This is a genomic window from Salinivibrio kushneri (assembly GCF_027286325.1).
Taxonomy (GTDB): domain Bacteria; phylum Pseudomonadota; class Gammaproteobacteria; order Enterobacterales; family Vibrionaceae; genus Salinivibrio; species Salinivibrio kushneri_A.
This window is the reverse complement of record NZ_CP114588.1, coordinates 57,672-113,830: the sequence shown is the minus strand read 5'-3', so window position 1 is coordinate 113,830 and position 56,159 is coordinate 57,672. Positions and strand designations below refer to the sequence as shown.

60 protein-coding genes (2 of these 60 cut by a window edge) are annotated in these 56,159 nt (G+C 52.3%); 18 read left to right on the top strand and 42 right to left on the bottom strand.

The window, feature by feature from the left end; translation table 11 throughout:
• On the top strand, window positions 1–38 hold the 3' end of the coding sequence (locus N8M53_RS00565) for a Tex family protein (RefSeq protein WP_269579121.1). The gene continues 2,260 nt to the left of window position 1, outside the view; 38 of the gene's 2,298 nt are visible here — the last part of the coding sequence; the start codon falls outside the window, past its left edge; the stop codon is at window positions 36–38.
• 72 nt (window positions 39–110) lie between these two features.
• Here the strand turns inward: N8M53_RS00565 and N8M53_RS00560 are convergent, their stop codons facing one another.
• The 3 genes from N8M53_RS00560 to bioH form a co-directional block, all read right to left on the bottom strand.
• Window positions 111–584, bottom strand: coding sequence for a hypothetical protein (locus N8M53_RS00560; protein ID WP_046074654.1), 474 nt, complete (start codon window positions 582–584; stop codon window positions 111–113).
• A gap of 64 nt (window positions 585–648) precedes the next feature.
• The gene (locus N8M53_RS00555; protein WP_077771866.1) at window positions 649–1,008 is read right to left on the bottom strand and encodes a hypothetical protein; all 360 of its coding nucleotides are present in this window, start codon (window positions 1,006–1,008) and stop codon (window positions 649–651) included.
• Between the two features lie 98 nt (window positions 1,009–1,106).
• Window positions 1,107–1,886, bottom strand: coding sequence for a pimeloyl-ACP methyl ester esterase BioH (gene bioH / locus N8M53_RS00550; RefSeq protein WP_269579120.1), 780 nt, complete (start codon window positions 1,884–1,886; stop codon window positions 1,107–1,109).
• Window positions 1,887–1,925: 39 nt separating this feature from the next.
• Here bioH and N8M53_RS00545 point away from each other — a divergent pair, with 39 nt between their 5' ends.
• Both N8M53_RS00545 and nfuA read left to right on the top strand, forming a co-directional pair.
• The gene (locus N8M53_RS00545) at window positions 1,926–2,657 is read left to right on the top strand and encodes a ComF family protein (protein WP_269579119.1); all 732 of its coding nucleotides are present in this window, start codon (window positions 1,926–1,928) and stop codon (window positions 2,655–2,657) included.
• Between the two features lie 36 nt (window positions 2,658–2,693).
• Window positions 2,694–3,353: a Fe-S biogenesis protein NfuA gene (gene nfuA, locus N8M53_RS00540; RefSeq protein WP_152795962.1), complete on the top strand. Its 660-nt coding sequence runs from the start codon at window positions 2,694–2,696 to the stop codon at window positions 3,351–3,353.
• A gap of 59 nt (window positions 3,354–3,412) precedes the next feature.
• Here nfuA and dinF read toward each other — a convergent pair whose 3' ends face one another.
• The gene (gene dinF, locus N8M53_RS00535; RefSeq protein ID WP_269579118.1) at window positions 3,413–4,753 is read right to left on the bottom strand and encodes an MATE family efflux transporter DinF; all 1,341 of its coding nucleotides are present in this window, start codon (window positions 4,751–4,753) and stop codon (window positions 3,413–3,415) included.
• A gap of 258 nt (window positions 4,754–5,011) precedes the next feature.
• Between dinF and N8M53_RS00530 the strand changes: the two genes are divergently transcribed.
• Window positions 5,012–5,260, top strand: coding sequence for a lipoprotein (locus N8M53_RS00530; protein WP_046074648.1), 249 nt, complete (start codon window positions 5,012–5,014; stop codon window positions 5,258–5,260).
• 4 nt (window positions 5,261–5,264) lie between these two features.
• On the opposite strand, the gene cyoE is transcribed toward N8M53_RS00530, so the two are convergent.
• From cyoE to N8M53_RS00510, 4 genes are read right to left on the bottom strand one after another with little or no spacing between them, the layout of a single operon-like run.
• Window positions 5,265–6,167: a heme o synthase gene (cyoE, locus tag N8M53_RS00525; RefSeq protein WP_269579117.1), complete on the bottom strand. Its 903-nt coding sequence runs from the start codon at window positions 6,165–6,167 to the stop codon at window positions 5,265–5,267.
• Window positions 6,142–7,164, bottom strand: coding sequence for a COX15/CtaA family protein (locus N8M53_RS00520; protein WP_269579116.1), 1,023 nt, complete (start codon window positions 7,162–7,164; stop codon window positions 6,142–6,144). Before N8M53_RS00520 ends, cyoE begins: the two co-directional genes overlap by 26 nt.
• Window positions 7,165–7,166: 2 nt before the next feature.
• Entirely contained in the window at window positions 7,167–7,688 is a 522-nt protein-coding gene (locus tag N8M53_RS00515) for a hypothetical protein (RefSeq protein WP_116644877.1), read from the bottom strand.
• On the bottom strand, window positions 7,685–8,392 hold the full coding sequence (locus N8M53_RS00510) for an SURF1 family protein (protein WP_269579115.1): 708 nt from the start codon (window positions 8,390–8,392) through the stop codon (window positions 7,685–7,687). Before N8M53_RS00510 ends, N8M53_RS00515 begins: the two co-directional genes overlap by 4 nt.
• A 44-nt stretch (window positions 8,393–8,436) precedes the next feature.
• On the opposite strand from N8M53_RS00510, the gene N8M53_RS00505 reads away from it, so the two are divergent.
• On the top strand, window positions 8,437–8,643 hold the full coding sequence (locus N8M53_RS00505) for a DUF2909 family protein (RefSeq protein ID WP_069361974.1): 207 nt from the start codon (window positions 8,437–8,439) through the stop codon (window positions 8,641–8,643).
• A 1-nt stretch (window position 8,644) separates the two neighbouring features.
• Here N8M53_RS00505 and N8M53_RS00500 read toward each other — a convergent pair whose 3' ends face one another.
• From N8M53_RS00500 to lexA, 6 genes are all read right to left on the bottom strand, one after another.
• A complete protein-coding gene (locus tag N8M53_RS00500; protein WP_269579114.1) occupies window positions 8,645–9,511 on the bottom strand; it encodes a cytochrome c oxidase subunit 3 in 867 nt (288 codons plus the stop codon).
• Between the two features lie 10 nt (window positions 9,512–9,521).
• Complete coding sequence (locus N8M53_RS00495) at window positions 9,522–10,049, bottom strand: cytochrome c oxidase assembly protein (protein ID WP_269579113.1); 528 nt, start codon at window positions 10,047–10,049, stop codon at window positions 9,522–9,524.
• A complete protein-coding gene (gene ctaD / locus N8M53_RS00490) occupies window positions 10,039–11,640 on the bottom strand; it encodes a cytochrome c oxidase subunit I (RefSeq protein WP_269579112.1) in 1,602 nt (533 codons plus the stop codon). Before ctaD ends, N8M53_RS00495 begins: the two co-directional genes overlap by 11 nt.
• 9 nt (window positions 11,641–11,649) lie before the next feature.
• A complete protein-coding gene (gene coxB, locus N8M53_RS00485; protein WP_077667401.1) occupies window positions 11,650–12,759 on the bottom strand; it encodes a cytochrome c oxidase subunit II in 1,110 nt (369 codons plus the stop codon).
• Window positions 12,760–13,068: 309 nt separating this feature from the next.
• Window positions 13,069–13,863 carry a class I SAM-dependent methyltransferase gene (locus N8M53_RS00480; protein ID WP_332301568.1) on the bottom strand — a complete coding sequence of 265 codons (795 nt, stop codon included), beginning with the start codon at window positions 13,861–13,863 and terminating at the stop codon, window positions 13,069–13,071.
• A 120-nt stretch (window positions 13,864–13,983) separates the two neighbouring features.
• Window positions 13,984–14,610: a transcriptional repressor LexA gene (gene lexA, locus N8M53_RS00475; protein WP_269579111.1), complete on the bottom strand. Its 627-nt coding sequence runs from the start codon at window positions 14,608–14,610 to the stop codon at window positions 13,984–13,986.
• A 213-nt stretch (window positions 14,611–14,823) separates the two neighbouring features.
• Here lexA and plsB point away from each other — a divergent pair, with 213 nt between their 5' ends.
• Complete coding sequence (gene plsB, locus N8M53_RS00470) at window positions 14,824–17,274, top strand: glycerol-3-phosphate 1-O-acyltransferase PlsB (RefSeq protein WP_269579110.1); 2,451 nt, start codon at window positions 14,824–14,826, stop codon at window positions 17,272–17,274.
• A gap of 93 nt (window positions 17,275–17,367) precedes the next feature.
• Here the strand turns inward: plsB and ubiA are convergent, their stop codons facing one another.
• Complete coding sequence (gene ubiA, locus N8M53_RS00465) at window positions 17,368–18,222, bottom strand: 4-hydroxybenzoate octaprenyltransferase (protein ID WP_269579109.1); 855 nt, start codon at window positions 18,220–18,222, stop codon at window positions 17,368–17,370.
• Complete coding sequence (locus N8M53_RS00460) at window positions 18,219–18,761, bottom strand: chorismate lyase (protein WP_269579108.1); 543 nt, start codon at window positions 18,759–18,761, stop codon at window positions 18,219–18,221. The genes ubiA and N8M53_RS00460 overlap by 4 nt, the downstream gene beginning before the upstream one ends.
• A gap of 157 nt (window positions 18,762–18,918) precedes the next feature.
• Between N8M53_RS00460 and N8M53_RS00455 the strand changes: the two genes are divergently transcribed.
• A complete protein-coding gene (locus tag N8M53_RS00455) occupies window positions 18,919–19,335 on the top strand; it encodes a flagellar basal body-associated protein FliL (RefSeq protein WP_077771851.1) in 417 nt (138 codons plus the stop codon).
• Here the strand turns inward: N8M53_RS00455 and N8M53_RS00450 are convergent, their stop codons facing one another.
• The 8 genes from N8M53_RS00450 to ftsY form a co-directional block, all read right to left on the bottom strand.
• Entirely contained in the window at window positions 19,336–20,130 is a 795-nt protein-coding gene (locus tag N8M53_RS00450; RefSeq protein ID WP_269579107.1) for a DeoR/GlpR family transcriptional regulator, read from the bottom strand.
• 87 nt (window positions 20,131–20,217) lie between these two features.
• On the bottom strand, window positions 20,218–21,579 hold the full coding sequence (gene glpT / locus N8M53_RS00445; RefSeq protein ID WP_269579106.1) for a glycerol-3-phosphate transporter: 1,362 nt from the start codon (window positions 21,577–21,579) through the stop codon (window positions 20,218–20,220).
• 246 nt (window positions 21,580–21,825) lie between these two features.
• Window positions 21,826–22,662 (bottom strand): rhomboid family intramembrane serine protease GlpG, encoded by an 837-nt coding sequence (gene glpG / locus N8M53_RS00440; RefSeq protein ID WP_269579105.1) that lies wholly within the window; start codon window positions 22,660–22,662, stop codon window positions 21,826–21,828.
• 21 nt (window positions 22,663–22,683) lie between these two features.
• Complete coding sequence (gene glpE / locus N8M53_RS00435) at window positions 22,684–23,022, bottom strand: thiosulfate sulfurtransferase GlpE (RefSeq protein ID WP_046074632.1); 339 nt, start codon at window positions 23,020–23,022, stop codon at window positions 22,684–22,686.
• Window positions 23,023–23,341: 319 nt separating this feature from the next.
• Window positions 23,342–24,205 carry an RNA polymerase sigma factor RpoH gene (rpoH, locus tag N8M53_RS00430; protein ID WP_069361987.1) on the bottom strand — a complete coding sequence of 288 codons (864 nt, stop codon included), beginning with the start codon at window positions 24,203–24,205 and terminating at the stop codon, window positions 23,342–23,344.
• A 121-nt stretch (window positions 24,206–24,326) separates the two neighbouring features.
• Window positions 24,327–25,265, bottom strand: a complete 939-nt coding sequence (gene ftsX, locus N8M53_RS00425) for a permease-like cell division protein FtsX (RefSeq protein WP_269579104.1) — start codon at window positions 25,263–25,265, stop codon at window positions 24,327–24,329.
• On the bottom strand, window positions 25,258–25,926 hold the full coding sequence (gene ftsE, locus N8M53_RS00420) for a cell division ATP-binding protein FtsE (protein WP_269579103.1): 669 nt from the start codon (window positions 25,924–25,926) through the stop codon (window positions 25,258–25,260). The genes ftsX and ftsE overlap by 8 nt, the downstream gene beginning before the upstream one ends.
• A gap of 2 nt (window positions 25,927–25,928) precedes the next feature.
• Entirely contained in the window at window positions 25,929–27,431 is a 1,503-nt protein-coding gene (gene ftsY, locus N8M53_RS00415; protein WP_269579102.1) for a signal recognition particle-docking protein FtsY, read from the bottom strand.
• An 87-nt stretch (window positions 27,432–27,518) separates the two neighbouring features.
• Between ftsY and rsmD the strand changes: the two genes are divergently transcribed.
• Together rsmD and N8M53_RS00405 are read left to right on the top strand one after the other, a co-directional pair.
• A complete protein-coding gene (gene rsmD / locus N8M53_RS00410) occupies window positions 27,519–28,130 on the top strand; it encodes a 16S rRNA (guanine(966)-N(2))-methyltransferase RsmD (protein WP_077771845.1) in 612 nt (203 codons plus the stop codon).
• Between the two features lie 10 nt (window positions 28,131–28,140).
• A complete protein-coding gene (locus N8M53_RS00405) occupies window positions 28,141–28,407 on the top strand; it encodes a DUF1145 domain-containing protein (protein WP_269579101.1) in 267 nt (88 codons plus the stop codon).
• A gap of 3 nt (window positions 28,408–28,410) precedes the next feature.
• On the opposite strand, the gene N8M53_RS00400 is transcribed toward N8M53_RS00405, so the two are convergent.
• From N8M53_RS00400 to N8M53_RS00385, 4 genes are all read right to left on the bottom strand, one after another.
• Window positions 28,411–28,710, bottom strand: coding sequence for a DUF2007 domain-containing protein (locus N8M53_RS00400; RefSeq protein ID WP_269579100.1), 300 nt, complete (start codon window positions 28,708–28,710; stop codon window positions 28,411–28,413).
• Window positions 28,711–28,712: 2 nt separating this feature from the next.
• Window positions 28,713–29,348 (bottom strand): lysoplasmalogenase, encoded by a 636-nt coding sequence (locus tag N8M53_RS00395; protein WP_077771842.1) that lies wholly within the window; start codon window positions 29,346–29,348, stop codon window positions 28,713–28,715.
• A gap of 137 nt (window positions 29,349–29,485) precedes the next feature.
• Window positions 29,486–29,845: a DUF4145 domain-containing protein gene (locus N8M53_RS00390; protein ID WP_269579099.1), complete on the bottom strand. Its 360-nt coding sequence runs from the start codon at window positions 29,843–29,845 to the stop codon at window positions 29,486–29,488.
• A gap of 144 nt (window positions 29,846–29,989) precedes the next feature.
• Window positions 29,990–31,000: an acyltransferase gene (locus tag N8M53_RS00385; RefSeq protein WP_269579098.1), complete on the bottom strand. Its 1,011-nt coding sequence runs from the start codon at window positions 30,998–31,000 to the stop codon at window positions 29,990–29,992.
• 250 nt (window positions 31,001–31,250) lie between these two features.
• Here N8M53_RS00385 and N8M53_RS00380 point away from each other — a divergent pair, with 250 nt between their 5' ends.
• From N8M53_RS00380 to N8M53_RS00370, 3 genes are all read left to right on the top strand, one after another.
• A complete protein-coding gene (locus N8M53_RS00380; protein WP_269579097.1) occupies window positions 31,251–32,849 on the top strand; it encodes an AbgT family transporter in 1,599 nt (532 codons plus the stop codon).
• Window positions 32,850–32,984: 135 nt separating this feature from the next.
• Window positions 32,985–34,004, top strand: coding sequence for an alpha/beta fold hydrolase (locus N8M53_RS00375; RefSeq protein WP_269579096.1), 1,020 nt, complete (start codon window positions 32,985–32,987; stop codon window positions 34,002–34,004).
• A gap of 101 nt (window positions 34,005–34,105) precedes the next feature.
• Complete coding sequence (locus N8M53_RS00370) at window positions 34,106–34,915, top strand: Cof-type HAD-IIB family hydrolase (protein ID WP_269579952.1); 810 nt, start codon at window positions 34,106–34,108, stop codon at window positions 34,913–34,915.
• Between the two features lie 47 nt (window positions 34,916–34,962).
• Here N8M53_RS00370 and N8M53_RS00365 read toward each other — a convergent pair whose 3' ends face one another.
• A complete protein-coding gene (locus N8M53_RS00365; RefSeq protein WP_269579095.1) occupies window positions 34,963–35,418 on the bottom strand; it encodes an EVE domain-containing protein in 456 nt (151 codons plus the stop codon).
• A 94-nt stretch (window positions 35,419–35,512) separates the two neighbouring features.
• Between N8M53_RS00365 and N8M53_RS00360 the strand changes: the two genes are divergently transcribed.
• Both N8M53_RS00360 and N8M53_RS00355 read left to right on the top strand, forming a co-directional pair.
• Window positions 35,513–37,018 (top strand): hypothetical protein, encoded by a 1,506-nt coding sequence (locus N8M53_RS00360; protein WP_269579094.1) that lies wholly within the window; start codon window positions 35,513–35,515, stop codon window positions 37,016–37,018.
• 87 nt (window positions 37,019–37,105) lie between these two features.
• Window positions 37,106–37,795, top strand: coding sequence for a tRNA-uridine aminocarboxypropyltransferase (locus tag N8M53_RS00355; RefSeq protein WP_269579093.1), 690 nt, complete (start codon window positions 37,106–37,108; stop codon window positions 37,793–37,795).
• Between the two features lie 57 nt (window positions 37,796–37,852).
• On the opposite strand, the gene N8M53_RS00350 is transcribed toward N8M53_RS00355, so the two are convergent.
• The 7 genes from N8M53_RS00350 to ftnA all read right to left on the bottom strand — a co-directional run bounded on the left by N8M53_RS00350 (window position 37,853) and on the right by ftnA (window position 45,966).
• On the bottom strand, window positions 37,853–39,733 hold the full coding sequence (locus N8M53_RS00350) for a methyl-accepting chemotaxis protein (protein ID WP_269579092.1): 1,881 nt from the start codon (window positions 39,731–39,733) through the stop codon (window positions 37,853–37,855).
• 336 nt (window positions 39,734–40,069) lie between these two features.
• Window positions 40,070–41,152: a KTSC domain-containing protein gene (locus N8M53_RS00345; protein WP_269579091.1), complete on the bottom strand. Its 1,083-nt coding sequence runs from the start codon at window positions 41,150–41,152 to the stop codon at window positions 40,070–40,072.
• A complete protein-coding gene (locus N8M53_RS00340; RefSeq protein ID WP_269579090.1) occupies window positions 41,149–41,973 on the bottom strand; it encodes a carbohydrate-binding protein in 825 nt (274 codons plus the stop codon). Before N8M53_RS00340 ends, N8M53_RS00345 begins: the two co-directional genes overlap by 4 nt.
• A 582-nt stretch (window positions 41,974–42,555) precedes the next feature.
• The gene (locus tag N8M53_RS00335; protein WP_269579951.1) at window positions 42,556–43,692 is read right to left on the bottom strand and encodes an NAD(P)/FAD-dependent oxidoreductase; all 1,137 of its coding nucleotides are present in this window, start codon (window positions 43,690–43,692) and stop codon (window positions 42,556–42,558) included.
• Between the two features lie 124 nt (window positions 43,693–43,816).
• The gene (locus N8M53_RS00330) at window positions 43,817–44,938 is read right to left on the bottom strand and encodes a mechanosensitive ion channel family protein (protein WP_077771830.1); all 1,122 of its coding nucleotides are present in this window, start codon (window positions 44,936–44,938) and stop codon (window positions 43,817–43,819) included.
• A 97-nt stretch (window positions 44,939–45,035) separates the two neighbouring features.
• Window positions 45,036–45,383, bottom strand: coding sequence for a universal stress protein UspB (locus N8M53_RS00325; protein WP_077771829.1), 348 nt, complete (start codon window positions 45,381–45,383; stop codon window positions 45,036–45,038).
• Window positions 45,384–45,435: 52 nt separating this feature from the next.
• A complete protein-coding gene (gene ftnA / locus N8M53_RS00320; protein ID WP_046074610.1) occupies window positions 45,436–45,966 on the bottom strand; it encodes a non-heme ferritin in 531 nt (176 codons plus the stop codon).
• A gap of 221 nt (window positions 45,967–46,187) precedes the next feature.
• On the opposite strand from ftnA, the gene N8M53_RS00315 reads away from it, so the two are divergent.
• A complete protein-coding gene (locus tag N8M53_RS00315; protein WP_269579089.1) occupies window positions 46,188–46,613 on the top strand; it encodes a universal stress protein in 426 nt (141 codons plus the stop codon).
• A 150-nt stretch (window positions 46,614–46,763) separates the two neighbouring features.
• Entirely contained in the window at window positions 46,764–47,663 is a 900-nt protein-coding gene (locus tag N8M53_RS00310; protein ID WP_269579088.1) for a carboxylate/amino acid/amine transporter, read from the top strand.
• Between the two features lie 98 nt (window positions 47,664–47,761).
• On the opposite strand, the gene fre is transcribed toward N8M53_RS00310, so the two are convergent.
• The 5 genes from fre to trxA all read right to left on the bottom strand — a co-directional run bounded on the left by fre (window position 47,762) and on the right by trxA (window position 53,067).
• Window positions 47,762–48,478, bottom strand: a complete 717-nt coding sequence (gene fre, locus N8M53_RS00305) for an NAD(P)H-flavin reductase (protein ID WP_269579087.1) — start codon at window positions 48,476–48,478, stop codon at window positions 47,762–47,764.
• 113 nt (window positions 48,479–48,591) lie between these two features.
• The gene (gene ubiD / locus N8M53_RS00300) at window positions 48,592–50,061 is read right to left on the bottom strand and encodes a 4-hydroxy-3-polyprenylbenzoate decarboxylase (RefSeq protein WP_269579086.1); all 1,470 of its coding nucleotides are present in this window, start codon (window positions 50,059–50,061) and stop codon (window positions 48,592–48,594) included.
• A 74-nt stretch (window positions 50,062–50,135) separates the two neighbouring features.
• Window positions 50,136–51,155, bottom strand: a complete 1,020-nt coding sequence (locus tag N8M53_RS00295) for a hypothetical protein (protein ID WP_269579085.1) — start codon at window positions 51,153–51,155, stop codon at window positions 50,136–50,138.
• Window positions 51,156–51,291: 136 nt separating this feature from the next.
• A complete protein-coding gene (rho, locus tag N8M53_RS00290; protein WP_077578169.1) occupies window positions 51,292–52,557 on the bottom strand; it encodes a transcription termination factor Rho in 1,266 nt (421 codons plus the stop codon).
• A gap of 183 nt (window positions 52,558–52,740) precedes the next feature.
• Window positions 52,741–53,067: a thioredoxin TrxA gene (trxA, locus tag N8M53_RS00285; protein ID WP_021022211.1), complete on the bottom strand. Its 327-nt coding sequence runs from the start codon at window positions 53,065–53,067 to the stop codon at window positions 52,741–52,743.
• 112 nt (window positions 53,068–53,179) lie between these two features.
• Here trxA and rhlB point away from each other — a divergent pair, with 112 nt between their 5' ends.
• Together rhlB and gppA are read left to right on the top strand one after the other, a co-directional pair.
• On the top strand, window positions 53,180–54,472 hold the full coding sequence (rhlB, locus tag N8M53_RS00280; protein ID WP_269579084.1) for an ATP-dependent RNA helicase RhlB: 1,293 nt from the start codon (window positions 53,180–53,182) through the stop codon (window positions 54,470–54,472).
• Window positions 54,473–54,502: 30 nt separating this feature from the next.
• Window positions 54,503–56,017 (top strand): guanosine-5'-triphosphate,3'-diphosphate diphosphatase, encoded by a 1,515-nt coding sequence (gene gppA / locus N8M53_RS00275; protein ID WP_269579083.1) that lies wholly within the window; start codon window positions 54,503–54,505, stop codon window positions 56,015–56,017.
• A 69-nt stretch (window positions 56,018–56,086) separates the two neighbouring features.
• Here gppA and prlC read toward each other — a convergent pair whose 3' ends face one another.
• Window positions 56,087–56,159 carry the end of an oligopeptidase A gene (prlC, locus tag N8M53_RS00270; RefSeq protein ID WP_269579082.1) on the bottom strand. It continues 1,970 nt past the right edge of the window, so 73 of the gene's 2,043 nt are visible here — the last part of the coding sequence; its start codon lies beyond the right edge, outside the window — the gene reads right to left on this strand; the stop codon is at window positions 56,087–56,089.

Below are 56,159 nucleotides of genomic sequence, written 5' to 3'. Positions count from 1 at the left end.
GCATGGCCGATGCCTTTGCCCGCGCCAAGCGCTCCTAACCAAAAAGCCCCACGCAACATCGTGGGGCTTTTTCATCGTGGGCTTTCTCAGCATGGCGTCATGAACACCATTTAAATCACAATCAGCACTTCTGAGGGCATATTCGCCACGGTCGCTTGCTGATAGCGCATCGCAACCACTGCACGCGTTTGCTCGAACCTTTTCAGCTCTTCGACTTTCTCCAGCACTTCTTCCGGCATTTTCAACCCCAGCGGGTAGCCGTTGTCTTTACGTGCTTGCTCCCCCGGCTCGGTACGCGCCATGGCATCAACACGCCCGGCAATGTTCGCACCGTCATAATCAGCGTCGGACAAGGACTCGCGACTGTAGTCGAGCGAATAATTAGGGTGTTGTGACGGATCCCAGGATGAGCGGCCGAGCTGCTTGCCTTGATCGGTCGCCGCTTTGCCGTGTTCTGGCTCTGGGGCTTGCTTGGTGGGAACAATTTTTTCGCGCATGCGATTATCCCGCGCAACTTGCTCCGTTGGCGGGTTCACCGATGGCGCGACAGTTGGGATACTGACGCTTGCTGGCGATATATTCATCTGATGCTACCTCCCAACATCAGCTGAAGGCCTAATTGTCAGTGCGGCCTCGTCTCCTTACAGTTTAGACGACAACCGCGAGTATGGTGCCTATTGTGCCCAGCGCAGACAAAAATTGTCCCGCACTGTAGGCCGTATCATCGTTTTCTTTCACTTTTTCCGGGTGGTCCATGCCCAACGCACCATAGGTAAAGGATTCAACCGATGATTTCTCTTCTGGCTTTTTAACACCTTCAGCGTTTTTCGCTGCTTTCACATCTTTGCTTTCTTTTGCTGCCTCGGCAGCGGAAAGCGTCTCAGCAGCCTTGGCTGCTTTCGTGTCTTTGGCCGCGTTGTCCGCATTTTGTTGCGGTTGTGTCGGCGCTTTTGGCTTCATCGTTTGCTGATGATACGCCTGAGACTGCCCAACGTTACCTACGTTCATTATGGTCTCTCCTAATGTCAGAGCAAGTGACATAGTTAACTTATCGGCAGAACCATGACAGGATTTAGTCAATTCTACCAAAAAACGATCAGCGCACACTATTTGGGCGGCAAGTTTGTGCCTAAAAAGGCAAGTAGTTTGTCCACCACTTCGTCAGGCTCCGTCACAAAGGGGGCATGAGCACTGTGTGCGAATACCTCACATTGCGAGCGAGGCGCTAACGCAGAGACAGCTTCCGCCACCGACGCGGGTACTAAACCGTCTAGCCGCCCGTATAACCGCAACCACGGTACGGAAATCGCCTCACACTGCTGGCGCAGATCCGTGGTGGCCAGCATCGCCAAGCCATCCGCCAACGCGCGAGGGTCAGGCGCCGGTCGCGAGAACACCGCTTGCTTGAGCGCTTTCACATCTTTTCTTGCCGTGGGTGACCCCATGGCTTGCAGCGCCATAAAACGCTCCACCGTTTGCGAAAAATCGCGCTCAAGCTGGTCGGCAAAGTCGGTGAGTACCGCCGACTTGATCCCACGCCACCCTGGCTCTGCAACAAACTTGGGTGAGCTGGCGATAGTGACCAATCCAGTCACGCGCTGTGGCGATAAAAGTGCGGCTTGTGTTGCCACTAATCCGCCCAGTGACCAACCTATCCAAGTTGCATGCGCTGGTGATTCTTTAAGCAACACTTGTGCCAGTTTCTCGATATCAAGATCCGGTTGGTAGGCACTGTCGCCAAAACCCGGCAGGTCAACACAGTGAACACGGTAGTGCGCCGTCAAATAAGGGAGCAACATTGACCAGACAGCGCTGTTCATTCCCCAACCATGAATGAGAACCAGATCGGGACCTTGCCCGTGAGATTGCCAATCACATAACGCCATGCTTTACACTGCCTTGGTTGCTTTTCAATCAAGGTGCCTATGATATCAGCAATCGCACCACAGCGCTTCACGCGTTTACTCACCCATTGGAGAGGCAAACTCTTGCCCTCTCAGTGTCCAGTTTGCCACTTGTCATTGGATGCCGGACCCAAGGGTGCCACCCCGGCTTTATGCTGTGCCGCCTGCTGGGATGCGCACTACGCTTATTGTCTATGCCAATGTTGCGGCCTACCGGTCCCTACACCACAGACACGCTGTGGTGTCTGCCTTAGCCACTCTCCAGCATGGGACCGTTTGGTCGCGATCAGCGCCTACGAGGATCCGCTGCCGCAGCTTATCCATGCATTTAAATACCAACAGGCCTTTGAATTGGCGATGCCTTTTGCCCGCCAGTTAAGTGAGCGAATTCATTCGCCCGCGCCCGTACTGCTGCCTGTTCCACTCCATTGGCGGCGACGCTGGCAGCGCGGATATAATCAAAGTATGCATTTAGCCTGGGCACTCGCCGACTACCTGGATACTCACGTCGTCGATAACGTTTTAGCCCGAAGCCGCCATACAGCGCCACAGCAAGGTTTAAGCCGACAGGCACGGCTATCTAATCTTAAAAACGCGTTTGCGATCAGCGGTGAGCTGCCAAGTTCGCACGTGGCGATTGTTGATGACGTGGTGACAACCGGGCAAACGGTGTCCCAGCTGTGCCGATTATTGCGACGAGCCGGCGCAGAAACGATCGATGTTTACTGCTTGGCACGTACCGATCTACCCTAACGGAAAGCGTGCTATCCATGCGCAGAAAGTAGCCACATGCTTCAAGGGGTGATAGCCAACGCAAACCGGAGTACACTGTATAAAACACACTGGATTAGTCAGGTATTTGTCGTGTCAGAAGTCAATATTTCAGAAAATGCACAAAGCCACTTTGTGAAGCTGCTTGAGCAGCAGCCCGAGGGCACCAATATTCGCGTGTTTGTGGTTAACCCAGGCACGCCAAACGCCGAGTGCGGTGTTTCTTATTGTCCGCCCGAAGCGATAGAAAGCAGCGATACTGAACTTAAGTTCAACGGCTTTTCGGCCTTTATCGATGAGATGAGCCTGCCATTTTTAGACGAAGCGGAAATCGACTTTGTCACCGATAAAATGGGCTCACAGCTGACGCTGAAAGCACCGAACGCGAAAATGCGGAAAGTGGCCTCCGATGCGCCTTTGATGGAGCGTGTTGATTACGTGATTCAAAGCCAAGTTAACCCACAGCTTGCCAGCCATGGCGGCCATGTGAACTTGATTGAAATCACCGATGATGCGGTGGCGATTTTGCAATTCGGGGGCGGCTGCAATGGCTGCTCGATGGTGGACGTGACCTTAAAAGAAGGGATCGAAAAGCAGTTGCTGGCTGAGTTCAGCGGCGAGCTAAACGGCGTGCGTGATGTGACCGAGCACGCGCGTGGCGATCATTCTTATTACTAATAAACGCCGTCTCTTATCGCAAAAAACAGGCCAACTGGCCTGTTTTTTGTTGATAGGTCTCAGTGTGTGACGTCAAAAAAGCTATCTCGTCGCCAATGGTACACAAAGCACACCGCGAGACTGAGCCCTCTTAGCGCCATAAAAGTAAGCATCGCTAACCACAGGGCGTGATTGCCCCAATCTTGCGCTAGCCACCATGCAGCAAAAAAGCCCGCGGTGGCGACGAACATCCCATTGCGCATGTCTTTACCCCGTGTCGCACCAATAAAGATACCATCGAGCAAAAAGCACCACATCGACACCAAAGGCATAGCCACTAGCCAAGGTAAATAACGCGCCGCTTGATCACGCACCACCTCAATATTGGAAATCAACGCAATGATGTGACGGCCTGCCACACCAAATGCCAGCGTGATCGCCAAACAAATCACCAACGACCAAAATGTGCTGCCTATGAGTGACACTAACAACGCAGACTTGCTCTGTGCGCCAATCGCTCTACCCACCATCGCCTCCATCGCATAGGCAAAGCCGTCCATCGCAAAGGAAATCAGCATCAGAAAGCTCATCAACACCGCATTGGCGGCCACAATCTCGTCACCAAGTGTCGCCCCTTGGAAGGTCATGAAGGTAAAGGCCAACTGCAAGCTAAGGCTACGTAAAAAGATGTCTCGATTAAGCTTTAGCAAACGGCTCATCCCAGTTAGCCCGCGCTCAAATACCGACCGAACGGTCGGTAACTGACGCGACTGCCAGATGCCTTTGACAAAATAGAGCCCCAGCATGAGGCCGAGATAATCGGCAACCACACTTGCCGCCGCGGCCCCTTCCACTTTCATATCGAGACCGACCACAAACAGCAAATCAAGGACAATATTGGCACTGTTGACCACGATCAGCAGCCACATCGGCTGACGCGCATTTTGCGCCCCCAGTAGCCAGCCCATGATCACCAAGTTCATCAAGGTCGCCGGCGCACTAAAGATCCGAATGGAGAAGTACTGGCTCGCGTAATGTTTCACTTCGGCGCTGGCATCACTAACGTGCATCACCCCCTCTAAAATAGGCACATGCAGTGCGATTAATAGCGCAGCCAACAGGCCCGCCAAGGTCGCCCCACGCACAAAGGTGGCCGCCAGCTCACGGTTATCATTCGCGCCATAGGCTTGCGCGGTAAACCCGGTGGTCGCCATACGCAAAAAGCCCAACAGCCAAAAGGTGACATTTATCATGGTGCTGCCAACCGCCACACCACCTAAATACCACGCATGCTCTAAATGGCCGATCACCGCAGCATCGACTAACCCTAGCAAGGGAACAGTGATATTGGAGATCACCATGGGTAAAGCCAGCGATAAGACCCGCCAGTGAAGCTCACGCTGGGTTAAAGACTGCCACATACTGCCTCATTCTGAAGTTTGAATTACACTCAATCCGTCATGATGACGTATCGTTTTTGATAAAGCGCACGATTGCGTTGATAAGCGACGTGGTAAGCGGTAGCCCTTATCGGTGCAGCAGTGTACCATTACGGCAATCTAATCGACGAGCGGCAGCCCACTGCGTCAGTTGCACTGCGCCAGTTACACTGCGTCAGTTACACTGCGTCAGTTGCACTGGGTCAACTGCCCTCAACACTGAATGAATAAGGAATGGTTATGCGTGTGTTTTTTGCCTGTGTGTTGGTGGTATTGCTAGCGGGCTGCTCGAAAGTCACCAAGCAAAACTATGATCAACTTGAAGTCGGCATGAGCTATGACGTGGTTGTGAGCCATATTGGCGAGCCGAGCCAATGCGACGACACCATGGGCCTGACCCACTGTGTGTGGGGCGGTGATGGTAAACACATCAAAGTGTCTTTTGTCGCCGATAAAGCCACCGTGCTGTCGGCGCAAGGGCTAAAGTAGTCCCTTAATAGCGCAACGCGTGGTCGGCAAGGAGCACCACAAAGGTCGCGAAGATATGCCATATCGAGAACTTAAAGGTCTGCCACGCGATGCCTTTTTGCGACTGGGTTTTCAGTCGCCAAGCGTACCCGACAAAGACCAGATTTAACGTGGTCGCCCCCACCAGATACAGCCAACCACTCATCCCGGTCAACCAAGGCAAAATTCCTACCACCACCAGCAATAAGGTGTAAAGCAAGACCATGGTCTGGGTAAATCCTACCCCGTGAGTGACAGGGAGCATCGGCACATCGGCTTTGGCATAGTCATGGCGGCGATGTATCGCTAACGCCCAAAAGTGAGGCGGCGTCCAAGTAAAAATGATCATCACCAGCAGCAGCGCGTGGGCGTGAAGCTCTCCGGTCACCGCAGTCCAGCCCAGCAAAGGCGGCATTGCACCGGCTAACCCGCCAATCACGATATTTTGCGGGGTCGCAGGTTTAAGCCATTGGGTATACACCAACGCATACCCGACCAGGCTAGCAAACGTTAGCCAAGCGGTGAGCGGATTCAGCCACCAACAGGCAATAAAACCACTCACCATCAACCCCACCGCAAAGGCCAACGCGGCGCCTTGACTGACTCGTCCCTCGGCAACGGGGCGATGGCGGGTGCGCTGCATTTTCGTGTCAATTTTCCAGTCGATAACGTGATTAAACACCGCCGCGGCACTGGCTTGTGCACCAATGCCAAACAATCCCACCAGCACCGCCGACCACGGCGGCCAGCCGGGAGTGGCTAAACACATCCCCACCAACGCGGTGAGAAGCAACATGGCAACCACACGCGGTTTGGTCAGCTCATAATAATCTCGCCAACTGGCGCCAGCAGGCGTCGAAACACTAGCGGTACGTTGAAACTGTGCCATCACGGGCTCCTTGTCGGGTCGACGGTGAAAGACATAAAAATCGGGTGAGGAGTAATGTGGCCAATAGCGACAATCCACCGAGGTTATGCGCCACCGCTACACTCAGCGGCAGTAGCGCGACCACATTGGTCACCCCTAACGTAATTTGAATCGCCAACACGGCGCTGACACTCATTGCCAGCGCACGCGCCCCAGCACGCCACAGCATCCATGCCCAAGCAAGTACTAATGCGGTGACCACCATGGCACCGAGACGGTGCGTGGCATGAATGGTCACCCGCTCGGCATGGTTCAGCACGCCAAACTGATAGGTTTCGCTAAGAGGACTGACGGGATGAAAGGCGGAAGGGGTGAAAAGCTGCCACCATGGGCTTTCACAGATAGGAAGCTGAGTGCATACAGTGGCGGCATAGTTGGCGGAGGTCCAGCCGCCGAGTCCGATTTGCACAATCACCGCGACCAAAGCCAACGTGCCCACGCGGCGCGCGGATGACGACATCGAAAACACAGGCAGTCGGAGCGCACCTGCCACCACCGCCAGCCAAGCCAGCAAGCACACCGTGGTGAAACCACCGAGTAAGTGCGCCATCACCACCACCGGCATTAAACTTAAAGTCACGGTCCACATCCCTAGGGCGGCTTGCGTGATGACGACCACACTGAGCAAGGTGGTCAGTGGTCGCAACGCCTGATAATCGGGACGTCGCCAGCTGATCCACGCCAACGCAAAAATCGCCAGCCCTAACGTGCCCGCCACGTAGCGGTGTAACATTTCATTCCATGCTTTATTGATATCAATTGGCGCATCTGGGAAACGCGACATGGCGACCGATTGCGCGCTTTCACTGGCCGGCACCCCTAAATGGCCATAGCATCCGGGCCAATCTGGGCAACCAAGCCCCGCTTCAGTGAGGCGGGTATACGCGCCGAGCCCGACCACCAGCACGGCCAGTATCAGTGTCGATAAGACGGCGAGTTGGTAGTGACGCGTTGCCATAATCAGCCTACCTTAGACAACTTGAGAAGCCGTTTGAGATCGCGCAATAAGCCTTTGCCTTGCGCGACCCACTTCGTTTTATCGTCACTGACCGGATAGGCCAGCACCACATTATTCATCGGGTCGCTAAGATAAATGGTATTTTTATCAAACGCTTGCTGCTGCCACACCTGCGCTTGTTCGGTGGTCAAGGTTTGCCATGTCAGTACCTCCGGCGCTTTCGGGGCGGAGCTCGTCAGTGCCACGCTGCTGACCCGATCGCGCTCTTTACCGACCGCAATCGGAATTTGTGTTAACTGAAACAGGGCTTGCTCACACACCGAATCACATTGTTCTGGCACCCGATAAATCAACCGCCACTGGCCTTGCTCAGGTAACCAATTCAAGGTCGCCGGCTCAGTGAGAAACTGTCCGTAATTGGTGACCCCTTTTTCATACCAACTTTGCTCCAACACCAATTTCGCCACCACCACGGGCAGGACAAAGATGCCAATCAAAGCCACGAGCGTCATGCGTCCTTTCACACCGCTTCCCTCTGTTTAGTTTTGTACCACCAGATGCCCGCGCCAATACTGACCGCGAGCGCCATTAACGCCCACTGCAAGGCATAGCCATAGTGTTTCTCAGGCGGCATCACCACCGGCTGCCACACCGGCGTTATCCCCGCTTGCGCCAAGGCATCCTGGCTCGGCGCTGACAGATCGACCAATGTTTTTGTCCGTATCAGCCACTGCGTATTCAGCGTTGTCAGTTGGGCTTTCAGTGCTTGTAAGTCAATGCGCTGCACCCGAGCGGGCCACTTATGCGATGCCGTTTCTTTCTTGAGCACCACCCGCTTGGACGGTGTATCAATAAAGCCAGACAACTGGTAGCGCGATGCCAACGCGGGCACCGCCGGCAAGCGGCGCAGTGCAGGCGCGGCTATCCAGCCTAATTCGACCAGCCACCATTGCGATGACTGCTGGCTCGGTACAAAGGGAAGAAAAAGGCGATAGCCTACGCGACCTTGGTGGGTCTGATTATCGAGCCACACGGCAAACTCGGGGCGAAACTGGCCATCGATCGCCAGGTATTGCCCTTTTTGCACCGTGCCTGAGAGCGATTCCGGTGCTTGATTGGCCTCAAACTGTGCCAGGTGTTGGGCTTTTTGCTCGCCACGCGTCCATTGCCAGTGGCTTAACTTGACGAGCAGCAAGACCACAACCACAGTCAATATCAGAAACCCCATTCGCCGTCCTTGTTTCATGATTACCTATTGCGCTAAGGAGCGCTATGTTGGTCAAAGCTATTCTGATTTGCTTACTGGTTTTTATTCTGTTTAACCTCTTTCGTGCCTTGCCGGTACTCCTAAAAGGCGATAGTTCCGTGCCTTTATCGCGTTATCTCGGTCGGCGTGTGCTGTTTTCCGTGGTTGTCTTCGTGTTATTGCTGATTGCGCTCTCCATGGGCTGGATTGCCCCCAACCCGCGCCCTTACTGAGCTACAAGATATACACAAAGACAAACAGGCATAGCCAGACCACATCGACAAAGTGCCAATACCAGGCACTGGCTTGAAAGCCAAAGTGATGCTCAGGGCTAAAATGCCCACGCATCACACGTAGCCACACCACCAACAACATGATGGTGCCCAAAGTCACGTGTAGACCATGAAAGCCAGTTAATAGATAAAAGGTATTGCCATACACCCCGGAGTCGAGACGCAGATTCATTTCTTGATAGGCGTGCACATACTCTTCGCCTTGAAAGAACATAAACAGTGCTCCAAGCAGCACAGTCACCAGTAAAAAGCCTTTCAATCGCTCACGCTGATTTTTTTCAATCGCGGTATGGGCAATATGGAGCGTGACCGACGAGGTCAGTAGGATCAGTGTGTTAAGCAAGGGCAGCCCCATCGCCGGCATCGCGGTGGTTTCAATCCCGCCCGGGGTTAAAGTGAGTGGCCACTGGGCGACAAAATCCGGCCAGAGTACCTCTGCGGTCATCGCATTGTTACTCGCACCACCGAGCCACGGGACAGCGATAAAACGGGCATAAAAGAGCGCACCAAAAAAAGCGCCAAAAAACATCACCTCAGAGAAAATAAACCAGCTCATTCCTTGGCGAAAAGAACGGTCCATTTGCGCCGAGTACAGCCCTTGCATAGATTCGCGGATCACGTCGCGAAACCAGCCGGTGAGCATAATCAAAATAAGCACAGTGCCTGCCAGCAACAACCAAGGGCCGTTGCCACCAAACAAGCCACCCACCGTGGCGCCTGCGCCAGCGGCAATCAGGAACAGCGCCACCGCACCAACAATCGGCCAAATACTCGCCGCAGGGACATAGTAACGTTCAGGCGTCGCCATGAGCGCCTCCTTATTCTTTGGCGCTGGCAGTCACATCAAACAAGGTGTAAGCCAGCGTTAAGTGGTTAATATCATCCGGCAACTCGGGATCCACGTAGAAGATAAGCGGTAAGGAGGCATCCTCACCACGCGGCAGTGGCTGACGGTTAAAGCAAAAACATTCGATTTTATTAAAGTACTGTGCCGCCAATCCCGGCGAGACCGAAGGCACCGCTTGGCCTACCGTGTCATAACGCGCATTGTTGGTCGCTAGGTAATTGATGGTATGGGTCTCACCAGGATGCACTTGCATCTGATTAACTTGCGGCTCAAACGTCCAGCGCATCCCTGGGTTGGTGTAGGCAATAAACTCGACAGTCACCAAGCGGTCTTGGTCAATACCCGCACTGGATGCGGCGACCTCATTATCGGTTTTGCCATTGATCCCAGTGACTTCACAGAACACGTCGTACAAAGGCACTAAGGCAAACGCAAAGCCAAACATCGCCACGGCGAGCAGCAGTAAGCGGCGCACGGAGCGCGCGGACTCAGTGGCCATCGCGCACCTCCTTCAGATCCGGTGGTGTCTCAAAGGTGTGATACGGTGCCGGTGAAGGCACGGTCCACTCCAGACCTTCCGCGCCATCCCACGGCTTGGCAGCTGCTGGTGCACCACCACGTGCGCACTTAACCACCACAACCAAGAAGATCAGTTGCGATAAACCGAAGGCAAAGCCACCGATGCTGACAATGGCGTTCACGTCCGCAAATTGCAGCGCATAATCAGGGATCCGGCGTGGCATCCCCGCCAGTCCCAGAAAGTGCATGGGGAAGAAAAGCACATTGACCGAAATCACCGAGCACCAAAAGTGCCACTTGGCCAAGGTTTCATTAAACATATGGCCGGTCCACTTGGGGAGCCAGTAGTAAGCCGCGGCCATAATCGAGAACACCGCCCCCGAAACCAGCACATAGTGGAAATGCGCGACCACAAAATAGGTATCGTGATACTGAAAATCGACCGGCGTGATCGCCAGCATCAAGCCCGAAAACCCGCCGATGGTGAACAGCACAATAAAGGCAATTGCAAACAACATGGGCACTTCAAAGGTCAAGGATCCTCGCCACATGGTGGCGACCCAGTTAAAGACCTTCACCCCAGTCGGCACCGAGATCAGCATGGTGCAGAACATGAAAAACAATTCGGCAAACACAGGCATCCCGGTGGTGAACATATGGTGCGCCCATACCAAAAAGCTTAACCCCGCGATCGAGGCGGTGGCATACACCATCGAGCTATAGCCAAACAGGCGCTTACGTGAAAACGCTGGGACAATGGCCGAGATAATGCCAAAGCTGGGCAAAATCATGATGTAGACCTCGGGGTGACCAAAGAACCAGAAAATATGCTGGAACATCACAGGATCGCCGCCCCCCGCGGCATCAAAAAAGCTGGTACCAAAGTACTTATCGGTAAGCACCATGGTGGCTGCCCCTGCCAATACCGGCATTACCGCAATCAGCAAAAAAGCCGTGATCAGCCACGTCCAAACAAACAGCGGCATTTTCATGTAGGTCATGCCCGGCGCACGCATATTGGTGATGGTGACAATCACATTGATGGCCCCCATGATTGAGCTGATCCCCATGATATGCAGAGCAAAGACAAACAGGCCGGTACTGTCTGGGCTATAAGTGGTCGACAGCGGCGCGTAAAACGTCCAGCCAAAGTTAGGGCCGCCGCCTTCCATAAACAAGGAACCAATAAGCAGTAAGAACGCAAACGGCAGGATCCAAAAGCTCCAGTTATTCATTCGTGGCAGCGCCATGTCCGGCGCCCCTATCATCATCGGCACCATCCAGTTAGCCAAACCGGTAAACGCAGGCATCACCGCGCCAAACACCATGATCAAACCGTGTACTGTGGTCATTTGGTTGAAAAAGTTAGGCTCAACCAGTTGCAAGCCGGGCTGGAAAAGCTCAGCACGGATCACCATCGCCATCGCCCCACCCAGTAAGAACATGGTGAAGCTAAAAATCAGATACATGGAGCCAATGTCTTTGTGGTTGGTGGTCAACACCCAACGCATGATCCCACGCGGTTTATGGTGATGATCGTCATGCAAGGTATCTGGGGTAGTATCTGTCATCACGCGCTCCTAAAGATCTTCACCTGACTTTACCGCGTTGATTTGCGCAGCTTGTACGGTATCACCGGTGTCATTGCCCCACGCATTACGCTCATAGGTCACCACCGCCGCCAATTCTTTGAGCGACAATTGCGGACCAAACGCTTGCATGGCGGTACCTGCTTTGCCGTTGACGACAATATCAATATGATCGACCAACCTATCCGGTTGAATGGCAATCTCAGCGCCGGCCAACGCGGGGAACACACCCGGCATCCCTTGTCCTTCGCTTTGATGACACATGCCACAACGGCTGTCATACACTTGTTTGCCAAGCGCCATCAGCTCATCCATCGGCATTTCCATGTCCAGCAAGCGTTGCTCCTCTTCGCGCGCTTTTTGCTGTGCTAGGGCCGTTTTTTGCACCCAAGCATCAAATTCCTCTTGCGGCTTGGCAATCACCACAATCGGCATAAAGCCGTGGTCTTTACCACACAGCTCTGCACATTGGCCGCGATAAATGCCGGGCTTATCAATTTTGGTCCACGCCTCATTAATAAAACCGGGGTTAGCATCTTTCTTCACCGCAAAGGCGGGCACCCACCACGAATGAATCACATCTTGTGAGGTGATTAAAAAACGCACCTTGCGCCCGACTGGCAACACCAACGGCTGATCAACCTCGAGCAAATAGGTGTCGCGCTTTTGTCTTTCATTGCGGATTTGTTCGGGGCTGGAGGCAAGCAGTGAAAAGAAGGCAACGTCATGGTCAAAATAGCGATAATGCCACTTCCATTGTGAGCCCGTGACCTGCACCGTGAGCTCCGGCTCGGTGGTGTCTTCCATATCAAGTAACACCTGGGTGGCCGGAATCGCCATACCAACCAAAATCAAAAACGGCACGAGCGTCCACGCAATTTCTACCTTGGTGCTTTCATGGAATGAGGCAGGCTTCGCGCCTTTGGATTTACGGTGACGGATGATGGCCCAAAACATTACCCCAAACACCAGTACGCCAATTGCGACACAGATGTAGAAAATGGTCATATGCAGGTCATACACCTGCTGGCTGATGGCCGTCACCCCTTGGGTGAGATTCCAGCCTTCGCGCTCTGTGGCTACTGCACCGCCACTGAACATTATTAAACTCAGCGCTAGGATTCGTCGTTGGTGCCTCAGCACGGCTCCCTCCTGCCTCACGGCATCAATGCAAAGCCTTACTGCTTGTCGCCACATATCAACGTCGCACGCTGTGATAGCGGTCAGAGTAGCGATATCAGCAAGCCGTCGTTAAGGAAAAACCTCGATACAGCTGGTCACATTCATTAACGTTTTATTTACATTCAATTTAGGAGAGGTTTGCCCAAAGGACAAAAAAACAGAGGGAAAAAGATTGTGATGCCAAGCACATACTGATGCTCAACACAGTAAGCAGGGGGCTCCATGGCATCAGATTTCGATATGTAGCACCACCGGCGTAAAGCGGAGGCGATAGCGAGGCATCGCTGCCAGTGCACGCTGCCATAGACGCCACCGTGGGCACGGCTTATCGAGCGGAGATTTTTCTTCCACGCGACACGCCCAAGGTAACGCATTAATGATCGCCATTCTGGGATCGGTGAATCCGTGTTGATAGCGCTCACAGCCGAGTTTTTGACCCATTCGGGTATGACATTTATCCCCCGCCAAGACCAAACAAGCCTCAAGTTGAGGGAAATAACGGCTAATGTGGTGGCAAAAGGCAGAAATTTCTTGGTTAGTGCATTCTAGCAAGGCTTGATCGCAAATCAGCATGGTGGGATGACCAGCAGGCACCGCCAGTTGCTCCAGCCAATCAAGCTGCTTTACCGAACCTTGCACCATGCGAAAACGCTCACTGGTATGAAAGAGGCGCTCTCGCCAGAGCAGGGTCTCGTCCACGTCCACTTCCAACCAGCGACAGCGGCCGTTATCTAGTCGGTAAAAACGGGTATCGAGTCCGCCACCCACGTTAATAATCCACGCAGTGGGATGCTGGGCTAAGAATTGTTTTACGATGCCATCGCATTGGCTGGTCAGCGTGGCATAGAGAAGCTGGGTTTGATCTAGGTTGTGCCAGTCACATTCAGGTTGCAACACGCACCCCTGGCAAGCGGCAGCCGCCATGGGATCATAGATCACGCCGTCGTCAGTCAGGCTCTCACGACTGCGCAGCCACATTGGCTTAAATAGCTTACTGGGAACAGAATGCTGTTGAGTACGCACGGACACCTCCACACACGATAATCACTGATGATAATAATTATCGTTTAACTGAGCAAGAATGCAAAGGTGTTTTTTTAACCGCGTTCCAATGGCGGACGCTATCGCCCGCCAAGGTCCAGATTACATCCAGTCGGTATTACGGATCACGCCCACAGCGACGCCTTCAATAGTCAGCGATTGTGCGGTTAAGTCCACCGAAATTGGCATAAATTCGTCGTTTTCAGCATGAAGCACCACTTGCGAACCTTTTTTCTCAAGACGCTTCACGGTCACATCGTCATCGACACGGGCAACCACCACTTGGCCGTTGTGCACATCTTGCGTTTTGTGTACCGCCAGCAAATCACCGTCGAGAATACCGATGTCTTTCATGCTCATCCCATTGACACGAAGCAGGAAGTCAGCATTGGGCTTGAACAGAGCAGGATCGACCTGATAGTGGCTTTCGACGTGCTCTTGCGCCAGTATTGGCTCACCGGCGGCGACACGACCAATTAAGGGCAGCCCTTGCTCTTCGGGCGTGACCACTTCTTCTTCACTGATCAAACGAATACCACGTGATGCCCCTGGAATGATTTCCAACACACCTTTACGGGCCAAGGCTTTTAAATGCTCCTCTGCGGCATTCGCGGAACGAAACCCCAATTGACGGGCGATCTCGGCGCGGGTCGGGGGCATTCCTGTTTCTTCAATGTGGGCTTTAATCAAATCGAAGATTTGTTGCTGTCTCGCGGTTAACGGCTTCATGCTCTTACCTGTCTTTTTATACAGTTAACTGTGAGTATATCCAGTAATCTACGGCTTGAAAAGCACTAATTATGCGCACGAGAAGCGGATCGCATTCTCGTGAACGCCGCCGATTGCACGCAGGAGAGCGGTAAATCTCGACCTTTGTTTGCAAGTTCGCGGCACTTTTCTGCTATCCTTGGCGCGCATTTTGAATTTGAGGCACTGACAATCATGGCGCTCTGGCAAAAGATTTATTACAAGCTATTGAATTTGCCGCTTTCTGCCTGGGTAAAAACCCAATGTATTCCCTCTGAACCGGTCGAACAGCTTAATCTGTCACTCGCACGGCCCATCGTGTATGTGTTGCCGTTTCGGTCTCATTCCGATTTATTAACCTTACGGCGTACGTGTCTGCGTCAAGGGCTTCCCGATCCGTTAACGCCCTTGACCATTGGCGATGTCACCTTGCCGCGCTACGTGTTTATTAGCCACGGACGCAAGGTGTTTTCCGGCGATGACGATCTGCCTGCACGCTCGCTCGCGCATTTTAAAGACTTACTCCATTTACACCGACAAGATAGCGAGCTAGATATTCAACTCGTGCCTGCCTCGGTGCTTTGGCAGCGCGATCCGGGCAATGAAACCCAGCGCCACCAAGCTATTTTGCGCGCAATGAATGGCCCCGAGAAGCTGTGGACCATTCTTACTCGTGGCCGGGATGGCATGGTGCGTATCAGCCAGGCGGTGTCGCTGCGTTATATGGCCGACAGGCACGGCACCGACCAAGCCATCGCCCATAAACTGGCGCGGGTGGCAATGATCCACTTCTCGCGCCAAAAGCTTGCCGCTTCAGGGCCGCGCTTGCCCAACCGTGGCTTGCTGTTTAAGCGACTGCTTGCGTCGAAAGCCATCGATAAAGTGGTACACGACGAAGCGCAAAGCCGTGACGTTTCGGTGGAGAAAGTCCGTAAAGAAGCGGTCGATATGATGGAAGAGATCGCCGCCAACTTTTCCTATCGTTTGATTCGTTACAGTGACCGCATTCTTACTTGGCTGTGGAACAAGCTCTATCAAGGCATTCATGTCAACAACGCCGAGCGTGTGCGTCAATTGGCGCAAGATGGCCACGAGATTGTCTACGTGCCCTGCCACCGCTCGCACATGGATTACCTGCTACTTTCGTACGTGTTATACAAAGAGGGCTTGGTACCGCCGCATATTGCCGCTGGTGTGAACCTCAACTTCTTCCCGGCCGGACCCTTGTTCCGCCGTGGTGGTGCCTTCTTTATTCGTCGTAGCTTTAAGGGCAACCGCCTGTATTCCACCGTTTTCCGCGAGTACTTGGCCGAGCTATTTGCCCGAGGTTACTCGGTCGAGTACTTTGCCGAAGGAGGCCGCTCTCGCACAGGCCGCTTACTGCCAGCGAAAACGGGCATGCTCGCCATGACCTTGCAAGCGATGCTTCGCGGTCAACAGCGCCCCATTACCTTGGTGCCTGTCTATATCGGCTACGAGCACGTGATGGAGGTCAACACCTACGCCAAAGAACTTCAAGGCCAACGCAAAGAGAAAGAAAGCTTTGGCCAGGTGCTAGGTATCGTGCGCAAACTGCGTAATTATGGCCTCGGTTACGTTAACTTTGGCGAGCCCATTGCACTCAATCAGCACCTTAATGAACAAGTCCCTGACTGGCATGACTACGTCAATCCGATCGAGCCACAAAAGCCAGCGTGGATGAACCCAGTCGTCAGCGATTTGGCCACCAAGGTGATGACCCACATTAACGATGCGGCGGCCACTAACGCCCTCAACTTATGTGCCACCGCGTTGCTGGCCTCGCGTCAGCGCGCCTTAAGCCGTGAGGCACTCGAAACACAACTGGGTGTGTATAAGGCCTTGTTAACGCAAGCGCCTTACTCGCCAAGCAGCAGTGTCCCTCAAGATTCACCGGCGGATTTGGTCGATCACGCGTTATCACTCAACAAACTGATTGTCGAAAAAGACACCATGGGTGAAGTGATTTCTTTGGATCGCCAACAAGCCATCTTAATGACTTACTACCGCAACAATGTGATTCATCTGGTGGCGCTGCCATCGCTGATCGCACAAATATTGGTGACCCACCAGTCAATCAGCCAATCGGGTTTGCGGGCTTGCGTGCAGCAGCTGTATCCCTTGCTCAAAGCCGAGCTCTTTATGAGCTTTGATGACGCGGGACTCGAAAGCTATTTCGATGCCTTGCTACATGCGATGCACGATCAGTCGCTACTGTGTTGTGACGATGGCAAAGTGACTATGAACAAGGCGAAGCTCGGTGAACTGCAATTGCTGGGGCGTACCATTGCCGAGACGCTGCAGCGCTACGCGATTACGCTCACCTTATTCAGCCACCAGCCGCACATTGATAAGCGCGATTTGGAAAAACACAGCCAAATGCTGGCGCAGCGCCTGAGCCGCTTACACGGTATTAATGCACCTGAGTTTTTTGATAAAGGCGTATTTAGCACCTTCGTCGATACACTCCGTGAGCAAGGCTATCTCGATGATGATGCCAAAGCCAATGCCGAGCGTATCGCCGCACTGAACAATTTAGTGTGCGAGTTAATTTCACCGGAAGTGCAATTGACCATTCAAGCGGTGCTTAATCAGCCACTAGGTACGCACAAGGCGGACAAAAGCTAAGCGAAACCGTCCGTTCATCAATCAATCCTGATCAAAAAAGGCGCTTTACCAAACCAAGGAGCGCCTTTTTTATCATGCTTTTTTCAAACTCGGCTAACCGTATACACCTAGCAATACACCAATAAAAATCACTAGGCCGACATAGTTATTGTTCAAAAAGGCTTTGAAGCACGCCATTCGTTCGCGCTCTCTGGCGAGGTATTGCTGATAGACAAACAAAGCAAAGGCGGCCAATAGGCTCCACTGATAGGCTGGCGACAGCGCTAACCACTGCCCGGCGAGCATCAGCAGCCCTAGGGTGAGCAATTGCAAGCCACCCACTGCCGCTTTGTCCCAGCGGCCAAATAAAATGGCGGTCGATTTGATGCCAATTTTAACGTCATCGTCTCTGTCGACCATGGCATATAAGGTGTCGTAAGCGATGGTCCAACAAATGTTCGCCAGAAACAGCAACCAAACCACTGGTGGCAGCGCATTTTGCGCCGCCGCAAACGCCATCGGGATCGCCCAGCTAAACGCCAGCCCCAATACTAACTGAGGCAGATGGGTGTAGCGCTTCATAAAAGGGTAAACAAACGCCAGTGCAACACCGACAAAAGACAATTGAATGGTCAAACGGTTTTGGGTCAGCACCAGCAAAAAAGCGCCCAATACCAACGCGATAAAAAAGCCAATGGCCTCTTTTTCGCTGATCAGTCCGGCCGGTAAGGGCCTGTCTTTGGTGCGCTTAACATGGCCATCGACGTGGCGATCTGCGTAGTCATTAATCACGCAACCTGCAGCACGCATCATATATACACCGAGCACAAAGACCACTAAAGTTGATATTGGCGGTAGGCCATCCGCTGCTAAAAACAAAGCCCATAGCGTTGGCCATAACAGCAGTAACGTGCCAATAGGCCGGTCTAGACGGGCCAGCTGTCCAAAGGCAGCCAGTTTTGCGCTCATGCAGGGATCTCCTTTCCATACACAGGGGAGTCTGGCAGAAACAGTTCCGCCACTAACATCGGCCGATTGTGGAGCCAAAGACGAGAGCGACGCGCATGCAACTGATGGGACAGGCACACCACATTAGCGGTTTCAATCGCATCACGGCGTGAGGCGCGCTGTTTAAACACATGTTGACCTAATGGCTCGGTGCCCAAGGCATGCAAGTGTCCCCCTTGCCCTTCTAAGGTTGAAGCGGGCATCAGGGTGCGTGCGCACAGCCAAGGAAGCCCATCACCTTTTAATACCACTTCGCGCACCACACACGCCTCTTGGCCAATCAGCGCAATTTCGCTGTCGGTCAGTTTGTCTGGGGTTAATTGATAAACAGCAACCACATCGACGTCAAAGTCATGACAGTGGCGCTTTAGCCTCGCCGTCATCGAGTGCGATTCGAGTAACCAACTGCCCTCTGCGGTGCGCTTTAGCGCCGCAATATCTGGTCGCTCCCAGCGTGCTGTTTGCAGCGCCTCTAAATAGGTATGATTTAATTCCGACATTGTTTCCTGTGCCACATCGCGCAAAATTCGCCTGTCCTTACCGCTAAGGGGTGGACAATGTTGCTATACTCGGCTGGTAATTGTATCAGGCTGGTTGCGTTTGGAGAATGCGCTCGGCCTACTCCTATCACACCATGAACGGAATTACTGGGCCACTATGAGTAAAAAACAACCCCTATTAATGGTCGTGTTGAGCCTTTTTTTCTGGCTCAGCGCAGCAGTCCATGCACAAGAAGAGGGGGAGGGTAACCCCAAATACAGTTACTATTCCTTGGAGCCTGAGATCACCACCAACTACGTGACCGAAGGTCGCCGACTGGGCTTTATTAAGATAAAAGTGGAGCTGATGGTCGATAACCCCAAACTGATTAGTGAGCTTGAGTACCACTCTCCGCTGATCCGCGATGTGATTATTGAAACCTTGAACCAACAAACCGCCACTCAGATTAAGTCGTTGTCTGGCCGAGAGACAATTCGGAAAAAGTGTCTAGAAAAGGTCAACGAGCACTTATTAGCCGAAACCAATCGCCGTATGCTCACCGACCTATTATTCACTAAATACTTATACCAATAATTACTCAGCGGTGACGTCAGCGACTGACTCAGGGTGGCTAATCACCTCAAGGTGGCTACCCTGCGCGCTCAGCATGTCACGGATCTGCGCCGGTGGCGTGGCGTCAGTAAACACCATATCAAGCTGGGTGATATTCCCTAGGTTTACCATGGCATTACGGCCAAACTTGGTGTGGTCTGCCGCTAACATCACACAGCGACTATTATCTAAGATCGCCTTTTTCACCCGCACTTCATGGTAGTCAAAGTCCAGCAGTGAGCCGTCATCATCAATACCACTGATACCAAGAATGCCAAAGTCGAGCCGAAACTGAGAGACAAAGTCGAGTGTGGCCTCACCGACAATCCCGCCATCGCGGTTACGTACTTCGCCGCCAGCAATAATCACCGTAAAATCCTGCTTTGGCATCAGGATCGCGGCAGCATTCAAGTTATTGGTCACTACCCGCAAGTTTTGGTGATCTAACAATGCCCGTGCCACTGCTTCAGGTGTGGTGCCAATGTCGATAAACAAGGTAGCGCCATCGGGAATGTGTTGGACAAGCGCTTGGGCGATGGTGTCTTTTTCATGCTGCTGAAGCACTTTACGGGTGGCATACGCGGTATTTTCAGAGCTGGATGGCACTGTCGCACCACCATGATGGCGACGAATATGGTTCTCTGCAGCCAGCTCGTTAAGATCGCGTCGAATGGTTTGCGGGCTGACATTGAAGCGCTCAACCAAGTCTTCCGTGCTCACGTATCCTTGTGATTTAACCAGATCAATGATTTGCTGATGACGTTTGTTTTGCTTCACTGCTTCTCCCCTTACAAAAAAAGCCCCCGCGATCACGAGGGCTTCCTAGTTTACGCATAGCCACTAGGCGATGCCAAGACAGATCATTTAGGCAGCGTGCACAGCTGTGTCACGACGCACACGATGCTCCCCGACCCATGCTAAACACAAGAAGAAGATGGCCAACCCACACCCTCCGGTGAGTAGCATAAAGCCACCGTCCCAGCCAAAGTGATCCACGGTGTAACCAAGCGCGATGTTCGCGACAACCGCGCCACCTAGATAGCCGAATAAGCCGGTCAGGCCTGCCGCGGTGCCCGCTGCTTTTTTCGGTGCCAGCTCCAGCGCATACAGACCAATTAACATCACCGGCCCATAAATTAAGAAGCCAATCGCCACCAGCGCGACCATATCGATGCCTGGGTTACCAGCTGGGTTAAACCAGTATACCAACACTGCCACGGTCACCAGCACCATAAACAGTACACCGGCAGGCGCCCGCGCCCCTTTGAAGAACTTATCAGACATCCAACCACACAGTAAGGTGCCAGGGATCCCTGCCCATTCATAGAGGAAGTAGGCCCAAGAGGATTTGTCCACGGTAAAGCCTTTGGCTTCATCGAGATAAACCGGTGCCCAATCGAGTACGCCATAACGAATCAAATAAACAAACGCGTTAGCAATCGCGATGTACCATAGCAGACGGTTCTTCATCACATAGGTGACGAAAATGTCTTTAGCAGTCATCTCTTTCTCGAACGCTTCCTCGTCATAGTTTTCCGGGTAATCGTCTTTATACTCTTCAATCGGTGGCAAGCCACACGATTGTGGGGTGTCGCGAAGGGTTAGCCAGATAAACACAGCAACCAGTGCGGCAAAAAACGCCGGGACATAGAAGGAAGCACGCCAGTCATCATTGAATAGCCACAAGCCAAGCAAGAATAGCGGCCCAATCAAACCACCCCCGACGTTGTGCGCCACGTTCCAAACAGACACCAGCTCACCACGCTCTTTCCGTGACCACCAGTGCACCATGGTACGCCCGCAAGCGGGCCAGCCCATGCCTTGTACCCAACCGTTGATAAACAGCAGGATAAACATGATGGTAATGCTGCTGGTTGTCCAAGGCAGAAAACCAAAACTGAACATCACCAGCGATGACATTAACAGGCCAGCACTTAAGAAATAACGTGGGTTTGAGCGGTCTGAAACACTGCCCATTAAGAATTTTGATAAACCGTAAGCAATCGAGACAGCGGCCAGGGCTACCCCCAAATCGCCACGGCTAAAGCCATATTCATCAATCAAATACGGCATAGCCAAACTAAAGTTTTTACGCACGAGATAATAACCGGCGTAGCCGATAAAAATCCCAATAAACAATTGCCAACGTAATCGAGTGTAGGTGTCACCGATTTGCGCTTGGGGCAATCTTTGCCGGTGAGCAGCCGGACGGAAGATTCCAAACATGAGAGGGTCCTCAGTAAGATGTACGCGATGGATTTATAAAAGGATAAAAATCAAAGAAATGAGCAAGTAATTTTTCGTGTTCGCTCAACGAGTGGAATAATTACTTAAAATGAAAGTGAAAACCGTGAAAGCGAACATAAAAACATAGATCTGACGCAATAAAATTGCGCTTACGAACAAAAAAAGAGCAGATACCTGCTCTTTTTTACATCAACGGCGGATAAACCCACCATAGTTAGACCCCTTTCAACCCGATGGATGACGTTTCGCATCCCAAAGCGCCAGCAAACAGCCGATGATCAGACCAAATAAATGCGCCATATTGGCAATGTTCATGCCCATCGGTTGGAAAAAACCAATCACCAGCCACGCCAGCATAAAGACAACATACGCCTTTTCCACCGTGAGACCACGCGATGGCGCCAACCAGGTCATCCACCACAGATAGCCTAACAGTGCGTAAACCACGCCCGAGAGACCACCAAAGTAAGGCCCTTCCAGCCAATACTGGCCTAACCCAGAGAAAAGCGCCGCGAATAGAAAGATTTGAACCAGCTTACTGCTGCTGCCGAGGCGCTCAATCCGGCCACCAAGCACCCACCACCAGAGTAAGTTGAAAATAATATGCAACGCAGAAAAATGCAGCAGTGCATGGCTGAATAGACGCCACAGCTGCCAGCGCTGTTCACTGTCTGCCGGAAACAGCAAGCTGCGCACGACGACCTCAAACCCACCGAGCGTCATGAGTGCAAACAACACCACGCTGGCACCCATGACCATCAGGGTGACCGGGCCAGACTTATCTTTAACGGTTTGCCATAACCCGGCTGACGGATAATGAAAACGAGCATGACGGGTTTCAGCCACTTGCCAAGACGCCGCTTGATAACGACTGTGCATGGGATCAGCGATAAATCGTTCCAGCTCGCTATCCACCCACGCCTTGTCGTTATCGTTGACTAACCAAATCGCCACTTGTGCGTCTGGCTCGGGGGCAAGCTCAAGGCTAACCTGATGCGCCGCCGCATAATCGACAAACGCCTGTGCCAAGCGCGCATTTGGCAGTACCGCAAGTTTTTGCATCACGTGTCCTATTGATGATCACTATTTAAGATCGATACCCGACGCGGTAGGCAACGCTTGGCGCTGCCACGCCTCAAAGCCGCCATCGACACTGTATACCGCATCAAACCCTTGGTTGATCAAATACTGTGCCGCCCCTTGACTGCTAATACCGTGATAACACATCACCAGCACCGGCTGATCAAAGTCAACCTGATCCATAAACGCCACCAAGGTGTCGTTCGTCAGGTGGTACGCATCTTGAGGGTGAGCAACCTGAAATGTTTGCGGATCGCGAATATCGACTAATACTGCATTTTGCTGATCATCACGCAGCATTTCCCACGCATCGGTCACAGAGATGTGTGCAAACTGATCCATACCTTTTACCTCTTCACTCACAAAGTTATTCCCAACTGACGTCACACGGCGATAACGTGCTCCTCACGGTGAGCCTGCATTGTACCTGAGTTTGCGCACATGCGTCTGCGTCACCAAACGAGCACCGTGCGTTTTTTGATCGACTGTGGAAAAAGGTGTGGATTGCGTTGATAAGCGATGATCGTTAGTTTGGATCCACTAGATGTAGTAAGGATCCAGGATAAGCTGTGAATAACTTTTTAATATCATTCTGTTCATCCATTCGATAGGCATAAAAAAACCGGCCTCATGGCCGGTTCATCTTTGAGTTGCTGCGCGCTTACAGCGCATCACCCATTGCTTGTTTCAGTTTTTTCATCGCGTTCTTCTCAAGCTGACGAATACGCTCCGCCGACACTTGGTAATGATCCGCGAGATCTTGCAATGTGGCTTTATCATCGTCTAACCAACGCGAGCGAACAATATGTTGGCTGCGCTCGTCCAGTGCCGAGAGTGCGCTGGCCAAACGGCGATTGGCGTGTGATTCCCAGTTCTCCGCTTCTAACGAGGCGGCAATATCGGAGGTTTTGTCCTCCAGATAATACACAGGGGCCATTGGACCGTTTTCGCGCTCATCGTCGGCATTCGCCGGCGCTTCAAAGGTCGCATCTTGTGCGGCCAACCGAGCTTCCATTTCGCGGACCTCAGACGCTTCTACGCCGAGTTGTTCTGCGACCATATTCACTTCGTCGTTATTAAACCAACCTAAGCGCTTTTTGTTTTTGCGTAAGTTAAAGAAGAGCTTACGCTGCGCTTTGGTGGTTGCCACTTTAACGATACGCCAGTTACGCAATACGTACTCGTGAATTTCAGCTTTGATCCAATGGACAGCAAAGGACACGAGGCGCACGCCAACCTCTGGGTTGAAGCGCTTCACCGCCTTCATCAAGCCAATGTTGCCTTCTTGTACCAAGTCTGCCATCGGGAGACCGTATCCGGTGTATCCACGGGCGATATGAACAACAAAACGCAAGTGAGATAAGATCAGCGACTTCGCCGCCTCCAAATCACCGTGATAATGGAGACGCTCGGCCAGCGAATGCTCCTCTTCAGCGCTGAGCATAGGGTGGCTGTTTACCGCTTGCAGATAACCGTCGATGTTATCTTGAACAATCGGTGCCAATGCGTTCATCTCTTTTGTCATTCAAACCTCGTTTCCGAATCGTCGAAGACCGAATTGCTGATTAAGCATGCAAAAATATACCCAAGCAGGGGCAAACTGCAAGCCTTTATCTGTGTGTTGTGGGTTTATGACCGTATTACCCCTACACAGGTTCAATTTCTTTTAAATGTCGGCGCGTTGCCAGTAATGCTGCCAACACCCCTAATAAGGTTGACGCCATTAATAATAGCAAAGATTCATCCCAATTCAGTCCGCTGAGGGTGAAGGGACTGTCATAAAGCTGTGCGAATTGTCGCACCGCCCCATCCATCATCCAGGTATTTAACGCCGTGAGTAGCCAAGCGAGTACCGCGGCTAGCACACCTAGCCACGCCCCCATATAAAGATAAGGGCGGAGAATAAAACTGTCGGTGGCCCCCACCATTTTCATCACCTGGATCCGTGCACGATGGTGCAGCACCTGCAAACGCAAGGTATTACCCACCAATAACACCACCGCGGCTAGCATCAACCCGGAAAAAAGCCAGGCAAGCGTGACCGCCAAGGTTTTAATCGCGTCCAACCGTGCCAGCCAGTCGGTATCTAACCGTACTTCATCCACTTCAGCTAATGCCGCAAGCTTTTCAGATAAGGCTTCTACGCGGGCGGACAACGAAGCGGATTCCTCTCCGTCGGCGCTGGTCACATCCGGAACCACCACCAACACCGCGGGCAGTGGATTACGATCAAGCAAGCTCACCGCTTGGTTAAAGCCTCGCTGCTGTTTTAACGATGCCATCCCTTGGTCGGGCGAAATGTACTCAATGCTATCAATCGCGGGCCAGTCACCCAGCTGCTTTGCCAACGCTTCACCTTGTTGCGACGACTGATCGGGGGTTAAGAACACATTGATCTCGGCAGGGCTATGCCACTGCGCACTCACTGCCACCACATTCTTGGCTAATAGGTAGAACGTGGCGGGTAACGACAGTGCAACCGCTAGCACCATCAAGGTGAGCAGATTCCCCATCGGGCGTTGAAACAGATCCTGCCAGGCGGTTAATGCGTGGCGTTTTTGCGTTTGGATGAAAGATTCAGCCATGCCCCACCTCCGCCAAGCTGCCTTGCTGAAGGTCAAAGCGCCTTAGATGACGATATTGCTCAAGCAAGCTGGTGTCATGAGTCGCCATGAGAATGGTCACGCCCACTTGATTGAACAGGCGAAAAAGCTCCATGATTTGCGCTGACAACGCGGCATCGAGATTTCCTGTCGGCTCGTCCGCCAACAGCACTTGCGGGCGATTCACCACCGCCCGGGCAATCCCAACACGCTGCTGTTCGCCCCCTGATAGCTGAATCGGGAAACAACGCGCTTTATCCAACAGCCCCACTTTATCTAACGCCGCAGACACGCGTTTTTTGATTTCACCTTCTGGCTGCTGCTCAATACGCAGCGGCAACGCCACATTCTCGTAAACCGTCGCGTCCATCAGCAGGTTATGGTCTTGAAAAATGATCCCCAAGTGACGCCGCAAAAACGGTATATCTTGGCGCGGAATGCGGGATATATCATGGCCATTGAAATATATTTGCCCATCGCTGGGGCGTTCAATGGCGCAGATCAGTTTCAGCAGCGTGCTTTTCCCGGCGCCAGAATGGCCGGTTAACAGCGCCATATCCCCTTTGGGAAGCTCAAAGCTGACTTTTTGCAGCGCCTGACGACCGCCCCGATAGGCTTTACTTACCTGCTGAAACTGAATCACGGTTATTCCTCCCGGCTAAAGAGCGCCTCGATAAAGTCGTTGGCGTTAAAGGTGCGTAAATCTTCAATGCCTTCACCGACACCAATATAGCGAATCGGAATATTAAATTGTTCTGCCACGGCAAAAATCACGCCGCCTTTGGCAGTACCGTCTAATTTTGTCAGCGTAATACCCGTTATCGGTGCAATCTCATTGAACAATTTCGCTTGGCTGATGGCGTTTTGCCCGGTGCCAGCATCCAGTGTCAGCATTACCTCGTGTGGGGCACCCACATCCAGCTTTTGCATCACACGCACAATCTTACGCAGCTCTTCCATCAAATTGGCTTTGTTCTGCAAGCGCCCTGCAGTATCGGCAATCACCACATCGACGTTGCGCGCTTTGGCCGCTTCAATTGCGTCATACAGCACGGAGGCACTGTCGGCGCCTGTGTGTTGCGCGACCACAGGCACCTGGTTGCGCTCGCCCCAGGCTTGCAGCTGTTCCACCGCCGCCGCACGGAAAGTGTCACCGGCAGCCAGCATCACCGACTTGCCTTGGTCTTGGAATTGGCGCGCCAATTTGCCAATGGTGGTGGTTTTCCCCACGCCATTGACGCCGACCATTAAGATCACGTACGGCTTTTGGTCGGTCAGCACCAGCGGTTGCTCGACCTTTTCCAGCATCTGCGCCATTTCTTGTTTGAGGATGCCATACAGAGCTTCGCCATCTTTTAAATCGCGGCGACTGGCTTTATCGGTCAGGTTATCAATGATTTTGGTGGTTGCTTCCATGCCCACATCGGCAATCAGCAACTGTTCTTCAAGCTCTTCGAACAGTTCATCATCGATCTTTTTGCCACTAAATAGGCCAAAGAACCCAGACCCTAAGTTGGTCTTGGTTTTTTGTAAGCCACGTTTTAGGCGGGCAAAAAAGCCTTCGCGCTGCGGTCTTTCCCGCTCGCGAACCGCAGCAGATTGTGAGTCTGGCTCTGGCTCTGGCTCTGGCTCTGGCTCTGGCTCTGGCTCTGGCTCTGGCTCTGGCTCTGGCTCTGGCTCTGGCTCTGGCTCTGGCTCTGGCTCTGGCTCTGGCTCTGGCTCTGGCTCTGGCTCTGGCTCTGGCTCTGGCTCTGGCTCTGGCTCTGGCTCTGGCTCTGGCTCTGGCTCTGGCTCTGGCTCTGGCTCTGGCTCTGGCTCTGGCTCTGGCTCTGGCTCTGGCTCTGGCTCTGGCTCTGGCTCTGGCTCTGGCTCTGGCTCTGGCTCTGGCTCTGGCTCTGGCTCTGGCTCTGGCTCTGGCTCTGGCACGGTATTGGCTTCGCTTTCGCTATCAGATGCAAGGGTTTCTTGCGGTTGTTGCGCGCTCGCCTCATCAATCGGTGTTTCTACCGATGTGGCTGACTCTGCCGTCTCTTCCGCCACGTCTGGCGCAGGCGTTGGCGACTCTTGTTCTGGTTCAGGCTGTGTCTGGTCTTTTTTCCGACCCAGACCCAGCCATGACATAAATCCACGTTTCTTTTTTTCTGCCATTGGCAAATCCTAAAGCATGCTTGATACAATCAGCGGCTCAATACCGAATCGGCATAGTCTATCACCTTCTTTACGGTCAAAAAATCTATGGTTAAACGCGCCAACCGCAAATCTTCATCGGCTCACAGCTCTCGTGGGGCTGGGTCTGTTCGTATTATTGCTGGCCGCTGGCGTGGCCGTAAGCTTGTGGTACAAGACGCACAAGGGTTACGCCCGACCACAGACCGGGTAAAAGAAACCGTATTTAATTGGCTGGCACCCTATTTACCAGGGGCACGCTGCTTGGATGTGTTTGCGGGCAGTGGCGGACTGGGGTTTGAGTCCCTCTCTCGCGGTGCAGCTTGGACGCAGTTTTGTGAAAAAAACCCCGCAGCAGCTAAGCAACTGCGAGATAACCTCGCGCAGCTTGGCGCAGAGAATGCGCAAGTAGACAGCACCGATGCCCTAACGCTTCTCGCCGCGCCGCCGCAAAACGGCCCATTCGATGTGGTCTTCGTCGATCCCCCGTTTCATCAAGGGTTACTTAACGACACCTTGACCGCGCTAGAAAACAACGGGTGGCTCGCACCTGGGGCATGCATTTACGTTGAAGCGGAAAGTGAGCTGGATGATTATCACGTCCCCGCGCACTGGCACTGCCACCGTGAAAAGCGTGCCGGACAAGTCAACTTCCGTCTATATTTCAACGACAAGGCATAAGAGAAACGCAATGAAAGGATTAATTTTACTCGCCAAAGCGGCCATCGCCTTTGTTTGGGTGGTCTTACTGGCTAACATTGTCCATCCATTTCCGGGTGTGGCCGCCATGGCGCTTTATATTATGACGGGCTTTTTGCTGGTCATGCACGGGCTACAAATGCTGATTTTCTTGGGCGCGTTTGGCGATAAAATCGCGATGACGCGCTGGGAAAAATGGTCAATCCTGATTTTTGGGATCTTTGCGCTGCTCGATATTCGCCGCAAGCATATGATGTAGCACTCACTCGCGACTATGCTGGCATTGCCAGCATAGTTCAAAACTGCCGGCGTTCTCTTCTCCACAGTGTTGGCATACCCAGTGCGTCTCGCTTTGCTCTTCATACGCCTGGAGTAATTGCCTTGCTTGAGCGACGTTTTCTGGCGCAACCCATAAGGTCACGCCTTGTACATCGGCAGGTAACTCGCCCACGGCCGCACTCAGCGCCTCGCCTTTCAATACACACTCAATGTGATGGCTAGATAACAGGCCTTTTAAGCTATGGGCCTCCAGTGTATTCATCGCTTGATAGACTTTTTCCATCCTTACCCTCCTTGGGCGATCACCACCGAGGCACTGATCAGTGCTTGCGCGAAAAAGTAACTCGACATCACCATCGCTTGTGCGGGGCGAAACTCACCTTTAAAGCGGGCAAACGCCAGCACGGTATCTGACACCATAAAGCTGATCGCGCCGGCCAATGCGAGCGCCGCCGCGGGCGAGTGGGTATTGAGCCAATATTCACCCGCCGCCCATACCATTTGGGTGATCACGGCAATATACACGGCCACAGGCAGCGCGAGCTGGCCCAAGTTTGGGAGCAGTAAAAGAAAGACGATAATGCCCAGCCCCGATAGCATGGCAGGCAACCACCACACCATATGGCCATCAAACTGTGCCCAAAATGCGAAGATATAGATAAGATGGGCGAGTAGAAAACTGGTTAACCCCTGCACAAATCTGTCTTTGGGGAGCATTAAAAAGACATCACCCACCACGGAGAACAACAACGCGACGAACACCCATTGCGCATAATGAGAAGCGCTAATGTGGGTACCCACTATCGCCATGAGCATCACAATAGTCAGCGGTTTAAAAAGATAAAACTGCCAACGCGGGCCCCGGTAGGCTGCGGAGATATGCAGCAGTCCAGAACAACAGACAGCGAACCAGCTCCACATGAGTATCATTCCTTTCAAGACAAGGACGCCAAGTCTATGCCGCGTTGGGCAGATGTCCAGCATCCCTTGATGAGAACAAGATCCAGTTTAAAAAAATCGCATCGCTAACCGTGAGGTGACAGATAATAACCTGACGCCTAGCCGCTCCATTGCGGCCACACTTGCGCATAAAAACCAATTGCCCCAGCGGTAAACAACAGGATAAGACCCGCGGCAAGCCGCCAAATCAACCGGTTGCTTCGCGGCACTAATTCTGACTCACAATACTTGCTCACTGATATGAATTCACGAATGTCGTCCACCTCATACCCGTCTTCGTGGACGACCTTGTTGCGAATGGTGGCGACGAAACGCAATTTTTTGATCACATCATGCGGCAGGCGTTTCTGGCTACTGTCGATGAGCTGATGGAGCCCCTTCCCTTCGGCGTGATAGTGCTCTCGTAGCAAGCTTTCTAAGCGCTTACTGTGCTTAATCACGACTGCAACGTCATCCATGGTGTTTCTCCTTACCGGCTCCCACCTTGTGAGTATGGTGGTTTTTATACCATTTAGGGGCATCAGGCTTCATGATTGCGATCTGATCCTGTCATATTACATTCAATCAGTTATGACCACTGTTGTCGCCAAAAGTGTCATCATTTAGGGCACCAACCAAGCAGTCGCGCGATATCGCTGGAGTGCGGCAGTGGTCAGCGCTGCCCCCGTAAAGGCATACAGCGTCAGCAGGGGGATCCAAACCAGTGCGGGCGATAAGGTGGGCCAATAAGCACGCACGGGCCAAAGAAACACTGGGTGAATCAGGTAGATTCCGAGACTATAACGGCTCAAGGTTGCCAGCCACGGTGGGGTTGCTTTCCCCGCTCGCCATTGCCTCACCGCCAAAAACAGGGCGGCACTGATCAGTACCGTATTAACCGTGGTATACGACAGCCACCCTTCGGTAATATATCGCTGATGCGCGACGCTGGTGGTTAACACGTGATACTCGGTCATTCCCAACGCCAGCAAGCCCAGTCCCCACCACAGTGACAACGCTCGTGGCGCTTGGTGTAGCCAGTAGCCGAGCCATAAGTAGCCTCCGTAAAGGATAAAATCATTCCGCCACCAGCCATCCGCGCCGGTTAAATACCAAGCCGTGACGCCTATCCACACCATGCCAATTAACGGCACTGACCATGGCGGTATGCGTGGCAGTAACGGGCGTAGCAAGGGCACCCATAGCAGCAACGGGATGTAATAGTAGAAAAAACCGAGGTGATAATAGGTTTCATGGTCAGGCGCCGCCTCGAGCGTTTCAATGAAGGTCTGCCACGAAAAACCATCCGGCGTCAGTCCAGACAGGCACGCAAAAGCGAACGACCATACCAGAAAAGGAATCACCACCTTCATCACGCGGCGACGAATAAAGTGGCGCAAACTGAAAGGGCGCGTCGACGAGAGCAGCAGTAAGCCTGAAATCATAATAAAAATCGGCACCGCCCAGCGACTTGCACTGTTTAGTCCTACCGCGACCACCCAGTCACTCAGCGCGATATCACCGATTTGAAACCGATACGGGCCGAGTACATGAATCGCCACCACGAAAAAAGCGGCGAGGACGCGCAATAGGTCGAGGTAATCAATATGTGTCTGTGTTTTAGTCTGTTGCATTTGTTAACACTTTTAACCCGTTACCGGTCCGAGCATCCATCCATCATACGCCAACTTCCCGTCAATTGATGTCCGTTAAAGTCATTATCCAGTCAAAGATGTTACTTTTTCGCCCTTTTCACAGCACATAGATCGAGTTTTAGGTTCAATAACTAGCTTTTAATCTTGCTATTTCATTTAAAAAACAATTAACATTCGACCTCCTTTTCCCATAGACGGGAAATGCAGTACAACCAAGGAGACCAATCCCATGCACTCAAGTACCACAGAGCAACAAGGTGGGCCGCACAAGCGCACACTGTTTACGCGCTTTCTCGATACCGTCGAATGGCTCGGTAACCTGCTCCCTCATCCAGTGACGTTATTCGCGATTTTCTGTGTCGCTATCCTGCTCGCCTCGGGTGTCGCTGGCTACTTTGATGTGTCTGTCGCTGACCCTCGCCCAGAGGGTGCTAAAGGGCGCGCGGCTGATGGCATGATTTATGTGCAAAGCCTGCTCAATGCCGAAGGCTTGCAAATGATCGTCACTAATTTGGTGAAAAACTTTACCGGCTTTGCCCCACTCGGCACCGTGCTGGTCGCCATGCTCGGTGTGTCGGTTGCAGAGCACTCCGGGCTGCTGTCCGCTTCGATGCGCGGTCTAGTGATGAGCGCGTCGCGTCGTACCGTGACCTTTACTATCGTGTTTGCCGGTATTATCTCGAATACGGCTTCAGAACTCGGTTATGTGGTGTTAATCCCGCTTGCGGCGATGATTTTCCACTCATTAGGCCGTCATCCATTGGCTGGGCTTGCCGCGGCGTTTGCCGGCGTATCCGGCGGCTATTCAGCCAATTTATTGCTGGGCACGGTTGACCCCTTGCTGTCGGGGATCACCGAGTCAGCCGCGCAAATGATTGACCCAGACTATATCGTTGGGCCCGAAATGAACTGGTACTTTATGTTCGTTTCTACCTTCTTCATTGCTATTGTTGGTGCGTGGATCACCGATAAGATTGTCGAGCCTAAGCTCGGTCAGTATGACCACAGCCAAGCCTCTGAAGATGTCGCCGCCGCCTCTGCAAGCAAGCTAAATGACGACGAGAAGCGCGGCCTGCGTAACGCAGGCATTGCGGTGCTGATTGTCAGCGGTATTTTAGCGCTCACCATCGTCCCTGAATGGGGACCACTGCGTCACCCCGAGACCAATGAGGTGGCAGGCTCGCCGTTTTTGAAAGGGATTGTTGCCTTTATTATGGTGTTCTTTGCCGTCCCAGGTATCGTGTTTGGCCGCACCGTCGGCACCATCAATAACGACCGCGACGTGATTGATTCGATGTCTAAGTCGATGAGCGCCATGGGCATGTATATCGTGCTGGTGTTCTTCGCGGCGCAATTTGTGGCGTTCTTTAAATGGACCAACTTTGGCCAAGTGATTGCCGTCGGCGGTGCTGACTTTCTGCAAACTATCGGTTTAACAGGACCAGCATTATTCTTTGCCTTCATCTTGATGTGTGGCCTGATTAACCTCTCGGTCGGCTCGGCATCAGCGCAGTGGGCGATCACTGCCCCGATCTTTGTGCCGATGTTGATGCTGGTCGGTTATGCCCCAGAAACCATTCAATCGGCGTATCGGATTGGCGACTCAGTCACCAACATTATTACGCCGATGATGAGCTACTTTGGGCTGATTCTGGCGGTGGCGTGCCGCTATGTAAAAAATCTTGGGATTGGTACCTTGATTGCCACCATGTTGCCTTACTCAATGATCTTTATGGTGGGATGGAGCATCCTATTCTACGTATGGGTATTCGTACTCGGCCTGCCAGTTGGCCCTGGTGCAGAAACCTACTACAACTTCAACCAGTAACTCTCGTTATTCGTTGTAAAGGCAAGCGCTCGCGCTTGCCTTTTCTTTTTGGCGCGGCGCTTTTCCCACAAGTGTCATTTTCATCCATCCTTTAAGACGGTTATAGTAAGCCTATCTCAGTGATGGTAAACCAAGATGACAGATCTCGCCGACAGTAAGGATCAGCCGGCTTTTGACGCGCACTCTCTCGCCCGTGAAGCAGTGCTGAGCGACGCATTTAAGCACCACATAACACCGTTTTGGCACCAGCGTGAACAAGGCTACTTCCACGGTGAAGGTGGGTTGCGGTTACACTGGTGCAGCTTTACCCGTCCGCAGAACACGCAAGCGGTAGTGGTAGTCAATGGCCGGATTGAAAGCGTGATGAAGTATCAAGAGATCTTTTATGATCTCGTGCAGATGGGCTATGACGTTTACAGCTTTGATCACCGCGGCCAAGGCTTGTCCGAGCGGCTAGTGATCAAGCCGCGCGATCTGGGGCATGTCGAACGCTTTGACGACTATGTCACTGATCTGGCGACTTTTATGCAATTTATTGGCGCACATCGGCAATACGACCAAACGTTCATGCTCGCCCACTCCATGGGCGGAGCGATTGCTGCACTTTATGCGCATCAATTTCCCCATGCGATAGACGGCCTTGCGATGACCGCGCCGATGTTTGGCGTGCAAGTCAACCCCTGGCTTGGGCGTATCGCACCTTGGCTATGCCGCTCGCTAGCGCGCTATCAACATCCACCACGCTTTGGTCCCGGCCAAGTCGGCTATCGTCATGTGCCCTTTGAGCAAAACCGCTTAACCCATTCACGCGCACGCTACGCCTGGTTTCGCCAGCTCTACATCAATCAGCCTCAGTTACAAATTGGCGGGCCGAGTGCACGTTGGATTGCCGAGGGAATGGCGGCGGCCCAGCGCTGCCTGACAATCGCGCCGCAGCTCACCACCCCCACACTGATCTGCCAAGCCAGTGATGACCAAATCGTATCGAACCCCGCGATGGGCCAATTTCACTTTTTACGTCAGCAAGCACAACAGCCCAGCCAATGGCAGTCTTTCCAGGGGGCTCAGCACGAAATCTTGTTTGAATCGGATACGCATCGCTCGGCGGCGTTCGTGGCCATTGATGATTTTTTTCAAACTCAGTGCCAACGTTAAAAGCGGAAATCTATCAGTGAGAGGGTTCCCTTTTTCACCATCGTCAGTTGCAGTAAACTCAAGCATACTGTGATTGTGATCGCCTAACTAATGAGGACATGATGTACAAACTCGTCGCTTCCGATCTAGATGGTACCCTGCTCACCCCAGAGCACAGTATCGCGCCTTATACCAAACAGGTATTGGAACAACTGTACCAGCAAGGCATCCACTTTGTGTTTGCCACTGGGCGTCATCATGTTGATGTAGCGAGCATTCGTGAGACCGTTGGCATTCCTGCATACATGATCACCTCCAATGGCGCGCGCGTGCATGACAGTGATGACAATTTAGTCTTCCAGCATAATGTTGACCCTGAGATTGTCGCCAACCTCATCAATGAGGTGAAACACGACCCGACCGTCACCATTCATTTGTATCGCGATAATGACTGGCTGCTGAGCAAAATGGATGAAGAGCTCGCCCGCTATCACAAAGACTCCGGCTTTAACGCCAAGGAGTTTGATGTAGATAATCCACCCGTCGATAACATCGCGAAGATTTTCTTTATTCGCCACGATCACGACCACTTACTCAAATACGAGCACCAGTTTTTATCCCAGTATGGCGAGAAAGTCAGCGTGGCATTTTCGACGCCATTCTGTCTGGAGGTCATGGGCAATGGGGTGTCTAAAGGCGCGGCGTTGGAGGAAGTGGCGCGTCGCCATCAGCTCAATTTGGCCGACTGTATCGCCTTTGGTGATGGCATGAATGATGTGGAAATGTTGCGCGCCGCTGGGCAAGGCTTGGTGATGGCCACCGCCCAAGCACGTGTCAAAGCCACCCTCTCAGATAAAGCCATTATTGGCAGTCACGCTGATGAGGCGGTGGCACGCTACTTAAAAGCCCATCTGTTAGACAACCTGTCCTAAGCGGTTTGGCCCACAGGGTGGGCCTACAGGCAGCAGCTTGCGATGCACTATTCCCCCGCCATCGCCAAGATTGCCTGCCATTGCGCTGCGGTAGCCGGCATCACACTCAGCCGGTTACCTTTTTTCACCAAAGGCATCTCAGCCAGAGCCGGGTTTTGCTTCATTTCAGCCAATTTAATCAGTGGCAAATGACGCTGATATTCCACATCCACCATAAACCAACGCGGTGTTTCAGGCGTGGCTTTCGGGTCAAAGTAGCCGCTTTGTGGCTCAAACTGAGTATGATCGGGGTAACACGCGCGCACGACTGTGGCGACGCCTACCACACCGACGTGTTTGCACGAGGAGTGATAAATCAACACGTCATCGCCAACGCTTACCTCATCACGCAACATATTACGTGCCTGGTAATTGCGTACGCCCTCCCAACATGAAACCTTTTGCTGCTTTAGTGTGTCTATCGAAAAGGTATCTGGCTCTGTTTTAAATAACCAATAACTCATGCTAGCTTGCTCTTAACCGGATGATGGCGGCAATCTTGCCCTGCCCGCATTCAAGGCGCAAGCCTCTCTTTTCGCTCAGTACAAGGAGTTTTTCGTGCCATCTCTTCGCCCTCTTATTATCGCGTCGGTCAGTATTCTGACTCTCGCAGCTTGTAGCAGCAGTCCTTCGGGCCCCGTAGAGCTGGGGCACCGTAGCGACAAGATTGACACGGGTCTGGTTCATACGCCGCAGCCTTTTATGCAAACCGGCCAAATCTCTGTCAGTCCCGAAACAGCAAGCTTCACACCGTGCGGCAGTCAAAAGCAATATTGGCTTGATTTAACCGCCGATCAACGCGCGACCTTATCCCAGCAGGCCGGGCCGGTATACAGTGAATTTGAGGGCTACTTCACACCGGTGTCACGCCGCGGATACAGTGCCGATTACCCTGCCGCGGTGACCATGACACGTTTAAATATGCTCACCAGCGAGCTAGAAGGGTGCGCGCAACCTCGCAATACACTCTTGGCAGAAGGCCAGACCCCTACCACGTGGTCGGCGGCCGTCGGCCAAGGGCACCTAGCTTGGGAAAGCGAGCAAGACTCACAAGAGCGCCCGCTCAGCGGACAAAGCATGAGCCAAGACCAAGCACAATTCCGCGCCCAACAAGCCGCTTTAACGCTTAGCGCGCAAGCCTGCCAACAAAGCGCCAACACCCTCTATGGCTGGCAAGCACGTTTGAAAACGGCGAAAGGCACATACCAAGGGTGTGCGATCTTGCCTTCGGTAGATACCAGTCAGCATTGGGCCGGTGAGTACCAAGGTACCAGCCAGTCGCCCGGCCAACCGACACTGACCACACAACTGACTTTGCTGCCTGATCATAGCGCCATCACCACCTACCACCCGCAAGGGGAAACGGTGACCAAAGAAACCGGGATTTGGCAGCCGATCGGGGACAATCAAGTCCAAGTGCTCACTACCCGCAGTGGTGAGCAAATGGTGGTGTCTGAGCGCATATATACACGTAACGGGTTTACCCTCACCGCCTCCGAGGAAACCTTTAATGGCAACACCTATTCACTGGGTCATGAGGGGTTAACGCTAAGGCTCAAAGTTGGGGATGCCGTGAACGTATCGAACCAAACCGGTATTAAAGGCAGCGCCGAGAAAAACCCGCGCGTTGAACAAGCACTCAAAGATTACCTTAGTGATAACGGCCAAACCGGCCCACTCACTTATCGCTGGCTTACCCACGACCTCAATCAAGACGGGCAACCTGAGCTATTGGTTTTGACCGACAGCTGTGGCAGTGGCGGCTGCACCTTATTGGTGTTTAAAGGCGACGTGCAAGGCTGGCAGTTTAATAGCCGCATGACACTGGTGCATGTGCCCCTTTTATTAGCACGCAGCCAAAGCCAGGGTTGGCATGATTTGGTCGTGCCGGTCGGTGGTGGCGGTGCGCCTGCCGGCCACCATGTGATGCGATTTGATGGGCAGCGTTATCCGCTCAACCCCAGCACTGCGCCTCGCGCGCCCAAACCAGATGGCTCAGACACCACCTTGTTTGCCGATGGCATCTATGCCACCCAACAAGGGGCGGTATTGGGAGAAGAATAACGCAGACGCGCGCGACCGTGGCACGCGGGCTCGCATTCCTTGTCGGACTTGCGCACAATAACGACCTGACACCTTGAGGAGAGTCTGATGGCCCGTTTGCCCTGCCGCCAATGCGGTTTTACCTATCACTGTATCTGTCACTGCTATTGGCCGCTGGAAAGCCAATTGCAATGCGTGCTGGTGATGCATGAAAACGAAGCGGCGCGCCAATCCAACACCGGCAAATTGGTTAAAGCAGCGCTACCCCACACTCAGATAGAGATTTGGCAACGCAAACACCCGCCGCAAGCCTTGCTCGACAGCTGGGCGCGCGGTGATGTATCACCTTGGTTGTTGTTTCCCAGTGATGATGCCGTCCCCGCCGATAGACTATTTGCTGACGCGGTTCGGTCTGCCTCTTGCGCGGATAGGTCAGTTTCTTGCACGCAGACGTTAGCCGCCACCAATGCACCTTGTGCGCCGTTACAGTTTGTGGTGCTGGATGCAACCTGGCAGCAGGCGCGAAAAATGCTCAATAAAAGTCCGTGGCTCAATCGTCTGCCACGGGTCAGTTTGCCGTCGACAGCCGCCTCACTATATACGCTTAGGCGCAACCAGCCACCGGGACACCTGTGTACCAGTGAAGCGGTGAGTGCATTACTACGAAGCCAAGGCGACGTAAACGCCGCCACGCAGCTGGACCATTTTCTTGCCCACTTTATCGAGTGCTACGAGGCCGATCGCCACCATCACACCACACCGCTCCCCGCCCCCAAGGTGCTGACACCAAACACGTGAACAAAGAAACGCCGAGCACAGCGCGTTGCCATGCTCGGCGTTTACGTCGTTTATCGGCTACAGCTTAAAGCGGCTGATCTCTTGCTCAAGGCTATGAGAAAGCTCGGATAACGTCGCGGCTTGACGCGCGGCTTCATCCGCTTCAGTCGATAGCTCATTGGACACATCACGAATGCCCTCTGAGTTACGGGTGATCTCCGCGGTGACGCTCGATTGCTCTTCCGCTGCGGACGCAATTTGGGTAGCCATATCGCTAATCTGGCTCACCGCCGCAACAATCTGGCTCAAGCTTTCGTTCGCCGCGCTGGCATCTTCCACACTGGCATTAGCACGTTGCTGGCTATCTTGCATCATGGTCACCGCGCGACCAGTTGCCTGCTGCAAGGTATCAATCATCTGCTGAATTTCGGTGGTTGAGGCATGGGTGCGCTGGCTCAGTATCCGTACCTCATCGGCCACTACCGCAAAGCCACGGCCATGCTCACCGGCGCGTGCTGCTTCAATCGCGGCATTCAACGCCAGCAGATTAGTTTGCTCGGCCACTTCTTGAATGGTCGACAAGATGCTAGTGATGCTGTGCGCATGCTGATCCAGCTCGCCAATCACACCGGTCGCCGCTTCCACTTCACGGGCAAGCTCGGTAATCGAGTACTTACTTTGCTCCACTTGCTGGCCGCCATCATTGGCAACGCTTTCGGTCTCTTGGGCGGTGCGCGCGGTGTTATCGGCATTGCCGGCAATATCTTGGGTCGCCGAGGCCATTTCATGGATAGCGGTCGCCACCATATTGATTTCATCTTGCTGATGACCAATACGGGTAGAGCGCTCTTCGGCTTGTGCCGCAGTCAGCTCGGCTTGTTGCTTGAGCGAGCCAGACAGCTGGCGCAAATGCGACACCATGGCATGCATGTTGCCGACAAAGCGGTTGAAGTTGTTGGCAAGTTTGCCAATTTCATCATTGCTGTGTGGCTCAAGGCGCTGGGTTAAGTCCCCTTCACCGGAGGCAATTTCTTCTAGCGCAGCGGACACATTGAGCAAGTCACGGAACAACACGTGCATCAACCACGTCACGGCACCGGCCACCAACAAAGTGATCACCGCCGCGGTTAACACCAGATTGAACAAGGTATCACGCTGGCTGGCGTATTCGGTGCGCTTATCCAACTCAATGGCCAGTACCCAATCAGTGTTAGGAACCGAGGCAAAATAAAACAGTTTATCAACCCCATCGACAGGCAGTTCCACCAGCGATTGCTGTGCCAACGCCTGACGCACGCGGTTTTCATTCAGCTCAGGAGACAGGCTACGATACGGCTTTAGCAAGCGTGCTTTGTCTTTGTGGGCGAGGAAGGTGCCATCGGCGCCTAACAGCATCGCGTTCGCATTTTTGCCCACTTTTAGTTGGGTCACGTCACGGATCAGCTGGTCAATCAACACATCTGCGCCCGCCACACCCATCAATTCGCCATTGCGACGTACGGGCTCGGCCAAGGTCACCAGCATCGCACCGGTAATCGCATCACTGTAAGCAGTGGTAATAATCGGGCTACCTGCACTCACGGCTTGCTTGTACCACGGACGGACGCGAGGGTCATAATCATCGCGGTTGCGTTCTGGGCGCGAGCGATACATGGCGCCTTGAGGAGTACCATAATAGATATCGTCAAACCCACCGGCCTCACGCGCTTGCTGTAAATAGCTCACACGATGGCTACTGCTGGTGTAATCGGTAAAGGCACTGGTGATATCAGCACGGATTTGCACCCAACCGCTGATCGATTCGGTCGCCGCATCGGCGATACCACTGACGCGGCTATAGATGCTCGACTGGGTTTGGGCTTGAATTTGGCTTACAGCAAGCCAGGTGAGAAAGGCGGCCATCAGCAATACAGCAGATAAGCATGCCCCAATTAATTTTTGTTTTAGTGATAACTGCATGGGAACGGCTCTCAAAGCAACGACAGGTTAATTCCAAACTCCCCGATAACCGAGGTAGCAATAGTGAACAGCCGTCACCCCGTCCCTAGGGTACCGCGAGCCCATCCTGCGCGTCGCGGGTTCACAGCGCCGGATAATTTTTATCCGACATGGCAAGCGCGCGCTAATGTAACAGCGCGCAACAAAGATTGCCATTTTTTAGACAAAAAACAGTCAACTAGAGAATATTTAGAATAAAGATCACATAAACCAACCATCGCTTATGGTATGCCGTTTATTGCAAACAACACAAAAGCAAGTAAACACCTCTGTAGGTTTCCGTAGTGAAACCTACTCCTAACCTTCTATTTTTTCATAAGCATACTGGTCTTTAATGAATTCATTAAAATAAGTGCCATGACTCGATGCATTGATAAAAGTGTTCCCAATGTGTCCTGGGACATCATAGTAACGGTAGCCACCACCATATTTAAAACGCACATCCAACATGTGTGAGATCTCTGAGTAGCCAATATTAGAAATGGCCGAAGACGATACTCGGTGTTGCTCAAACATAGGATATGGCGTCAAGCCATTAACTGTATCGATAATTCGCTGAGCGATAACAGGCGCGCCGCGGTTCTTAAGATACGCAACTTCTAGGCCATGCCCAGTAGGATCAGATAGTAGATTCGCATATACCGAATCTGAAGGAACTGCGCCGTATGCTAAACGTACTGCCAACATAATCAAGTCATTCGCATTAGTGAACGTTTTGGCAATTTCTGGCACCTGCTGCCCGTAATAGCCCCCAACACTATAAGTTGGATTAGCTATACCCATATAACCGAGCATAGGATAATCCGACAGTGCAGCTTGATTGGGATAGACATAGGAGTAGGACACACTCGTATAAACCGCATTCCCATAGAAGTTACCTTGTGAATGAGTAACTAATACTGTTCTAGCACACTTTCCAACTTGGCTCTCCACGACCCTTTCAGCCGCAGTGTAGTCATACTCTTGCATTAATGAATCAACTTTTTCAATGACGGTACTGTAGAACCAAGCTAGCATCTCGGCAGCATCTTCCAAAACCGAAACATCCTTACCGCTAACAAGTCGATTCAAGAATCTCCCGTAGCCAGCTTCATATTGCTCATCGGTCATTTTATGAAAAGCAACCTCAGCTATTTGCAACAAAAGTGTCTCCGAGTAGTTATAGGAATATTCGACGCCCGATGCCTTTTCAAAAGTATAAAGATATTTGTCTTGGAATCGATTCAAAGCATTCACGTTTTGCTTAGCCGCTTCTGAAGAAGTAAACATTCCGTTGATGTAGACAAGTTGGAGTTTATCAACGTTAACTTCACACTGAGCCGCACTCGTACTAGCATAAAATAGTGACATCAAACCAAGAATAGTCGCGAGCTTTTTCATTTAACCGCCTCCTCTGCCATTGTCCCTACACACGGTTGATCAATCGTCAAAACCGCATCAAGATCGTGCTCCATCTGCTCGAAAATACGCTCTTTTCCATTTCGGTAGGTTAACGCTCTGTACAAGGTATCGGTATGCAGCTCTAGTGGCGTCATTTCAACAACACCTGTTTTCAGCAACTCCTCTGCACACTCTTCCAAAACCAAAATTTCGTTGTACTTTTTAGTCGCATCCTCAACTGACAGCTGGATGGATTTATCAAACGCAATTTCATTGATATCGGTATACTCAAGACCGAGGTTAATGGCCAGCTGAACAATTTGGGGGTTTTGATACGCCTCTGTTACAGCCACTTCGTAACTATCGCGAACTCCATTGTTATCTTTATCCACTCCCACAATTGCCTCAGGGGATTTAGGGTCTAAATCTGGGTCTGGGTCTGGGTCTGGGTCTGGGTCTGGAGATGGTTCTAAATCATCGAGTAAACGCCAAGTGCCAGACTTAGAAGGGTACTCTCCTTGAACCCACCATTTAGCTAGGTAAATATCTCCTTCAAAGTTCACGACTGAACCACCTGCATAAGGTGTTTCATGCTCATAGTTGTCAATCGTATATGCATTGATGTGAATCCAACCATCCCAAGAGATATCATTTACTACTGGCTCAGTTCCTTGTGTCCAATGAGAAGATACAAATGACTCTCCATGGTGAGTGACTAGGTCACCCGAATTGTAAACAGTATCTTTATTCCATGGCTCCATCGCATGTGCTACCAGCGGGATACTTAAACTAACCGCTATAAAAATAACGTTTTTATTCATGCTTCATCCTTAAATACTATGTCAGCGCATACTTTATAGGGTGAGTAGATATTTTATATGAAAATCTTTCTTATTCATTAAATGTAAAAATAAAACACCTGAAGTTATTTAGCATTACGCCAGGCTCAACCGTTAAAATAAAGAAATCCTCTCTTCAGGTTTAGTGTGTAGTGATGGTTTAGACGGGTCGCGCTATATGAATACAGTTTAACGAAATAAAAAACATATTTTCTATCAACTTAAACGGAGATGTGTTATGTATTTCATTGACATACTAAAGGGTTGCATGCGAATTTCACTCCACATACAGTAAACTTGGAATATGTTTGCGATTTTTCCATCGACATTATTATTAATTACATAACAAGCATTATCTAACTCGCACCTTTTGGTGTTAATCTAATTTTTAAACAGACACGTCTTGCATTTATTTCGTTGTTTTTCAAAAAATATCAGCGACACATAGCTAATGGCTGCGATATATGCAGTGTCGCTCATAGAAGTACTGAATGTATTTTTTAAGCTTTTCTCGAAAAATAGAACACACGACTTTTTCAGGAAAACCTTATTGTCACAGCACATTTATACATGCTGCCCAGCTACCCAGCCGGAGCTCCAAGCCCATTGGAAGTTATAGCCGCCGAGCCAGCCGGTGACATCTAGCACTTCACCGATAAAATACAGGCCGGGAATATCTCGCGCTTCAAGGGTTTTCGAGGAAATTGCGTGGGTATCTACCCCACCAAGCGTCACTTCTGCGGTGCGGTAACCTTCAGTGCCGTTTGGGGCAATAGACCACTGGTGAAAGTAGTGATGAAGTTGATCGAGCTGCTTGTCATCGAGCTGTTTGAGCGGTTTATCTGGCAAGCTATCGCGCGCAATCAAGACCTCGACCAAGCGTTTGGGGAATAGGCGAGACAGTGAGGTTTTTAAGGTTTGGTTGGGATGCTTATCACGCATCGCCACCAGCACGTCTTTTAGCGACTCACTGGGGAGTAAATCGATGGTGACCGCTTCACCCGGCTGCCAAAACGAGGAGGTTTGCAATACCGCTGGTCCCGATAAGCCGCGGTGGGTAAAGAGCAGATTCTCGGTAAAGCACACCCCAGACTCAGTGGTGATCGAACATGGCACCGACACCCCGGAAATATCGGCAAAGCGCGTTTTGTCTTCTTGGTGCAAGGTATACGGCACCAAGGCGGCGCGAGTGGGCAGCACTTTTAGGCCAAATTGCTCGGCAAGTTGGTAACCAAAGGGGGTGGCGCCAAGCTTGGGCATCGAAAGGCCGCCTGTGGCGACCACCAACGACTGGCAGCGTACCGGCTCACCATTGAGTTTAAGGCGAAAGCCGGTTTCTTCTTGCACGATATCATGCACTTCACAGCGATAGCGTTGACTGATGGTGGCTTGGTCGCATTCAGCCAACAGCAGGTTAACGATATCTTTAGCGCTGTCATCACAAAATAGCTGGCCGTGGTCACGCTCGTGATAGGCCACGCCATGGGTGGCCACCAGACCAATAAAGTCCCATTGGCTGTATTGCGCCAATGCGGATTTGACGAAGTGCGGGTTTTCACACAGGAAGTTATTGGCGGTGACGTCATAGTTGGTGAAATTGCAGCGTCCGCCGCCCGAGATCAGGATCTTGCGGCCCGGCTTTTTGGCATGATCCACCACCAAAACGCGGCGGCCACGTTGGCCGGCTTGTGCCGCACACATCAATCCTGCCGCACCGGCGCCAATCACAATTACATCATACTCAGTCACACGCTTACCTGTTTATTATCTGCTCACCCTGTGGGAGCGGCATTGTAGCAGCCCGCACGTGAGCGGCAAGCGCGATTTAACGCGCCTGCGCTTCAGGCGGCGGCACCATGGCATCGGCGCCCTGAGCTATCATGCTTGGATCCATATGCAGCGTACGGGTTGGGAAAGCAATATCCGCACCGTGCTGATGAATAATACCAATCACTTGCAGCAACACATCTTGCTTCACGCGGTGATAACGTTGCCAGTTCACCGTTTTGGTGAAGGTGTAAATAAAGAAATCGAGCGAGTGTGGGCCAAAGCTGTTGAAGTTCACAATCAAGGTTTGTCGCGTCTCGATGTCCGGGTGGGCTTCAAGCATGGCATACACATCATCAATCACCGCGCTGATTTTATCGGCGTCTTGGTAGCGCAGTCCGATGGTTTCATAAATGCGGCGATTCAGCATCCGCGAGGGGTTTTCCACCACTACGTTACTGAATACCGAGTTGGGCACGTATAAAGGGCGCAAATCAAAGGTGCGTACCACCGTCATGCGAATACCAATTTTTTCCACCGTGCCCTCAATGTTGCGATCAGGGGAGCGTACCCAGTCACCCACTTTAAACGGGCGGTCAAAGTAAATCATCACCCCACCGAAGAAGTTCGACAGCAAATCCTTGGCGGCAAAACCAACAATTAAACCCCCGACCCCACCAACGGTCAGTAGGCCAGAAACACTGACCCCCAGGCTTTTGAGCAAGGACAGCATCCCGAAGCACACAAAAAGTGCACGAAGCACATTACCCAAGGTATTGATGGTGGTGTGATCGCGTTTGCTCGTCTCAATCATCACCTGCTCGCCGCTGTTAACCAGGCGTAACAGCACCCAAATGATGACCCAGATCACCACCAAATCTTGCACCAAGGTGAGCCAACTGAGTGAAACATTGCCTAAGGTATTATCGACAATGATTTCGAGCGAATGAGAAGCTGGCCATAACCAAATCAACACACTTAAAGGCGTGTCGATCGCCGGCCAGATGATGTCGTCCCAGCGGGTGATGGTCTTTTCCGCTAAGGCTTTCAGCCGCCCAACCAGCACGTGCCAAATCGTCCAGGCAATGGCACTGATGCCCGTTAACGTGACAACATCAGAGATCCATTCCCACGCCGCTGCCTCATGAAGCGACTGCCACCATTGGAGTAGGCTTTGCATGATTCCCTCAATTACGCTGTGATCCAAGTAGTGGCGTCAGGTTAACAAAAAAAATGCTGACCGAGGTCAGCATTTTGTCGAATTTGTTGGCGTCCGCTTACCAGCCCGCAAAAGCGACAAGAAAAAAGGTCGCGAGCAAGGCACCAGACAGCGCAGCGTTAAGGATGAACAGGTGGCGTACTTTGTTGCATTTTCCCACGAAAACTTCATCGTGGTGATGCAGATACTCCTGACTGCGAATGTATTGGTACAAGCGTTTTTGCCGAGAGATATCGCCTTGGGGTGAGAGTGAGAAAAAGTTGTTATCTCCACGACAAATTTGCTGATAAAGCAGCGGATTGGCGTCGCGTAACATCACAACCAGCGCGCGCAATGAAGACAGGTAGCGCGCGAAATTAATCAGTGTGACGGTAAATACTGCCACGATTAGGATATCACCGTTCATAGACCTCTCCCTCCGCTACGCCGGATAGCGCTCAGAGGGAGGGGTAAGTCGATTACTGCCCTGCTGAGCCGTCCATCACTGACGTAGACTCTTCAACTGCCATCGATGCCAAGTCTTTGTCGATAAAGAACAAAGCCTTACCATCTTCGCCGACTAACTCGATCTTATCGAGTATGCCTTTAAACAGCTTCTCTTCTTCATGCTGCTCCGCCACATACCACTGCAAGAAGTTGAAGGTTGAATAATCTTGCGTGGTAAACGCAACGTGCGCCAAGCTGTTAATCTTTTCCGTTATTAAGCGCTCGTGCTGATAGGTTTCACGAAACACTTCGCCCAGTGAAGCGAACTCATGACGCGGCGCGTCAATCGAACCCAAAATAGGCATCGCCCCTGTCTCGCTGACGTAAGTAAAAAGGCGCTGCATATGCTGCATTTCTTCTTGTGCGTGCTTATGCAGGAATCGCGCGGCTCCTTCGAAGCCTTGATCCTCACACCAAGCGCTCATTTGTAAGTATAGATTTGATGAGAAAAACTCCAAATTGATCTGCTCATTGAGCCTGTCAACCATGGCAGGTGCTAGCATATAAAACATCCTCTTTATTTGGGGTTAGCTGCCATTCTGACCAGCAGCACGTTGGTTTTCAAGCGGATCACGCCGACTAACTGCATCGATACCGAGTCTTGTATCGAATTTATGACTCGTGTCATCGTCGAATTGTTGATCGGAATGCGATCACAGTGACTGTTTTTTATACGCAAGCTCGCTAGACTGCGATGACAACCTCGAAGAAAAAGGATAACCCTATGTCATACAAGCATATTTTGGTTGCTGTCGATTTATCAGATGACAGTGAACGCCTGCTCAAAAAAGCCGATGCCTTAGCCAGTGCCCTCAACGCCCAGCTCTCCTTGGTGCATATCGACGTCAACTATGCGGAGCTCTACACTGGGCTCATCGATATCAACTTAGTCGAATCGCGTAATCGCGTGATTGAAGAGGCGCAGCAAAAGCTCAATCAACTGGCCAGTGATGCGCAAAGTGCCGTGACACATACCTTGGTGAGCAGCGGCGATTTGGCCGAAGAAATCACGGAGTCGATTCAAAACATGGGCATTGATCTGGTTGTGGTCGGCCACCACCAGGATTTTTGGAGCTCACTGCTGTCCTCCACCAAGCAATTACTCAATAAAACACCGGTCGATTTGTTGATGGTGCCTATCCGCGACTAGCCGCACCGCTCTTTCTTTCCTGTGAAGGCGGCGATCCCGCCTTCTGCTTCCACGATCGCCTACTCTTACTTACGCAAGACGAACCGATTGCGTCCCCGCGACGAAACGGTACACTGCCCTTTTTATCACTTTATCGAAGGAATCGAAGCCATGGGGTATCTTAGCGGCGTGACACTGCTGTGGGCCTTTTCATTTAGCCTGATTGGCGTGTATCTCGCCGGCCAAGTGGACAGTTACTTTTCCGTCCTGATGAGGATTGTATTGGCCGGATTGGTGTTTTTGCCTTTTTTGCGTCCTCGCCAAGTAAAACCAGTGTTTGCCGCCAAGCTGATGTTGGTCGGCGCCTTTCAACTCGGCATTATGTACTGCTTTTTCTATCAGTCCTTTTTATTTTTGTCGGTGCCAGAGGTACTGCTGTTTACCGTCTTTACCCCGCTTTACGTCACCTTGATTTACGATGCCTTGAAGCGCCAGTTTAGCGCGTGGTATCTGGTCACCGCCGCGATGGCGGTGCTCGGCGCCGTGGTGATCCGCTATGCCACCGTCAACCCAGATTTTCTGGTCGGCTTTTTGGTGGTGCAAGGGGCGAACCTTTGCTTTGCGATTGGCCAAGTCGGTTACAAATACCTGCTTGAGAAAGAGCACACTCAATTGCCTCAGCATGCGGTGTTTGGATGGTTTTATCTTGGCGCCTTAGTGGTGGGTGTGCTGGCTTTCGCCCTGCTGGGCAACAGTGACAAACTGCCCACGACACCCACCCAGTGGGGTGTATTAATCTACCTAGGCACCATCGCCTCAGGGCTGGGCTACTTCTTTTGGAATAAGGGAGCGACGCTGGTGAATGCGGGGGCGCTTGCAGTGATGAATAACGCCTTAATTCCAGCCGGCATTGTGGTCAATGTATTGATCTGGAACCGTGATGCGGATCTGCTGCCCTTACTCAGTGGCGGGGTGCTAATTTTAGCCGCACTGTGGTTTAACCAAACCTGGGTAAAGCGCCGCGTCGAAGCCCAGCGGAGTGCCGCCCAGCGAAGTGCCGCCCCACAGTAGGGCGTACCACGGTGGGCCGCCCCAACATCTCAGTCACCTAAATATAAAACAGGCAGGGAAATCCCTGCCTGTTTACTTACCCGAGAAAAAAGACTTAATCAGATAAAGGCAAACGCGTCTGAGTATAGGTGATCACGACTCACACCACGCTCTTTACAGAACATGTCGCGTGCCACACCTGCCATTTCAAAACGGCCCGCGATATAAATGTCATAAGCGCCTAGGCTGACAAAATCTTCCATCACCGCTTCTAATACATTGCCTACTTTACCGCGCCACTCGCCTTCAGCCTGCTCCACCACGGGCATGAAGGTAATATTGCTATGTGACTCAGTCAGTGCTTGCATCTCATCATGGGCATAAAGCTGACAAGGAGTACGCGCGCCCCAATAAATAAAGATTGGAGACTGTATTTCTTGACTAATACAGTGATCGACCATGCTGCGCACGTAAGAAAAACCGGTACCGCCGGCAATCAACAACAGGGGGCGATCGCTATCACGTAGCCAAGCATCACCGGCAGGCTCAGTAATTTCAAAGCCCGCTTCACCGCTTTCTAGCACGGCTTTGGCTTTCTCAACCACTTCTAACGCAAACGGGTTCTCGTCTGCCGCGCCAACGTGTAGTTCGAGTTCGGCACCATCTTCACGGCATGGGCTACTCGCCAGCGAAAACGGGCGCTTATCTTTTTCGCCCATCACTGCCATCACGTATTGCCCTGGCTGGTAGCTCACCGCCTGCTGTGGCTTTAGGACAATGCGGTAGGTGTGACATGCCAACGGCTCAACGGCTGTCACTTCACATAGTATCGACATTCTTTTCCTCTGTTCGTTTTGCTACAGCCGATGAGGTTATAAGAGGCGGCATCACTACCGCCTTGGGCTGTGTTTTTATCGTTAACGGTGAATGCTAGCGCATTCCAATAGGATTAGTCTAAGATCCCTAATTCATCCCAAATCGCATCGACACGTGCGACGACCTCTGGGTCTTTCGCAATCGGTGTGCCCCACTCGCGATCGGTCTCCCCTTGCCATTTATTGGTGGCATCGAGACCCATTTTCGATCCCAGCCCCACCACAGGTGAGGCAAAGTCGAGTGAGTCAATCGGGGTGTTGTCTACCATCACGGTATCACGCGACGGATCCATACGCGTGGTAATCGCCCAGATCACGTCATTCCAATCACGCGCGTTGACGTCGTCGTCACACACTATCACAAACTTGGTGTACATAAACTGGCGCAAAAATGACCACACCCCCATCATCACTCGCTTAGCATGACCGGGGTATTGTTTTTTCATGGTCACCACCGCCATACGGTACGAGCAGCCTTCAGGCGGCAGATAGAAATCGACAATCTCTGGGAACTGCTTTTGCAAAATCGGCACAAACACTTCGTTCAGCGCCACGCCCAGTACCGCGGGCTCATCGGGTGGACGCCCCGTGTAGGTGCTATGATAAATCGGTTTTTTGCGCATGGTCAGATGCGTCACGGTGAACACATGGTGGCGCTCAACCTCATTATAGTACCCGGTATGATCGCCATACGGCCCTTCATCCGCGTATTCATTGGGGTCGATGTAGCCTTCCATCACGATTTCCGCACTGGCCGGTACATCCAAATCATTGCTGATACACTTGGCCACTTCGGTTTTACTGCCGCGCAATAAGCCAGCAAACGCGTATTCCGACAAGGTATCAGGCACCGGTGTCACTGCCCCGAGAATGGTGGCAGGGTCAGCGCCATAAGCCACGGTGACCGGAAAAGGCTCGTTGGGATGGGCTTGCATCCAATCGTGCAAGTCTAACGCGCCACCGCGATGAGCCAGCCAACGCATGATCACTTTGTTTTTGCCGATTTTTTGCTGACGATAGATGCCGAGGTTTTGCCGCTTTTTATTCGGTCCGCGGGTAATCGTCAGCCCCCAGGTCAGCAAGGGTGCCACATCCCCGGGCCAGCAGCGCATCACCGGAATCTTATCCAAGTCGACCTCATCACCGCTCAGCACCACCTCTTGGCAGCGTGGACGACGCACGGTTTTCGCTGGCATGTTGAGCACTTGACGAAACACGGGCAGTTTATCGAGGGCATCACGAAAGCCTTTGGGTGGCTCAGGCTCTTTGAGGTAAGCAAGCAATTTGCCTACCTCGCGCAGCTCAAGCACGTCTTCTCGGCCCATGCCCAGGGCAACACGTTTGGGCGTACCAAATAGGTTCGCCAGCACCGGGATGTCATACCCCACTGGGTTTTCGAATAACAGCGCCGGCCCGCCCGCTCGTAGGGTGCGGTCGCAAATCTCGGTCATCTCCAGGTCTGGATCAACCGGCTGGGTAATGCGTTTTAGCTCACCTTGAGCTTCAAGGTAGTCAATGAAATCGCGCAGATCGGAAAGTTTCATATCAGGCTCAACGGGTTAATGGTCGCCTCTATGATACCAAGTTAAGCGGTATCCGGATCGGTAAAGGCTCGACATTAGCGCGACGACAACGCAGATGCAATGTGCTGCTGCCCAAGCGGCCCTAACTGATCTTGTAAGCTACTCAACCAGTCACCTTTACCCGCCTCCACCAGCAGCTGCGCTACTTGGTTGCCTTGTCGTAGCGACAGTTGTGTCAGAAGAAAATCGGCAACCGGTGCAGGCAGTGGTGATAGGTTGGCCAGCTGGCGAATCGCAGGTCCACGCAACGAGGGGTTATCGGCCGCGGCCATCATCTGCTGCAGTGCAAACGGCTCTGCTCCGCGTTCACGCAGCGCGTGCAAAGCCGCGAGGCTATACTGATCGGTGCCTCGGCGCCATAACCTTTCATACAACGCGGGACGATCCGTGGCCTGTGCCAACGCGGCTAAAATCGCGTTGTCTGGCATCCACATTAAAGTCGGATCATTAAGATACTGATCGGTCAGATACGCTAAGCCATCGCCGTCATAGTCAGCAATCATGCTTACCAAGGCATCACGGCGTCGCGCATAATCGGCCTCATCAGGTTTCACCCAATCAGCAATGACCAACTGACGATAGCTCAATAGCATGCCGAGCTCTTGGGTTAATTGCTGCTGGCGGTAGCGATTAAGCTGCTTGCGCGCCGCGGCGGCGTAATGAAACGCAGGCGTGGTCACCCAATAACCGTCTTGTTGGTGACGTAACAGAAAGTGTGGCTGCTGCTGACTTAAGGTCACGAGATAATCGCGCCATTTCTCGTTATCAAGCCGCAACGGTGAAGAGAGCAGCCGATACAAGGTTGCCTCACGCGTCAGAGGAGGAAGCTGGCGAATGTGTGACTCAAGCGCATTGATATCGCCGTTGGCTTGGAGGGTAAAGGCAGTACGCATCGCATCCGCCGTACTGGCTTTATCTAACACTTGCTCAATAAAAGGCTGAGCTACGATTTGCCCATCGGCCGCTGGCTCATTGGATGCCGATACCGTGGAGGAAACAAAGCCCACGATCCCTAGGCATATCGCTGCTAGCTTGATGCGAAAACGTCTTGCCATCCGTTGCAATCCTATCTTCGGTGTCACGCGTCCTGCGTCACCTTTCCTTGGTGACTCGTATTGTGCGAGCTAGGTATGCGCTGAGCAATAAAAAAGCACTGCGAATGCGCAGTGCTTAACACTATTGCGTCACCACTTACGAGTTTTGCCGACGCATGGCATCAAAGAACTCGTTGTTGGTTTTGGACATCGCCAATTTACCAATCAAGAATTCCATGCCTTCCAGCTCGCCCATTGGATGCACAATTTTGCGCAAGATCCACATTTTTTGTAGTTCATCGGGCTTGGTCAGCAACTCTTCACGGCGGGTACCAGAGCGGGTGAAGTCAATAGCAGGGAAAACACGTTTTTCAGCAATCTTACGGGACAGGTGCAATTCCATATTACCCGTGCCTTTAAACTCTTCGTAGATGACTTCGTCCATCTTAGAGCCCGTGTCTACCAGCGCAGTGGCGATAATGGTCAGGCTGCCGCCTTCTTCCACATTACGCGCCGCACCAAAGAAACGCTTCGGACGGTGCAAGGCATTGGCGTCAACACCACCGGTCAATACTTTACCTGATGATGGCACAACCGTGTTGTAAGCACGCGCCAGACGGGTGATCGAGTCCAGCAAGATAACCACGTCTTTTTTGTGCTCCACCAAACGCTTGGCTTTTTCAATCACCATTTCGGCGACTTGCACGTGGCGGTTTGCGGGCTCGTCAAAGGTTGAGGCAACCACTTCGCCTTGTACCAAGCGCTGCATCTCGGTCACTTCTTCCGGACGCTCGTCAATCAACAGCACCATCAATTCACAGTCTGGGTGGTTAAACGCGATGCTTTGCGCAATGTTTTGCAGCAACATGGTTTTACCCGCTTTTGGCGGTGCCACAATCAAGCCGCGCTGGCCTTTACCAATCGGCGAAGCCAAATCCAGCACACGTGCTGTGATGTCTTCCGTGGAGCCGTTGCCACGCTCCATCACCATACGCTCGCTGGCATGCAGTGGGGTCAAGTTTTCAAACAGGATTTTGCTGCGCGCGTTGTCCGGCTTATCGCTGTTCACTTGGTTGACTTTTAATAGCGCAAAGTAACGCTCGCCATCTTTTGGCGGCCGAATTTTACCCGCGATGGTATCGCCTGTGCGCAGGTTAAAGCGACGAATTTGGCTTGGCGATACATAAATGTCATCAGGGCCGGCCAAATACGAGCTATCTGCGCTGCGCAAGAAGCCAAACCCGTCTTGAAGAATTTCCAGTACGCCATTGCCGAAAATATCTTCACCGCTTTTTGCGTGCTGTTTGAGGATCGAGAAAATGATGTCCTGTTTACGCAAGCGAGCCAGGTTTTCAAGTCCCATGCTTTCGCCAAGCGCAACCAGCGTCGAGACGGGTTGAGTCTTCAGTTCGGTAAGATTCATAGTGGTGAGTGTCTTGTTTGTCAAAGTTGAGGTCTGAAATTAGTTAGCGTGTCGAGACCAGTGGTATGTTCGAGAGATGAACAGAAGTACAAATTCCGTGCAATAAGGTAGCACCTAAATGGGGTATCGTCTAGTTGGCAGAAAAACAACCGCCGCTGAGAGGCAGCGACGGTTACTTTAACATTATAGGTTGGCGTCAAGAAACTCTTTCAGCTGAGTTTTTGACACAGCACCAACCTTGGTTGCTGCCACGCTGCCATCTTTAAATAGCAGCAGTGTTGGGATACCACGGATGCCGAACTTAGGCGGTGTACCTGCGTTCTGGTCAATGTTCAGTTTTCCGATGGTGACTTTACCTGCGTATTCTTCAGCGATTTCGTCCAGGATAGGCGCGATCATTTTACACGGCCCACACCATTCTGCCCAAAAATCCACCAATACAGGCCCTGCAGCTTTTAGAACGTCTGCCTCAAAGCTGTCGTCGGTTAGCTGCATAATTTTGTCGCTCATCTTCTACTCCAATACATGTTTTTGTTACTGGCTAAATTGCGACCAGTAAATTATGGGACTATTTGACTGGATTCGCTTCCGTATTGCAAGCCTAAGCTGATATTCTATCCGGATGAAAATGACGCATATCACAGAGCAGAAATTTGCCGAGCTCGGCTTGCACGCCGATGTTCTCAAGAGCTTGGAGGCCAAAGGGTTTACTCAATGTACCCCTATCCAAGCCCTGGCATTGCCGGTCCTGCTCACCGGCCAAGACATTGCAGGACAGGCGCAAACGGGGACGGGCAAAACCCTGGCGTTCCTGGCTGCGACGTTTCATCACCTTCTGACGACCGATGCGCCTGCATCGCGTAAAAAAAATCAGCCGCGTGCGATTATATTAGCTCCTACGCGTGAATTAGCGATTCAGATCTATAATGATGCTGAGCCGCTTTTGGCGAATACGTCGATTAGCGCAGGGCTCGCGTATGGTGGCGAAGGTTACGACCAACAGCAACAGACGCTAGAACAGGGTGTCGATATTTTAATCGGTACCTGTGGCCGTATTATCGACTTTTACAAAAAGAAAGTGATTGATTTGCACGGCATTCAAGCTGTGGTGCTCGATGAAGCCGACCGCATGTTTGATCTCGGTTTTATCAAAGACATTCGCTTTTTGTTTAACCGCATGCCCGCCCCCGATCAGCGCTTGAACATGCTATTTTCGGCGACCTTGTCCTATCGCGTACAAGAGCTGGCCTTTGAGCATATGACCAACCCAGAACATGTGGTGGTAGAGCCAGAGCAAATTACCGGCCATCGCATCAAAGAAGAGTTGTTCCAGCCATCAAACAAAGAAAAGATGCCGCTGCTACAAACTTTGATTGAAGAAGATTGGCCTGAGCGCGCGATCATTTTCGCCAATACCAAGCATCGCTGCGAGTCAATTTGGGCCCATTTAGCGGCTGATAACCATCGTGTGGGCTTGCTCACCGGCGACGTTCCCCAGAAAAAACGGGTTAAAATCCTCGAGCAATTCACTAATGGCGAGCTCGATCTATTGGTCGCAACCGATGTTGCCGCGCGCGGTTTGCATATTCCGCAAGTGACCCATGTGTTTAACTACGACCTGCCAGACGACGCGCAAGATTATGTGCATCGTATTGGCCGTACTGGGCGCGCAGGTGCCAGTGGCAGCTCCATCAGCTTTGCCTGTGAAGACTATGCGGTGAATTTGCCCGCCATTGAAGAGTACATTGAACATAGCATCCCGGTTAGCGAGTTCGACCGCAGTGCACTGCTAAAAGATTTGCCACCGCCAAAGAAAATGGCGAAGCGCCCTAATACGCAGCGCCGCAGTAACAATAACAAAGGCGGCGGAAATAACCGCAACCGCCAACGTCGTCGTCCGCAAAAGTCGGCATAAGGTTTCACGACAGATAGGTCAGCGCGCATCATGAGTGGTCACGGACATCCCACATCGACCCCGTCGCTGTACGCCGCGATTGATTTAGGCTCCAACAGCTTTCATATGCTGGTGGTGCGCCAAGTGGCAGGCAGCGTGCAAACTCTCGCTAAAATTAAGCGAAAAGTTCGCCTTGCAGCAGGCATGGACGACCAACAACAGCTGAGCGACGAAGCCATGCAGCGTGGCTGGGATTGCTTGGCCTTGTTCGCCGAACGTTTGCAAGACTTCAACACGGACAACATCCGTGTTGTCGCCACCGCGGCCCTGCGTCGCGCCAGTAACGCCGAAGCGTTTTTGGCTAAAGCCAACACTCTGCTTGGCCACCCGATTGAAATCATCTCCGGGGAGGAAGAGGCACGCACTATTTACCAAGGGGTCGCGCATACTTCTGGCGGAGCGGGCAAACGCTTGGTGGTCGACATCGGTGGTGCCAGCACCGAACTTATCATTGGTGAGCAGTTTGAGCCGACAGTGCTACAAAGCCTCAACATGGGCTGTGTCACCTTTTTAGAAGACTATTTTGCCGACCGCGTGCTCAATCAATCCGCCTTCGATACTGCGATTGCTGGCGCCAAAGCCGAGTTAGCCCCGCTGATAAAGCAATATCGTGCGCTCGGCTGGGACTGCTGCGTCGGTGCCAGCGGCACCGTGCAAGCTCTGCAAGAGATCATGGTCACTCAGGGCATGGATGAAGTGATCACCCTAGAGAAACTTCACCGTCTGCGCGATCAAGCCATTGCCTGTGGGCAAATGGACGCGCTGGACATCGAAGGCTTGACCTTAGAGCGTGCACTGGTCTTTCCCAGCGGCTTATCGATACTGATCGCCATTTTCGAGTGCTTAAAGGTGACACGCATGACCTTAGCGGGTGGTGCTCTGCGCGAGGGGTTGGTGTATGAAATGATGACCGCGATGCGCCACAGTGATATTCGCGCCCGTACCATCGCCAGCATTCAATCCCGCTATCAGCTGGATGAAGCCCACGGCATCAACGTCGCCGATACCGCTCTCGAGCTCCTCAATCAGTGTCCCGCGTCTTGGGTGCCAGAGCCGGAAGCAAAAAGCTTATTACATGCCGCTGCCTGCGTGCATGAGATTGGCTTAAGCATTGGCTTTAAGCAAGATGGTGATCATGCGGCGTATTTAATCACCCATCTCGATCTGCCCGGCTTCACGCGAGCACAGAAACAGCTGGTTGCGACCTTGTTGCGCTATTATCGAGAGCAACTGGTGTTAATTGATGGCCAGCACGCACTGTCTACCACCAGCGCCAATCGGCTGTTGCGCCTCCTACGCATTGCGGTGATCTTATGCCATCGCCGTGACAGCCGTGTCCGACCGATGATAGCGCTCACCGCCGAGGAGGACGCCCTGACTCTCCACTTGGACACCACATTGCTTGAGACCAGCCCCTTGCTCCGCGCAGAGCTAGAGCAAGAGGCCTTGCGCCAATCAAGCCTAGGGTTGCCCCTGGTGGTGATCACGGATGATACGAGCACCTGACCATACCGATGAATCAAAGAAGCCCGCGTCGTTAACGATGCGGGCTTTTTTATGGTGAGGGATCAGCTGCTACGCGGTGGTGATACCACTGTGACGCAACAAGGCCTCAGGACGTGGTTCACGCCCTCTAAAGCGCTCAAAT

Excerpts from the sequence above, each read along its gene's own strand:
- N8M53_RS00560 (WP_046074654.1), bottom strand. The coding sequence starts at position 584 with ATGAATATATCGCCAGCAAGCGTCAGTATCCCAACTGTCGCGCCATCG.
- N8M53_RS00555 (WP_077771866.1), bottom strand. The coding sequence starts at position 1,008 with ATGAACGTAGGTAACGTTGGGCAGTCTCAGGCGTATCATCAGCAAACG.
- bioH (WP_269579120.1), bottom strand. The coding sequence starts at position 1,886 with ATGGCGTTATGTGATTGGCAATCTCACGGGCAAGGTCCCGATCTGGTT.
- N8M53_RS00545 (WP_269579119.1), top strand. The coding sequence starts at position 1,926 with ATGATATCAGCAATCGCACCACAGCGCTTCACGCGTTTACTCACCCAT.
- nfuA (WP_152795962.1), top strand. The coding sequence starts at position 2,694 with ATGCTTCAAGGGGTGATAGCCAACGCAAACCGGAGTACACTGTATAAA.
- dinF (WP_269579118.1), bottom strand. The coding sequence starts at position 4,753 with ATGTGGCAGTCTTTAACCCAGCGTGAGCTTCACTGGCGGGTCTTATCG.
- N8M53_RS00530 (WP_046074648.1), top strand. The coding sequence starts at position 5,012 with ATGCGTGTGTTTTTTGCCTGTGTGTTGGTGGTATTGCTAGCGGGCTGC.
- cyoE (WP_269579117.1), bottom strand. The coding sequence starts at position 6,167 with ATGGCACAGTTTCAACGTACCGCTAGTGTTTCGACGCCTGCTGGCGCC.
- N8M53_RS00520 (WP_269579116.1), bottom strand. The coding sequence starts at position 7,164 with ATGGCAACGCGTCACTACCAACTCGCCGTCTTATCGACACTGATACTG.
- N8M53_RS00510 (WP_269579115.1), bottom strand. The coding sequence starts at position 8,392 with ATGGGGTTTCTGATATTGACTGTGGTTGTGGTCTTGCTGCTCGTCAAG.
- N8M53_RS00505 (WP_069361974.1), top strand. The coding sequence starts at position 8,437 with ATGTTGGTCAAAGCTATTCTGATTTGCTTACTGGTTTTTATTCTGTTT.
- N8M53_RS00500 (WP_269579114.1), bottom strand. The coding sequence starts at position 9,511 with ATGGCGACGCCTGAACGTTACTATGTCCCTGCGGCGAGTATTTGGCCG.
- N8M53_RS00495 (WP_269579113.1), bottom strand. The coding sequence starts at position 10,049 with ATGGCCACTGAGTCCGCGCGCTCCGTGCGCCGCTTACTGCTGCTCGCC.
- ctaD (WP_269579112.1), bottom strand. The coding sequence starts at position 11,640 with ATGACAGATACTACCCCAGATACCTTGCATGACGATCATCACCATAAA.
- coxB (WP_077667401.1), bottom strand. The coding sequence starts at position 12,759 with ATGTTCAGTGGCGGTGCAGTAGCCACAGAGCGCGAAGGCTGGAATCTC.
- lexA (WP_269579111.1), bottom strand. The coding sequence starts at position 14,610 with ATGAAGCCGTTAACCGCGAGACAGCAACAAATCTTCGATTTGATTAAA.
- plsB (WP_269579110.1), top strand. The coding sequence starts at position 14,824 with ATGGCGCTCTGGCAAAAGATTTATTACAAGCTATTGAATTTGCCGCTT.
- ubiA (WP_269579109.1), bottom strand. The coding sequence starts at position 18,222 with ATGAGCGCAAAACTGGCTGCCTTTGGACAGCTGGCCCGTCTAGACCGG.
- N8M53_RS00460 (WP_269579108.1), bottom strand. The coding sequence starts at position 18,761 with ATGTCGGAATTAAATCATACCTATTTAGAGGCGCTGCAAACAGCACGC.
- N8M53_RS00455 (WP_077771851.1), top strand. The coding sequence starts at position 18,919 with ATGAGTAAAAAACAACCCCTATTAATGGTCGTGTTGAGCCTTTTTTTC.
- glpT (WP_269579106.1), bottom strand. The coding sequence starts at position 21,579 with ATGTTTGGAATCTTCCGTCCGGCTGCTCACCGGCAAAGATTGCCCCAA.
- glpG (WP_269579105.1), bottom strand. The coding sequence starts at position 22,662 with ATGCAAAAACTTGCGGTACTGCCAAATGCGCGCTTGGCACAGGCGTTT.
- glpE (WP_046074632.1), bottom strand. The coding sequence starts at position 23,022 with ATGGATCAGTTTGCACACATCTCTGTGACCGATGCGTGGGAAATGCTG.
- rpoH (WP_069361987.1), bottom strand. The coding sequence starts at position 24,205 with ATGACAAAAGAGATGAACGCATTGGCACCGATTGTTCAAGATAACATC.
- ftsX (WP_269579104.1), bottom strand. The coding sequence starts at position 25,265 with ATGGCTGAATCTTTCATCCAAACGCAAAAACGCCACGCATTAACCGCC.
- ftsY (WP_269579102.1), bottom strand. The coding sequence starts at position 27,431 with ATGGCAGAAAAAAAGAAACGTGGATTTATGTCATGGCTGGGTCTGGGT.
- rsmD (WP_077771845.1), top strand. The coding sequence starts at position 27,519 with ATGGTTAAACGCGCCAACCGCAAATCTTCATCGGCTCACAGCTCTCGT.
- N8M53_RS00405 (WP_269579101.1), top strand. The coding sequence starts at position 28,141 with ATGAAAGGATTAATTTTACTCGCCAAAGCGGCCATCGCCTTTGTTTGG.
- N8M53_RS00400 (WP_269579100.1), bottom strand. The coding sequence starts at position 28,710 with ATGGAAAAAGTCTATCAAGCGATGAATACACTGGAGGCCCATAGCTTA.
- N8M53_RS00395 (WP_077771842.1), bottom strand. The coding sequence starts at position 29,348 with ATGTGGAGCTGGTTCGCTGTCTGTTGTTCTGGACTGCTGCATATCTCC.
- N8M53_RS00390 (WP_269579099.1), bottom strand. The coding sequence starts at position 29,845 with ATGGATGACGTTGCAGTCGTGATTAAGCACAGTAAGCGCTTAGAAAGC.
- N8M53_RS00385 (WP_269579098.1), bottom strand. The coding sequence starts at position 31,000 with ATGCAACAGACTAAAACACAGACACATATTGATTACCTCGACCTATTG.
- N8M53_RS00380 (WP_269579097.1), top strand. The coding sequence starts at position 31,251 with ATGCACTCAAGTACCACAGAGCAACAAGGTGGGCCGCACAAGCGCACA.
- N8M53_RS00375 (WP_269579096.1), top strand. The coding sequence starts at position 32,985 with ATGACAGATCTCGCCGACAGTAAGGATCAGCCGGCTTTTGACGCGCAC.
- N8M53_RS00370 (WP_269579952.1), top strand. The coding sequence starts at position 34,106 with ATGTACAAACTCGTCGCTTCCGATCTAGATGGTACCCTGCTCACCCCA.
- N8M53_RS00365 (WP_269579095.1), bottom strand. The coding sequence starts at position 35,418 with ATGAGTTATTGGTTATTTAAAACAGAGCCAGATACCTTTTCGATAGAC.
- N8M53_RS00355 (WP_269579093.1), top strand. The coding sequence starts at position 37,106 with ATGGCCCGTTTGCCCTGCCGCCAATGCGGTTTTACCTATCACTGTATC.
- N8M53_RS00350 (WP_269579092.1), bottom strand. The coding sequence starts at position 39,733 with ATGCAGTTATCACTAAAACAAAAATTAATTGGGGCATGCTTATCTGCT.
- N8M53_RS00345 (WP_269579091.1), bottom strand. The coding sequence starts at position 41,152 with ATGAAAAAGCTCGCGACTATTCTTGGTTTGATGTCACTATTTTATGCT.
- N8M53_RS00340 (WP_269579090.1), bottom strand. The coding sequence starts at position 41,973 with ATGAATAAAAACGTTATTTTTATAGCGGTTAGTTTAAGTATCCCGCTG.
- N8M53_RS00335 (WP_269579951.1), bottom strand. The coding sequence starts at position 43,692 with ATGTGTGCGGCACAAGCCGGCCAACGTGGCCGCCGCGTTTTGGTGGTG.
- N8M53_RS00330 (WP_077771830.1), bottom strand. The coding sequence starts at position 44,938 with ATGCAAAGCCTACTCCAATGGTGGCAGTCGCTTCATGAGGCAGCGGCG.
- N8M53_RS00325 (WP_077771829.1), bottom strand. The coding sequence starts at position 45,383 with ATGAACGGTGATATCCTAATCGTGGCAGTATTTACCGTCACACTGATT.
- ftnA (WP_046074610.1), bottom strand. The coding sequence starts at position 45,966 with ATGCTAGCACCTGCCATGGTTGACAGGCTCAATGAGCAGATCAATTTG.
- N8M53_RS00315 (WP_269579089.1), top strand. The coding sequence starts at position 46,188 with ATGTCATACAAGCATATTTTGGTTGCTGTCGATTTATCAGATGACAGT.
- N8M53_RS00310 (WP_269579088.1), top strand. The coding sequence starts at position 46,764 with ATGGGGTATCTTAGCGGCGTGACACTGCTGTGGGCCTTTTCATTTAGC.
- fre (WP_269579087.1), bottom strand. The coding sequence starts at position 48,478 with ATGTCGATACTATGTGAAGTGACAGCCGTTGAGCCGTTGGCATGTCAC.
- ubiD (WP_269579086.1), bottom strand. The coding sequence starts at position 50,061 with ATGAAACTTTCCGATCTGCGCGATTTCATTGACTACCTTGAAGCTCAA.
- N8M53_RS00295 (WP_269579085.1), bottom strand. The coding sequence starts at position 51,155 with ATGGCAAGACGTTTTCGCATCAAGCTAGCAGCGATATGCCTAGGGATC.
- rho (WP_077578169.1), bottom strand. The coding sequence starts at position 52,557 with ATGAATCTTACCGAACTGAAGACTCAACCCGTCTCGACGCTGGTTGCG.
- trxA (WP_021022211.1), bottom strand. The coding sequence starts at position 53,067 with ATGAGCGACAAAATTATGCAGCTAACCGACGACAGCTTTGAGGCAGAC.
- rhlB (WP_269579084.1), top strand. The coding sequence starts at position 53,180 with ATGAAAATGACGCATATCACAGAGCAGAAATTTGCCGAGCTCGGCTTG.
- gppA (WP_269579083.1), top strand. The coding sequence starts at position 54,503 with ATGAGTGGTCACGGACATCCCACATCGACCCCGTCGCTGTACGCCGCG.